This is a genomic window from Polaribacter reichenbachii, assembly GCF_001975665.1.
Taxonomy (GTDB): domain Bacteria; phylum Bacteroidota; class Bacteroidia; order Flavobacteriales; family Flavobacteriaceae; genus Polaribacter; species Polaribacter reichenbachii.
The window spans coordinates 2,277,501-2,335,171 of the sequence record NZ_CP019419.1; the positions used below are offsets into that span (position 1 = coordinate 2,277,501).

The following is a 57,671-nucleotide window of genomic DNA, read 5'->3' on the forward strand; positions in this document are numbered from 1 at the left end:
AGCAGAGTAGCTACGTCGGGAAGGGATAAGCGCTGAAAGCATATAAGCGCGAAACCCACCACAAGATGAGATTTCTTTAAAGGGTCGTTGGAGATGACAACGTTGATAGGCTATAGGTGTAAAGGCAGTAATGTCATAGCCGAGTAGTACTAATAACCCATAGACTTATGTACGCTTCCCGAGCTTCGGCTCGGGAGACACTCTTTTTTTTATTTTGAACTTACAATATTATTTTACCATATGTTAACTTATACAGTTAAAGTAATTTAACTGAAAAACTTAGGGTGGTTATAGCATTGGGGCTCACCTCTTCCCATCTCGAACAGAGAAGTTAAGCCCAATAGCGCCGATGGTACTGCATTTATGTGGGAGAGTAGGTCGCTGCCTTTCTTTATCTTGTTAAATCAAGATCTTAAACCTCATATCTAATGATATGAGGTTTTTTTATTTTTTAAATATATCTCTTTTTTTATGCAATTTTCTGTGGTATTTTCGTTTTACTTTAGGAACTTAATTTTTAAATGAGATTACTATTTATTTTATTCTACTCTAGAATTACTTTAATGTTAACAAATTTGCCTGAAGTATCGTAATCGATAGCCCATAGTTAGGTACGAACGACGACTTTTAACGAAAAAACTGACCATTTTTATGACATTAGTTCTATCTTAATTGCTGTTGTTTCTTAAAAATGGATACGACTAAACAATTATTATAAATATACTTTAGTTGTTATTAGATATAAAAAAACTCATCAAAAGTTAATTTGATGAGTTTTATATGTTTTTGTGAAAGTCTATTACATCGCTACTAAATCGCCTGTAACATCTTTTGATGGTAATTCTGATTTCCCCATTAAATATAAATCTACTTGTCTTGCAGCTTCTCTTCCTTCTGAAATTGCCCAAACGATAAGAGATTGTCCACGACGCATATCTCCAGCAGTAAAGATATTTGGAATATTAGTTTGGTATTTACCATATTCTGCTTTGTAATTTGAACGAGCATCTTTCTTAATTCCTAATTTATCAGCTAAAGTACTTTCTGGTCCTGTAAAACCAAGTGCTAGTAAAGCTAAATCACAAGGCCAAGTTTTTTCTGTACCTGCAATTTCTATTAACTGAGGTCTTTGACCAGGAACCATTTTCCATTCAACGTTAACTGTTTTAAGAGCAGTTAATTTTCCGTTTTCATCTTTTATAAATTCTTTCGTATTGATTAACCAATTGCGCTGAACACCTTCTTGATGTGAAGAAGAAGTTTTTAATTGTAATGGCCAAAATGGCCAAGGAGTAGTTGGAGAACGATGTCCTGGTGGTTTAGGCATAATCTCGAAATTAACTACGGATTTTGCTCCATGTCTGTTAGATGTACCTATACAATCTGAACCAGTATCTCCACCACCAATAACAATTACATTTTTATCGGTAGCCATTACTTGATTTTTTACTTCTTTACCAAATAATACTTTTGTTTGCTGTGTTAAAAAATCCATTGCTTGTACAACTCCATCAGCATCAATTCCTGGAGTTGGTAAACTACGTCTTTCTGTAGCTCCACCACAAAGAACAATTGAATCAAAAGATTTTAAATCTTTTACATCATAATTAACACCAACGTTAACGTTAGTTTTAAATGTAATTCCTTCTGCTTCTAAAATTTTAACTCGTCTATCTATAATTCCTTTTTCCATTTTGAAATTCGGAATTCCATAACGTAATAATCCACCAACTTCATCATCTCTTTCAAAAACAGTTACTGTATGACCAGCTCTGTTTAATTGTTGAGCAGCAGCTAAACCTGCAGGGCCAGAACCAACAACTGCGATTGTTTTTCCAGTTCTTGTTTTAGGAGGCTGTGGTTTAATCCATCCTTCTTTAAAAGCACGTTCAACAATGTTTTTTTCTATATTTTCTATAGATACTGGATCTTCTATAATACCTAATACACAAGATTTTTCACATGGAGCAGGGCATAAGCGACCTGTAAATTCTGGAAAGTTGTTTGTAGAATGTAACAACCAAGATGCTTTTTGCCATTCTCCTTGGTGTACCATATGGTTAAAATCTGGAATTAAATTTCCTAATGGGCAACCACTATGACAAAATGGTATTCCACAATCCATACAACGTGAACCTTGTTTGGTAATTTCTTTATCAGAAAGAGGTACTGTAAATTCTTTATAATCTTTTATACGATCTTTTACAGAAGTATATTTTTCATCTTGTCTTTCAAATTCTTTAAATCCTGTTACTTTTCCCATGACATTATGCTATTGTTAATTCTTCTACCATTGGTTCTTCTGTTCTTAAACGTTCTAAAGCGCGTTTGTATTCTGTTGGCATTACTTTTACAAAGTTTGTTAAGTTAGTATCCCAATCAGCTAATAGACTCGCTCCTTTATCACTATCAGTAAATAAAACGTGTTTTTCTATTGTTGCTTTTAAATCAGTTGCATCTTCACTTGAAATTTCTTCAAATTCGATAGTTTCTGTATTACATAATCCGTTTACAAATTTGTTTTCTGGATCATAAACATATGCAATTCCACCACTCATACCCGCAGCAAAGTTTCTTCCTGTTTTACCTAAAACAATTACTTTACCACCAGTCATATATTCACAACAATGATCACCTACACCTTCTACAACTGCAGTTGCACCAGAATTACGAACAGCAAAACGTTCTCCTGCAATTCCGTTGATATAAGCTTGACCATTTACGGCACCAAATAAACAAACATTACCAATTATTATATTTTCATCGGCTATAAAATCTGCTTTAGTTGGTTTTTTTACAATTAATTTTGCACCAGATAAACCTTTTCCTAAATAATCATTTGTGTTACCTTCTAAAATAAAAGTTAATCCGTAAGCACCAAATGCTCCAAAACTTTGACCCGCTGACCCTGTAAAGTTTATATTTAAAGTATCTTCTGGTAAACCTAAATGACCATAAATTTTAGAAATCTCATTACTAACTATTGCGCCAACTGTTCTGTTAACGTTATTAATAGGGTATGCTAAGTTCATTTTTTCTTTACGATATAAAGCTCTATGTGAGTCTTTTAGAATAGTAAAGTCTAAAACATTTTCTAAATTATGATCTTGTTTTTCTGTATTCTTAACAGTTAAACTTCTATAAACACTAGGTCTGTGTAAAATACTAGATAAATCTAACCCTTTTGCTTTATAATGCTTAATTGCCTTATTAGCATTTATTTTATGTGTTTGACCAACCATTTCAGCTAAAGTTCTGAAACCAAGTTGTGCCATTATTTTTCTTAATTCTTCTGCAACGTAATAAAAGAAATTAATTACGTGTTCTGGAGTACCTTTAAAGTTTTTTCTTAACTCTTTATCTTGAGTTGCTATACCAACAGGACAAGTATTTAAATGACACTTACGCATCATAATACAACCTGAAGCTACTAATGGAGCAGTTGCAAAACCAAATTCTTCAGCACCTAGTAAAGCTGCAATAGCTACATCACGTCCTGTTTTTAATTGTCCATCACATTCTACAACAATTCTACTTCTTAAATTATTAAGCACTAAAGTTTGTTGTGCTTCAGATAAACCAAGTTCCCATGGTAAACCTGCATGTTTTAAAGAGGTTAGTGGAGAAGCTCCTGTACCACCATCATAACCAGAAATTAATACTACATCTGCTTTTGCCTTGGCAACACCAGCTGCAATTGTACCTACACCAACTTCTGATACTAATTTTACATTAATTCTAGCTTCACGATTTGCATTTTTTAAATCGAATATTAATTGTGCTAAATCTTCAATAGAATAAATATCGTGATGTGGAGGAGGAGAAATTAAGCCTACAAAAGGTGTAGAGTTTCTCGCATTCGCAATCCAAGGTAATACTTTATAGCCAGGTAATTGACCACCTTCACCAGGTTTAGCACCCTGTGCCATTTTAATTTGAATCTCTTTTGCGTTTGATAAATAATGGGAAGTTACCCCAAATCTACCAGATGCTACTTGTTTAATGGCAGAGTTTCTACTATCACCATTTATATCTTTTTGAAAACGTCTTCTGTCTTCACCACCTTCACCAGAATTAGATTTACCACCAATTCTGTTCATTGCAATTGCTAAATTTTCATGTGCTTCTCTTGAGATAGATCCATAAGACATTGCACCTGTTTTAAAACGCTTTACAATATCTGTCCAAGGTTCTACTTCATCTAAAGGAATAGGATCTAGGTTATCAAATTCGAATAAACCACGAATTGTCATTAAACTTTCTGCCTGCTCGTTTATAGTCTTAGCATAAACGTCGTAACTCTTTTGATCACTTAATCGAACAGCTTGTTGTAATTTAGAAACTGTAGTTGGGTTAAATAAATGACGTTCACCATTTCTTCTCCATCTATAATCTCCACCAATATTTAAACTTAAATTTTTATCAATTTGGTTATCTGGATAAGCTTGTTTATATCGTTGATCTATTTCTTTTTCAACTTCATATAAACCAATTCCTTCTATTCTTGATGCAGTATAAGGGAAATATTTTTCTACAAATTGTGAGTTAAAACCAACAATTTCAAATATTTGAGAACCTCTATAAGATTTTAAAGTAGAGATTCCGATTTTATTCATCACTTTTAAAACACCTTTACCAATTGCTTTGTTAAAGTTGTCTACCGCTTTTTGCTCATCCATATCAGTAATAAAGCCTTCTTTAACTTGCATTCTGATAATTTCATTTACCATATATGGGTTAATGGCACTAGCTCCATAACCAAATAAAGTAGCAAAATGATGGGGCTCACGTGGTTCTGCAGATTCTATTATAATATCAAAATGAGATCGCTTACGTAATCTGTTTAATTGATGATTTACATAAGAACAAGCTAATAAAGCCGGTATTGGTGCATTTTCTTGATTTACACCTCTATCTGAAAGAATAATAATATTAGATTTTCTTTCTAATGCTTTTTCTATTTGAATGATGATATCATCTAAAGCATCTTCTAAACCATTTAGACCTTTTGCTTTTGGATATAATATATTGATAGTTTCTGCTTTGAAACTTTCAATATCTATATTTCTAATTTTTTCTAAATCAGCATTAGAAATTACAGGGTTCTGTATTCTTAATTTACGACATTGTCTGTCTGTAATGCTGAAAATGTTTCTGTCTTTTCCTAAATTTAAACTAATATCTGTTACAATATTTTCTCTAATTCCATCTAAAGGTGGATTTGTAACCTGAGCAAATAATTGTTTAAAATAGTTTGATATTAATTGTGGTCTGTCTGATAAAACAGCTAAAGGAGTATCAATTCCCATTGAACCTAAAGCTTCTTTACCTCCTTGTGCCATTGGCGTAATTACTTCTTGAATATCTTCGAAAGTATAATTAAATAAACGTTGACGTGTTTTTATATCAATGGTTTCAATTGGGCAAGTTTCGCTAGTATAAGGAACATCTTTTAAATGTAAACGAGTTTTATCTAACCATTCTTGGTAAGGTCTTTCAGAAACAATTTTATCTTTTATTTCTTCATCATCAATAATTCTACCTTTATTCATATCTACCAAGAACATTCTTCCTGGTTCTAATCTTCCGTGTTTTTCAATGTCTGAAGGATCAATATCAACTACACCAACTTCAGAAGACATAATTAGTTTTCCGCTTTTTGTAAGTGTATATCTAGAAGGTCTTAAACCATTTCTGTCTAATAAAGCTCCAATATAATCACCATCAGTAAAAGGTACAGATGCTGGGCCATCCCAAGGCTCCATAATACAAGCATTATATTCATAAAAAGCTTTACGTTCTTTAGACATTGTTGCATGTTTTTCCCAAGCTTCAGGAATCATCATCATCATAATTTCTGGTAAAGAACGACCAGTATGTGTTAACAATTCTACAACCATATCCATAGAAGCTGAATCTGATTTTCCTGGCAAAATTATAGGAAAAAGTTTGTCTATTTGTGTGCCAAAAACATCACTTTTCATGATTTCTTCTCGTACACGCATTCTACTTACATTACCACGTAAAGTATTTATTTCTCCATTCTGACACATATGTCTAAATGGTTGAGCAAGTTCCCAAGTTGGCATTGTATTCGTGGAGAAACGTTGGTGTACTAATGCTAAACGAGTAACTAAATCTATTTCTTGAAGATCTTTATAATATGGTCCAATATCTTCTGGCATTATAATACCTTTATAGATAATGGTAGTTATTGATAAACTTGGAATGTAAAAATAATTGGCTTCAGAAATTTTAGAATTTCTAATTTCATGCTCTGCTATTTTACGAGCAGCATATAATTTTGCTTTAAAAGTAGCTTCGTCTATATCTTCGGTTTTACCGATAAAAAGTTGCTCTATATTTGGTTCTGAATTCAGTGCAATTTCACCAAGTTGAGAAGAATCTACAGGAACTTCTCTCCATCCTAAAACAGATAAACCTTGTTTTTTTACTTCGGATTCGAAAGTAGTTTTACAAAAATTATATTGATTTGAAACTTTTGGAAGGAAAACCATTCCAACAGCATATTCTCTTTGATTTGGAAGTGAAAAATTACAGACACGTGTAAAGTAATCATGAGGAATATCTATTAATAAACCTGCACCATCACCGGTTTTACCATCTGCACTTACACCACCTCTATGTTCTAATTTTACTAGAATTTCTAAAGCATCGTGTATAATTTGATTTGTCTTTTCTCCATTCAAATTACATATAAAACCAGCTCCACAATTTTCATGTTCAAACTCTGGTAAATATAGTCCTTGTTTCTCCATATTATTTTCAATTATATTTACAAAGCTATGTATTTTGTTGAATATAATTCAGTTTTAAAAGATGTTTGATGTAATTTTTGTGATGAAATTAAAAATACAGTATAAAAAACGTATTTATCATAATTTTAAGGTTTTTTATTTGTTAAATTCATAAAAACAAGAAAAACGCCTTTAAAATGTTAATCTTAAAGGCGTTTTTTGTTATAAATGTAAATAACTAGTGTTCGTTAAGTCTAAAATCGGGGTAAGCATCCATTCCATGTTCATGAACATCTAAACCTTCTAGCTCCTCTTTTTCAGAAACTCTTATACCAACAACTTTTTTAAGTGTAAAAATGATGATAAAAGAGGTTACCAAACAAAAAGCAGCGTAGCAAGCTACTCCAGTTAACTGAATTAAAAATGTGTGTTCTGGATTTGTAGAGAAAATACCAACAGCTAAAGTTCCCCAAATTCCACAAATTAAATGCACAGCAATCGCACCAACAGGATCATCTAGTTTTATAGCATCAACAAAAGCAACTGCAAAAACAATTAAAGTACCAGCAATCGCACCAATAATTATTGCACTTTCTGGTGTCATTACATCTGCACCAGCAGTAATACCTACTAAACCACCCAAAATTCCATTTAGAAACATGGTTAAATCTAAGTTTTTGTATTTTAAAAATGATACTAATGCAGCAACAACTCCACCTGCTGCAGCAGCTAAACAAGTTGTTACTAAGGTTAAAGAAGTTAATTCAGGATCTGCAGAAAGCACAGAACCTCCATTAAAACCAAACCAACCTAACCAAAGAATTAAAACACCAGCTGTTGCAAGTGGTATACTATGACCAGGTATTGCTCGTGGTTTTCCGTTTTTATCAAATTTACCAATTCTAGAGCCCAATAACCAAACTGCAACTAAAGCAGCCCAACCACCAACGGAATGTACTAAAGTAGATCCTGCAAAATCATAGAATCCCATTTGGTCTAAAAATCCGCCACCCCATTTCCAAGAACCAGCAATTGGGTAAACTAAACCAACATAGATTATTGTAAAAATCATAAAAGGCCCAATTTTCATTCGTTCTGCAACTGCACCCGAAACAATTGTTGCGGCTGTAGCTGCAAACATTCCTTGAAATAAGAAATCTGTCCACCAAGTATAACCTCCATCTGCATATTCTGGAGTCATTCCATTTTCTGGAGCAGAAATTCCAAAACCTGCAAAATCAATGATACCTGCAGAACCTTCTGCAAAACCAGGATACATAAGGTTAAAACCACCAATGTAATAAAGTAGTAAGCCTACTGTAATTATAAAAATATTTTTAAAAAGTATGTTAATTGTGTTTTTTTGTCTAGTTAATCCGATTTCTAAAAATGCGAAACCTGTATGCATAAAGAAAACTAATGCTGTACAGATCATCATCCATACATTATTTGCTGTAAATATTGCGTCCATTTTTTATTATTTTGATATTTTTTTTAAAGTTTCACCACCTTTTTCTCCTGTTCTTATTCTGTAAGCTTCTGTAATATCTGATACAAAAATTTTACCATCACCAACTTCTCCTGTTGCTGCTGATTTTAATAATGCTTTTATAGTTACTTCTTCAAAATCGTCATTAACTACTATAGATAAGTATCTACGTTGTATGTCGCTAGTACTGTAACTAACACCTCTATAAACATGGGCTTCTTTTTCGTTACCTAAACCGGTTACATCCCAATAAGAGAAGAAGTTTACATCAACTTCATGAAGTGCTTCTTTCACTGCACTAAATTTGGATTTTCTAATAATTGCTTCGATTTTTTTCATTCTAATTATGATTGATTAATTTTATAATTTTGCGAAAAATAGTAAAAAAATATTATACCAAAGAAAATCACGCAACTCGTAAGCTGCGTGATTTTTAAAATATAATAGTAAATATTTAGAGTTTTTCTCTATTTATCAGTATCAAATTCTCTAACTCTTTTTCCTGGATAAGCAATTGATCCGTGTTCAGAAATATCTAATCCTTCGATTTCAACTTCTTTAGTTACACGTAATCCCATAGTTGCTTTTAAGATTCCTAAAACAATAAAAGATAAAGCTACTGCCCATACAGCATAAGCTAAAACTCCAATTGCTTGAGCACCTAATTGAGCAGCTCCACCACCATTTAATAAACCAATTGCAGTATCACCATCTACACCCCAAAGACCAATAACTAAAGTACCCCATGCACCAGCTACACCGTGTACAGAAGCAGCACCAATAGCATCGTCAATTTTTAATTTCTTTTCGATAAATTCAATTGAGAATACTACAATAATACCACCAATTAAACCAGCTAATACAGCACCACCAGCAGTCATGTTTCCACAACCTGCAGTAATACTTACTAAACCAGCTAAACAACCATTTAATGTTTGTCCTAAGTTTGGTTTACCATACCAGATCCAAGTTGTAATTAATGCACCTAAACCACCAGCTGCAGCAGCTAAGTTTGTAATTAATACTACTGTAGAACCACCAGTTGCATCAGCACCACCCCAAGCTAATTGAGATCCACCATTAAATCCAAACCAACCAAACCAAAGGATAAATACACCTAAAGTTGCTAATATTTGGTTATGACCAGGAATTGGTAAAACTTTACCATCTACGTATTTCCCTATTCTAGGACCTACCATAAATGCAGCTACTAAAGCAGCCCAACCACCTACAGAGTGTACAATAGATGAACCGGCAAAATCGATAAACTCAGCTGGCATAATACCATCTGTATCGTTTAACCATCCACCATTCCATTCCCATCCACCAGAAATTGGGTAGATGATAGCGGTCATTACAAGTGAAAATATAATATAAGTTGTGTATTTTGTTCTACCTGCTATTGCTCCAGATACAATTGTTGCAGTTGTTGCAGCAAACATTGTTTGGAAAAATAAATCTGCTCCTTCTCCTTGGAATAAGCCACTCCAGAAAAACCATCCGTTAGAAGTATCTCCATACATTAAAGAATAGCCAACTAACCAGAAAGTTATAGAACCAACACAGATGTCTAGCAAGTTTTTCATTGCTATGTTTACTGCATTTTTAGATCTTGTCATACCAGATTCTACTAATGTAAATCCTGCTTGCATTAAGAATACTAAGATACCTGCAATCAGCATCCAAAGCATTCCCATATCTCCATTTACTTGCTCTAATACTTGAGCAGCTTCTGATGGAGTATCTTGAAAAAGTGTTAAAAATAAACTCATATATATAAATTTTAGTTAGTAATTAATAGTTGAATTTCTTCTTAGAAAGAATAGATCGCTGCAATTGTAAAGGCAGATAAGCTATTAGTAGCCATACCATCGTTGTCAAAATAAGGCTCATCATTATCCCATCCATCTAATCTAAATTCAGGCTTAATGATTAAGTTGTCTACAGTATAACTTCCTGTTAAAGTTAAACCTAAAACACTCTCGTCATTATTTGCGTCACCATGTAAAGCGTAAATTTCACTTCTTAATCCTAAAGAAAAGCTTTCTGAAGTTGCTAATTGTGGGTATAAAGCTACACCATAGAATCCAGAACCGTCATTGTCATTATATGCAGCGTTTATTCCTAAGAAAAAGCTATCAGAAACATCAAATCCACCTGTATAATCAATTTCGAAACCTAAACCACCATTGTTTCCACTATCATAGTATAAGTTAAGAAACTGTCCTTTATATCCTAATTGAGTACCAAAAGCATATTCTCCTGTCATAGAAGTATCGTTAGTATCCCAAGGGTTTGTAATTGCTAACATTAAGCTAAAGTCTTCAGATAAAGTAAAATCAGCTTTTAAACCCATATGAGAAAATGGTCCGCTAGAAAATAAGTAAGATGTACTATAGTTAAAGTTTGCTGCAGGAGCAATAACTTCATAACCTAAAAAAGTATTCCATCTACCAAAAGTTAACGTAGTGTTTTCAGATACATTCCAGTAAACATAAGCTTGGTTTACAATACCATCAACAATATCTGAGTTAAAAGTAGCTCCAGCACCTTTAGGTCCAGTAACTAAATCCAAAACAGCTCCAGCGTTTGCTCCTTCGTAACTAGCAATAACATTTGCCATACCTAAAGCAAATCCAGATTTACCAGCAAATGCAGTTCCAAAAGAAGGCGCTGAATTATCAGGTGAACTTAAATACGTTTGATAGTACGCATCAACAGAACCGCTAATAGTTAATTTTTTTTCTTCATCTTGTGCATTTACTAACAAGCTGCTTGCTAATAATAAAGTAAAAATAATTTTTTTCATAATGATGTTCGTTTTAGTTTTTATTGATTTTTATTATTTGAACACTCCAAATGTAAATATTTAATTTAATCTAGCAAGGGGGTAGAATTTTAAAAATAGGATTTTTGAAGGGTTACCCCTTAAAAAAATGGGGGTTAATTTGAGATAACTTTATTTTAACGTTTATTTAAGGTAGAAAATGTTAGGTTCGTAAAAAAGTAAGCTATAATTTTGAGATATTCATAAAAATGCACTTTTTGTAAAAAAAAATGCAATTATTGTACATTTGCGCTTATGAAATATTCAGTTTCTTACTTGATTTGCTTACAATTCCTTGGTTTCCGTTTTTCTGGGTGGCAAAAACAGAATAATGCAAAAACTTTGCATGAAATGGTAGATAAAACTTTGTCTTTTACGGTTTTAAAACAAGATTTTAAAACGATAGGTGTAGGTAGAACAGATGCAAAGGTGTCTGCGAATTGTTACTATTTTCAGTTGTTTACCCATTTAATTTTAGATGAAAATGTGTTTCTAGAATCGTTAAATTCTAATTTCCCAGCTGATTTTAGAGCTATTTCAATGCAAAAAATTGATACAAGCTTTAATATTATTGGTGCTGAAAAGGTAAAAGAATATCATTATTATTTTTCTTTTGGTACTAAGAATAACCCTTATGCAGCTCCTTTTATAGTGAATGTTAATGATGATTTACATATAGAATTAATGCAAAAAGCGGCTCAATTATTTTCTGGAGAACATTACTTTCATAAATATTGTACTAAACCTTCTGAAAATACAATTTTTAAGAGAACTGTAGATTCTTGCGAAATTGTAGTGAATGATATTTTAGTTGCTAACTTTTTTCCAGAAAAGTCTTACATATTAAAAGTAAAAGGGAAAGGTTTTTTAAGGTATCAAATAAGATTGATGATGGCAACTCTTTTTGAGGTTGGTAAAGGGAATTTAGATTTACAATTTATTGAATCTTCTTTAAAAGAGGATAATGATAGAAAATCTTTAAGAAATATAGCACCTTCATCTGGTTTGCAATTGTATGATGTGGATTTACAGTTGTGAAAATAGATTGCTCATTTATATGGATTTAATTCTTTTGAGTTTTTAAAGAATATGTTGATTTTCGGATTTTTGATTTTGTTGGCAAGTATTTGCGTGAGCGATAGAAATGGCATCCTTTTTTGAAGAATGAAAAAAAGATATAATGCATAGCGCGATTTTTGTTTTTCACAAAAACACGCCAAAAAAAAATCCACCTTTACAAAGATGGATTTTTATATATTATAATTGTTGTGCATTTTGATAAAATTCTGTCAATTCGAGTAAATTTGACGATTGAAATGAGATAAATTTGTATCGAGAATAAGAACTTTAGCTTCTAAATTAGTTCTCGATACAATTTTTCGTTCCTCAAAATCACTCGAACTGACATTTTCTTGTATTCAACTTTAAAATGCACAAGATGTACATTATATATAAAGATTAAATTACCCTTTTATAACCCCTCTAGAAATCACTATTTTCTGAATTTCTGAAGTACCTTCGTAAATCTGAGTAATTTTTGCGTCTCTCATTAAGCGTTCTACGTGGTATTCTTTAACAAAACCATTTCCTCCGTGAATTTGAACAGCTTCTACAGTTTGTTCCATAGCAACTTTACTGGCATATAATTTAGCCATTGCAGATTCCATTTCGTAGTTTTGGCCTTGGTCTTTAACCCAAGCAGCTTTCATAACCAACATTCTTGCGGCTTCAATTTCGGTATACATATCTGCTAATTTAAAAGCGATGGCTTGATGATTGCAAATTTCTGTTCCGAAAGCTTTACGTTCTTTAGAATATTTTAAAGCCAATTCATAAGCGCCAGAAGCAATACCTAAAGCTTGTGCAGCGATACCAATTCTACCACCAGAAAGTGTTTTCATTGCGAATTTAAAGCCAAAACCATCGTCGCCAATTCTGTTTTCTTTGGGAACTTTAACATCGTTAAATTGTAAGGTGTGTGTGTCTGAACCACGAATACCTAATTTATCTTCTTTTGGTCCAATATGGAAACCTTCTGTGTCTTTTTCAACAATAAAAGCATTGATTCCTCTATGGCCTTTTTTTCTATCAGTTTGTGCAATTACTAGGTAAACATCAGAACGCCCTCCATTTGTAATCCAGTTTTTTGTTCCGTTTATTAAATAATGATCTCCTTTATCTATTGCAGTTGTAGCTTGAGATGTTGCGTCTGAACCTGCTTCTGGTTCTGATAAACAAAAAGCGCCAATTTGCTCTCCAGAGGCTAATTTTGTTAAATATTTTTGTTTTTGAACTTCGGTTCCGAAAGCTTCTAATCCGTAACAAACTAAAGAGTTGTTTACAGAAACCATTACAGAGGCAGAGGCATCTATTTTAGATAATTCTTCCATAATTAATACGTAAGAAATAGCATCCATTCCACTTCCTCCATATTTAGGATCAACCATAATACCCATAAAACCAAGTGCTCCCATTTTTTTTACCAATTCGTCTGGGAATTCTTGTTTGTTATCTCTTTCAATAACACCAGGTAATAATTCGGTTTTAGCAAAGTCTCTTGCTGCATCACGTATCATTATGTGTTCTTCTGTTAAGCTAAAATCCATATCGTATTTTTATTATATCCGTAATTAATGTCTGCAAATATATCGATTTCGTAATATATTTTGAAAATACTTTTATTATTTTTACAAATATGATGATAAACGAAATTTTTGCTATTGGTGTAATGTCTGGAACATCTTTAGATGGAGTAGATTTAGTTTATGTAAAGTTTGATAAAAATGATTACAGAAATTTTGAGATTTTAAATTCTGAAACTGTAAGTTATTCTAAAAATTGGAAACAGGTTTTACAAAATGCAATTCATAGTTCTGAAAAAGAACTGAATGAATTGGATTTGAATTATGGACGACTCTTGGGTGATATTATAAATGATTTTATAAACAATAATGCAATTGTAAATATTGATTTTATAGCTTCTCATGGACATACAATTTTACATCAACCAGAAAAGGGAATTACACTACAGATTGGTAATGGAAATGAAATTGCAAAAATTACAAAACAGAAAGTGGTTTGCGATTTTAGAACCCAAGATGTAAAATTGGGTGGGCAAGGAGCTCCTTTGGTTCCTATTGGAGATGAAATAATGTTTTCTAACTATGATTTTTGTTTAAATCTAGGTGGCTTTTCAAATATTTCTTTTAAAAAGGATGATAAAAGAATTGCTTTTGATATTTGTCCTGTAAATATTGTTTTAAATTTTTATGCCAATAAATTGGGATTTGAGTTTGATAAATCTGGAGAAATAGCAAAATCAGGAACCATAAACCATCAGCTTTTAGCTGAATTAAACGCGCTAGAATTTTATCAAAAAATACCACCAAAATCCTTAGGGTTAGAGTGGGTGCAACAAAATATTTTTCCGTTAATTGATCAATTAGAACAAGATGTGCCTTCTGTTTTAGGGACCTTTACAGCTCACATTGCTACGCAAATTAGTTCAATTGTTAAAGGTAGTGCTTCAGTTTTGTATACAGGAGGTGGTGTTTTTAATACTTTTTTAATGCAAGAGATTGCGTGTTATACAAATGTTAAAATTGGTTTGCCAGATAACAAATTAATTCACTTTAAAGAAGCTTTAATTTTTGCGTTTTTAGGTTTGTTAAAGATTGATAATCAGGTAAATTGCTTGGCGAGTGTTACGGGGGCAAAAAAAGACCACTCCTCTGGGGTTATTTTTAACGCTTAGTTACATAAAAAATTAATTTGAACAATCATTTTTTTACTGTAAGTTTGTAGGGATATCGCAATATTTTATAATAATTTAAAATCACTTTTAAAAATGAATCAACTTTAACTTTTTCCATTCAATTTTTATCAAAAAAAAATGGAAAAGGAAATGAATATTATAAGTTGAAAAATCATCAAATTTTAAAAATGAAAGAATTATTAAAAATATACGAAAATAAACAACCTGAAATCGTTTTTCATTGGAAAGACCAAGAAAGTGAAGCAGAAGGCTGGACAGTAATCAACTCGTTAAGAGGAGGAGCTGCAGGAGGTGGAACTAGAATGAGAAAAGGGTTGAATATGAATGAGGTTTTGTCTTTAGCAAAGACAATGGAGGTAAAGTTCACAGTCTCTGGGCCAGCAATTGGTGGAGCAAAATCGGGTATTAATTTCGATCCTAACGATCCTAGAAAAAGAGGAGTTTTAGAGCGTTGGTATAAGGCAGTTACTCCGCTTTTAAAACATTATTATGGTACTGGAGGTGATTTAAATGTAGATGCAGATAAAGATGTAATTCCGATTACAGAAAGTTGTGGCGTTTGGCATCCGCAAGAAGGTATTTTTAATGGGCACTTTAAACCTTCTGAGGCTGATAAGATAAATAGAATTGGTCAATTACGTATGGGCGTAATTAAAGTGATAGAAGATGAAGCGTTTTCGCCAGATTTATCAAGAAAATATACTGTAGCAGATATGTTAACTGGTTATGGTGTGGCAGAAGCTGTAAAACATTATTACAATATTTACGGAGGCGAAATTAAAGACAAAAGAGCCATTGTACAGGGATTTGGAAATGTAGGTGCAGCAGCAGCTTATTACTTAACAAAATTAGGTGCAAAGGTTGTTGGAATTATTGATAAAGATGGAGGTTTAATAAACGAAGAAGGTTTTACAAAACAAGAAATGACTAATTTATTTTTATCAAAAGATGGAAATAAATTATCAGCAAAAAATATGATTTCTTTTGATGAAATTAACGAGAAAATATGGGGGTTATCAGCAGAAATATTTGTTCCTGCTGCAGCATCTCGATTGGTTTCTCAAGATCAAGTGCAACAAATGATAGATGCTGGTTTAGAAGTAATATCGCCAGGAGCTAATGTTCCTTTTGCGGATAAAGAAATTTTCTTTGGTCCAATTATGGAGTATACAGACAATCATTTAAGCTTGTTGCCAGATTTTATTTCTAATTGCGGTATTGCTAGAGTTTTTGCTTATTTAATGGAAGCAAAAATAGAATTGCCAATGCAAGATAAAGCCATATTTAACGATACATCAAACATTATTAAAAAAGCCCTTCAAAAAACATTTAAAAAGAGTGCCGCGAAAACAAAAATTTGTTCTACAGCATTCGAAATAGCATTGAAACAATTAATCTAAATAATAAATTTAAAAAATGGAATCAGTAATAATTATTGTATTTGTAATGGGATATTTGGCCATTACGTTAGAGCACAATTTAAAATTAGACAAGTTAATTCCTGCCCTGGTCATGATGGCAGTTTGTTGGGCTCTGGTGGCACTTGGCGTAGATAATTTTACCAATTGGTTCGATTCTGCAAATCACGGTTTAGTAGATGGTTTTGCGTCTATGGGGCATGAAGATAAATTACATTTAGTTGAAGAAACTTTATTGCATCATTTAGGAAAAACAGCAGAAATTTTAGTTTTCCTATTAGGTGCAATGACTATTGTAGAAATTATCGATTATTTCGATGGTTTCTCTACAATTAAAGGGTATGTAAACTTTAAAAGTAAAAAGAAACTTTTATGGATGTTTGCTATTCTTGCTTTTGTTTTATCAGCAATTATCGATAATTTAACAGCAACAATTGTATTGATTTCTATTTTACAGAAAATTGTTAAAACAAGAGATGATAGAATCTGGTTTGCAGGTTTAATTATTATTGCAGCCAATGCAGGTGGTGCTTTTTCACCAATTGGAGATGTTACAACAACAATGCTTTGGATTGGAGATAAAGTAAGTACAGGTATGTTATTTACCTATTTATTTTTACCATCATTATTATGTATGGTGGTTCCTACTTTTATTGCAACTTTTTTACCTGCATTTAAAGGAGAAATTGATTTTGATGAAAACGAAGTAGAAAAACCTAAAAGTCAGCATAGTGCAACGATGTTATATTTAGGATTAGGAGCTATTTTATTTGTACCAGTTTTTAAAACAGTTACGCATTTACCACCTTATGTTGGTATGATGTTATCTTTAGGTATTGTAGCAACGTTTGCAGAAATTTACAGTAATTCTAAATTTGCTTTATCAAAAGTAGAAGGTGAGCAAGCGCAAGAACACGAAGCAGAAGCACATCATAGTCCTGTACACGCTTCTTTGTCTAAAATAGAAATGCCAAGTATCTTATTTTTCTTAGGAATTTTAATGGCAGTTGCAGCTTTAGAATCATTAGGAATTTTATTTAATTTTGCTGATAGTTTAAAACAAGGAATTCCTTTAATTGGTTCTGAGTTAGATGGTACAGTAGTTTCTGATTTAGTAGTTTTACTATTAGGTATTGGTTCTGCAGTTATTGATAATGTACCATTGGTTGCAGCTAGTTTAGGAATGTTCTCAGAAGGTTTAGATAATCCTTTATGGCATTTTATCGCATTTTCTGCAGGTACTGGAGGTTCTATGTTAATTATTGGTTCTGCTGCTGGAGTTGTAGCAATGGGAATGGAAAAAATAGATTTCTTTTGGTATTTGAAAAAAATATCTTGGTTAGCTTTAATAGGATTTTTAGTTGGATCTTTATCATTTGTTTTACTAAGAGCGTTTATTTAAACATATTTTAATAAAATTTAAAATGTCATTTTGTTAATTTACAAAATGGCATTTTTTTTGCTATAATTGAAACCGAATTGTTACCTTGAAACAATTTTAAAAAAGAACGGTCGTTAATATATAAAACCAAAAAAAAACTTAGTTGAATGATTTCATTTTTTCAAGAAAATAAAGACTTATTAGAAGAAGCTGTACAAGAAGAAAAAACACTTTCTATCTATAAGTTAATTATGGATGGTGGTTTAGGAGGGCAAATAATTATTGCTTTGCTATTTGTTTTACTAGCTGTGGCGCTATATATTTATTTTGAACGCTTTTTTGCCATAAAATCAGCCTCTAAAGTAGATAAGAATTTTATGAATCAAATTAAAGATTTTGTTTCTAACGGAAATTTAGAATCTGCAAACGCACTTTGTAAAAGTAAAAACACACCAACTGCCCGATTAATTGGTAAAGGGATTTCTAGAATTGGTAAACCTTTAGATGATATCAATACAGCTATAGAAACTGCAGGAAAATTAGAAGTGTATCAACTCGAAAAAAACGTTTCAGTTTTAGCAACAATTGCAGGTGCTGCGCCAATGATTGGTTTTTTAGGAACTGTTATTGGAATGATCATTGCAATTCACGAAATCGCAAATGCTGGTGGGCAAATAGATATAAAGATGCTTTCTGACGGATTATATACAGCAATGACAACAACGGTTGCAGGGTTAATTGTGGGTATTATTGCCTACATAACTTATAATCATTTAGTAGTAAGAACTAATAAAGTAGTGTATCAAATGGAAGCAAAATCGGTTGAGTTTTTAGATTTATTAAACGAGCCAGTATAGAAGGGTTTAAAATTTAAAATTCAAGATTAATAACCGTGAAAATATAGTATGAATTTAAGAGGAAGAAATAAAGTAGATCCGTCGTTCAATATGTCTTCAATGACAGATATTGTTTTTCTATTACTGATATTTTTTATGCTAACATCTACTTTAGTAACTGTAAGTGCTATTGATGTTTTATTGCCAAAAGCTGGTGGAAAAACAGAAAACAGTAAATCTGTTGCTGTAACCATTAGCAATAAATCTATTTTTTATATTGATAAAACTGAGGTAAGTGCATCAAGTTTAGAAAGTGAAATCTTAAGAAGTGTCGGTACAGATAAAAAGAAAACCATTGTTATTAGAGGTGATAAAGATGTGCCTTATAAAAATGTAATGAAAGTAATTGATATCGCAAATAAGAATAAATTAAAAATGATTTTAGCTGTAAAAGGGAAATAAAAACTTTTGTCAGTTCGAGTGATTTTCTGAATAAAATGAGGAAAATTGTATCGAGAACTTTGTAAAAATGCCAATATTAGACACAAAACATAAACGAAAATCAGCAATAATAACATTTATAATTTTAATGTTATTGATATTTGGTATTCTAAATTATGGAATGCAATATTTAGATCCGCCAGAAGAATATGGGGTTGCCATTAATTTTGGAGATACTGATTATGCCAGTGGAGAGCCTGTCTTAAATACAAAAAAAGCACCCACTCCAGAAGTTGAAGCGCAAGAAGAAATTATAGAGGAAAAGGTTGTAGAAACTCCTGATGAAATTATCGAAGAAGAAATTATTACTGAAGAAACGGTAGAAGATGTTCCTGTAGTAGAAAAGGTAAAAGAAGTTAAAAAAGAGCCCGTAAAAGAGGTGGTTAAAAAAGAAGAAAAGCCAAAAGAAAAACCGAAACCTAAGCCAAAACCATCAAAAGAAACAACAGATGCGTTAAATAGTTTGTTAAATGGTAACGTTTCTGATGGTGCGCCTAAAGGAGAAGGTGATGATGGTAAAGAAGGTGTAAAAGGAAAAGTAAATGGAGATCCAGATGCCAATAAATATTATGGAAACACAGGTAGCGGTTCTGGAGGGAATTATAATTTAGCGGGTAGAAAAGCTTTGTCGAAACCTAAAGAACAGCCCGATTGTCAAGAAGAAGGTATTGTTGTGGTTCGAATTATAGTAAATAAAAACGGAAAAGTAATTAGAGCAGTTCCAGGGGTAAAAGGTTCTACAAATACAGCTGCTTGTTTATTAAAACCAGCTAAAGAAGCTGCTTTAAAAACAACTTGGAATGCAGATGATAAAGCGCCTGCAAATCAAACAGGAACTATTATTTATAAGTTTACGCTTTCTAAATAATCTTGTATTTTTGTTGATTCTGTCATTCCTGCGAAAGCAGGAATCTAAAATCAGAATTATGACGTATAAAGAAACTCTAACTTGGATGTTTTCGCAATTACCTATGTATCAAAAAGAAGGTAAAACAGCATTCAAAAAAGATTTAACCAATATTCTAGCTTTTTCTAAAGAATTAGATCATATAGAAAACAAATTTAAATCCATTCACGTAGGTGGTACAAATGGTAAGGGTTCAACGTCTCATATGTTGGCTTCAATTTTACAAGAAGCAGGTTATAAAGTGGGTTTATATACATCGCCACATTTAAAAAACTTTACTGAGCGAATTCGTATTAATGGTGATGAAATCTCTAAAGAAAAGGTTACCTCATTTATTGCAAAACACAAAACCTTTTTAGAAACAGAACAGCTGTCTTTTTTTGAAATGACAGTGGGTTTAGCCTTCGATTATTTTGCAAATGAAAAAGTAGATATTGCAATTATAGAAGTCGGTTTAGGAGGTAGATTAGACTCTACGAATATTATTACTCCAGAAATTTCTGTAATTACGAACATAGGTTTAGATCATACACAATTTTTAGGTGAAACATTGCCTGAAATTGCTTTTGAAAAAGCAGGAATTATAAAAAATGATATTCCTGTAGTTATAGGTGAAAAACAAGATGCCGTTAAAAGTGTTTTTATAGAAAAAGCGAAATCAACGAATTCAGAGCTCTTTTTTGCTTCGGATAGTATACTAGATTATAAAAGTGATTTGTTAGGAGATTATCAGCAAAAAAACACCAAAACAGCGGTTTTAACCATTCAAAAACTAAAAGGATTTACCGTTTCTGAAGAAAATATTAAAAATGGATTATTGAATGTTGTAAAAAACACCAATTTAAAAGGGAGGTGGCAAATTTTACAAAATGATCCAAAAGTAATTTGTGATACTGCTCATAACAAAGAAGGTTTAGAAATTGTGTTGCATCAATTAAAAAAAGAAGAGTTTACAAAGTTACATATCGTATTAGGTGTGGTTTCTGATAAGAAATTAGAGGAGGTTTTACCTCTTTTTCCAAAATCAGCAATTTATTATTTTTGTAAACCAGATATCCCAAGAGGACTTTCGGAAGAAGAATTGCAAGCAAAAGCAATAAATTTTGATTTAATTGGAAAAAAATATGCATCAGTAAAAATTGCTTATAAAAACGCCTTAATGAATGCAAATCAGCAAGATATAGTTTATGTTGGCGGAAGTACTTTTGTTGTTGCAGAAATAATTTAAAATAAATTTCATTTTTTGTTTGTCAGATTCAAAAACAGTGTTATATTTGCAACCGCTTAGGGCAATTAGCTCAGTTGGTTCAGAGCACCTCGTTTACACCGAGGGGGTCGGGGGTTCGAATCCCTCATTGCCCACCAAGAAAAAATCCTTCACAATTTGTGAAGGATTTTTTGTTTTTATTATTCTTTTTGAATGTGAGCTTAATTTACAGTGTATTTATTGTTTAAAGTAATTGTTTTCCAATTGTCAGTTCTAAAAGGTGCAGCTGGAAAATTTTCTTTGTTATATAGGTTGCATTCGCCTGCGTCATCGCTCCATCCATAATGTACCGCTTTTGGGTTAGGTATATTTTTATTATATACCACTACTTTACCATTTTCGATATATGCTTTTGCAAAATGAAAAACCTTATCTTCTCCTGCTATTTCAAACCCTTTTAAATATCCGTATTTATCTGTAGTAGTTAATCCGTCTCCTATGCCATCAAAAGTTAAAATAATCTTATCTCCTTTAATTTCCATAGATCTATAAGTAGGACTATTGTAGGGTTTGTTAAGAACAATTGCAGCTAAACGTTTTCCTACATCTTGTTTGTTTTTTGGATGAATATCAGTTGGGTTTCCAATATCTGTGGTTACAACCATTTCTGTATTTTTAACAGTCTTATTTGTGAAATCTTGAGCTTCTCTTAATTCTGCCCATTGACTGCCTTTATTGCTGTTTCCGTTAGCTTCGTTAAAAGAAGATAACTGCACAAAATAGAAAGGAAAATCACCTTGATTCCATTTGTTTCTCCAATCTTGTATCAATAAAGGAAATGCAGTTTTATATTGATGCGCTCTACTTGCATTAGATTCTCCTTGATACCATAATACACCATGAATTGCGTATGAAGTTAAAGGGTTAATCATTGCGTTGTATAATACTGAAGGGTATTTATTTGGCGAAACTTTAGAATTTAAAACGCTTACAACTTTATATTTCCACTTGCCAGATAATTCTATAGTATTGTTTTTTAAAGTTAGTTTTAAGTCAGACTTTTCTCCCCATATTCCACCACCATTTTGGTAATCGGTTATTTTTATAGCAATCGTATTAACACCTTCTTTTAAAATGTTTTTATTTATTTTATAGCGTCTTTTTTTGTTGTAACTATTTGTAGTTCCAACTTCAACACCATTTACATATGTAATATCTTGGTCGTCGATTTTTGCCAATTCTAAGAGAGCTTCATTTTCAGTGTCTTCTTTAGAAATTAGTATAGATTTTCTCATCCAAACAGTTCCGTCTAAATCTCCTAATTCTTGGGTTTCCCAAAACTCTGGTGCGTTTATTTCTGGCCAATTACTATCATTAAATGCTTTTTTCTTAAAAAAATCTTCTTGCAAATTGTCAACCTTACTCCCTTGAATTTTTTCAATTCTATTCGTTAATATTTTTATTTTATTTTCTTGAGGAATATTAATGTCTACAGTGGGTATCTTTTCAGCAATACCTATAAATTCATCGCTTGATTCAAAAGCTTCTTTACTAATCCAAGTTTCAATACAAGTTCCGCTCCATGAAGTATTAATAATACCGATAGGAATACCTAATTCTTTATGCAGTTTTTTAGCAAAAAAATAACCTACAGCAGTAAACTCTGCTAATGTGTTGTGGTTTGTAAGTTTCCATTGGGTGGATTTTATTTTTTCTTTAGGGATGTGATTCATATCGTTATTAACCAAAAATTGACGAATTAAAGGGTAGTCTGAATCTTTTAATTCTTCAGTAAAATTAAGTGCTCGGTTTACTGTAAAACCCATATTAGATTGCCCGCTACAAATCCATACATCTCCTATTAATACATCACTTAAAACAATTGTATTTTTACCTTTAATAGTCATGTTAAAAGGGCCGCCAGCTTTTTCAGCTTTTAGTTCAGCTGTCCATTTGCCAAATTTATTGGCTTTAGTTTTTGTTTTTTTATCCTTAAAAAGTATGCTTATGGTTTCATTAGGTTCTGCCCATCCCCAAACTGTTATGGGTTTATTTCTCTGTAAAACCATTCCATCAGAAAATAACATAGGTAATTCTACATTTGCGTGCAGGAAAGTACTGAAAAGTAGTAAAATGATTGAGAAGTGTTTTTTATTCATATAGTTTTAAGTTAAGTGAGTTCGTTTTTCTATCAAGTGTATTAGCAACGTAATTCATCGCTATATTATTGTAAATAATTATGTGTAATTATGCTAATTGTTGTTTAATATAAAAATTCATAAAAAAAACAAACTATTTTTTTGCTTTAGTTATTGTTTAAATTGGTTTGGTATCTACAAAATATCACCTAAAAGGTTTTGATATTAATCTAGAAAGCGATGCAGAATAAAAAAAAGAAACTGATACCACTAGAAGTAAGAGAAACCTCATTGGATGAGGTGTTTTTTATTAATGATTATTATGGGAATAATATAAATCTGGCATTATTGGTGTATATAATTAATCAGGCAGAAATACACTGATTTCAAAAAGAAGACAATTGGCTTGCTATTACTGTAATGTTATAAGAAGCAGCTATTGATTTGTAGAATGTTGGGGTAGCTTTTGTTTTGTGTAAATACACTCACAAAGTTTTTGATATTGTACAAGGTGAATTAGATTTTCAAGCATTTATATTGGTGATGTTAAAGTAAAAGCGATAAAGTATAAAGTTGTTATAAGAGTAGGTTTTTTAGGAGCTTTTCAAATTGGTGTGCGTTCGGTAGGCGTGGCAACTCCAGAAGAAGTTACTGTTAACTTGGTAAAGAAGTCTCATATTAACTTTAGGCCAGATAAACGTTTGCGCAAGATGTTGCAAAATGTTGAGTTTACGCATAGTGAGTCGTAATTAAATGTAATGGGGAATTTAGCAATAGTTAAATTCTCCATTTTTTTTTACTTTTTTTAGTAAATTTACTAAAAACTCGCCCTATTGAGTTTTTAAAAGAAACGATACTTTTCATTAAAAGTATCGTTTCTTTTTACTAAAAGTATCTAGTGAGTTGCTTAAAACTTAAGATACTTTTAAAAAACCGCTACTTTCTTTTTTTTAAGCCCCTGTTATTATTTTTTTTTCACTGATTTTTACAGCAAAAAAACCTCGTTCAGTGCTCTTTTTACAGTAAACTTAGTTTTAAACCTACTTTTTTATCGAAATATTCACTTTTTACTGACAAAAATGTAATTAAAAACATTTATGACATAACATTTTTTTGAGTGGTTTTTAAGAAATATGATGTCTAGTCAGGTGTTTTTTCTGTAGAAGATATTCATTTATAAAACAAAAAAATGTCTTCAATCGTACCTCTTTTGCAATGACACATAGAGTTCTAGCTTAATCGTTATTTCAAGGCATGAAGCAGAATTAGTTTTGGGTGTTCTAAATCATAAAGAATTGTAAATTAATAGACTGTGTAATAATAACGCTTTTTTGCTATGGGGATTTACTCTTCGTTGTCTGTTCGAGTGAAATTTCTTTTTCTGAAATTTTGTATCGAGAACTAGTATTAACTCTAAAATTGCTCTTTTACTTATTTGAGTTTTATACGCTGAGGTCTATAAATAAAAAACTACGTATTTAAAAAGTGCCTACAATTTTAAGTCCTGTAAACTCTGAAGAGAATTTAGGAATATAATTCAAAGAGATTCTACGATTTTTATTTTTTTCTAAAATACCTCTGGCTTTCCAGCTGCTTCTAACAATAGAGCGACCAATTAAAGTTCCTATAATACCACCAACAACCATATCACTTACCCAGTGTTGATGTCCTTTTACGTTGGAAAAGAAAACGGCGGTCATTAAGCTATAAGGCACCCAGTAATTATCAAACTCCATTTGTAAAACTTTTGCTAATGCAAAATAGGTAGTTACATGTAATGAGGGCATTCCAGTTGCTTTAGGGTCAGAAAGTAAAATTGCATTTTCTCTCCCGTTGAAGAAATCCCAGTTGTTATTGGTAAACGGATATCCCTTGGTGTTGGTGTTCAAAGGAAATTCAGGTCTGTTTCTTCCAAAAACTGTTTTCAAAGTAACTTGAGTAATTAAGGTAGAATACGCAATTGCTTTAAATGCATTTACGCCTACAAATTGTCCTTTTTCATTGTTTGTAATTAATGATCCTAAATAGATGCCAATAATAGGATACGTTAAATATGTATTTTCTGTATTGTTTATCCACATATTTTTTGAATTTCTTAGAAAATGTGGTGTTAAGTTGGGTAATCTGTAATCGATATTTTTTTCAATGTTTTGAAAGGCTTTGGTGGTGATTTTATCCGTGGCAATTAATCCTAAAACACCCGCTGCATAATAGCCCGTTTTTTTCCAATCATCAGAGAATTCTTTGCCCAAATACACAAAATCATTTGGGATGGTATTAAAACTTGTCTTAAAAACATGACCAGCTGTTTGAAAATGATTTTTTGCTTTTTGCTGATTTTGAGAAGAGACCATTATGGTGAAAAGCAGAAGAAAATACGTAGTAAATAATTTCATAAGTTTGGTTGTTTAAGTGGAGTAAAATTACAAATTTTGTGAAAACAGTAGAAATTTATTTTTGGTTTATTTTTTAATGCTCTAAAAATTCCTTTTTTGTAACTTTGCTTTGCTAAATGCGGTTTGATGTATGAGTGCAATTAAAATAGGAATTATAGGATTGGGATATGTGGGGTTGCCTTTGGCAAGACTTTTTGCAACCCAATATGCGGTGGTTGGCTTTGATATTAAGGAATCTCGAGTTTTAGAACTCACGAATGGTATGGATACTACAAACGAAGTAGAGCATCAGCTGTTAAGCGAAGTTCTAGTTCATAAAACCTCTCAACAAAAAGGACTTTTTGTTACTAGTAATGGAAATTTTTTAAAAGACTGCACGTATTATATTGTAACCGTACCTACTTCTGTAGATAAAAACAATCAGCCCGTTCTAAAACCGCTTTTGTCGGCAAGTAAAACCATTGCAAAATATTTAGAGAAAGAAGATATTGTTATCTATGAATCTACCGTCTATCCAGGGGCAACTGAAGAAGATTGCATCCCTGTTTTAGAAAGATTTTCTGGCTTGGTTTTCAATACAGATTTTTTTGTAGGTTATTCACCAGAAAGAATAAGTCCTGGAGATAAAGTAAGAACTGTAGAAAGTATATTAAAAGTTACTTCTGGTTCCACTCCTGCAACTGCTGAAAAAGTAGATCAATTATATAAATCCGTCTTAAAAAACGGTACCCATTTAGCGCCCTCTATTAAGGTAGCCGAAGCTGCAAAAATTATTGAAAACTGTCAGAGAGACATCAACATTGCTTTTGTTAATGAATTGGCAAAGATTTTTAGTTTGATGAATATCAATACCAGTGATGTTTTAGAGGCAGCTGCTACAAAATGGAACTTTCTGCCTTTTAAACCTGGTTTAGTGGGGGGGCATTGTATTGGCGTAGATCCTTTTTATTTGGCACAAAAAGCACAGCAGTATGGGTATTATCCAGAAATTATACTTTCGGGTAGAAGACTGAATGATAGTATGGGTGGACATATCGCATCAGAAGTCATTAAGTTAATGATTAATAAAGAAGTAAAAATTAAAGGAGCCAAGGTTTTAATTTTAGGGATTACTTTTAAAGAAAACTGTCCAGATATCCGAAATACAAAGGTGGTCGATTTATATCATGCTCTAAAAAGTTACGGAGTAGATATTGATCTTTACGACCCTTGGGCAAAAAAAGAGGAGGTTTTTGCTGAATATCAAATCAATCTATTAGAAGAATTCACTGAGCATAAATATGGAGCGATTGTTTTGGCAGTGGCACATCATAGTTTTAAAGAAATAAATATTAGTGAATTACAAAGAAGTAAATCTGTAATTTACGATATTAAAAATTTTTTAGTACATAAAGATAAGAGTTTGTAGAAGTTTTTGAGTTATGGGTTGGGAGTTGAGTTGGGAGTTAGGAATAGAGAAAATAGACTTGAGATAAGAGATTAGAAAGAGGACAGAGGCAAGAGTCAGGAATCAGGAAAACTGTTGACTGTATAAGGAGAAACGAACAACGAATAACGAATAACGAATCAGGAATCAAGAATAAAGAGAATAGAAAAAAGAAAATAGACTTAGAGTTGTGAAAATCGTTTGTCGTTCATCGCAATTGAGAAAATGAGTCACAAAACAATAGCTATGAGTCAGGAGCCAATAGACAGGAGCTAAGAAACACGACTCACGACAGAAGAGTAAAGAATAAAGAGAATAGAACTAAGAGTTGTGAAAAAAACGTCGGACGTCTACCGTTTATCACGATTGGGGAATGATTAATAAATTAAGAGCCAAAGGCCAAAAGCTAAAAGCCAATAGCCAGTAGCCAATAATCACGAACAACGAACTACGGAAAACGAACAACCAACAAACACCAAACAGTAATTATGAAAAACTTTGCATTATTAGGAGCTGCAGGTTATATCGCGCCAAGACATTTAAAAGCGATAAAAGAAACCAATAATACTTTAATTGCAGCGTTAGATAAATTTGATAGTGTGGGGGTTATGGATAGTTATTTTCCGAATGCTGATTTCTTTGTAGAGTTTGAACGTTTTGATCGTCATATCGAAAAATTAAAAAGAAACGGAACACATTTAGATTACGTATCTATTTGTACGCCTAATTATTTGCATGATTCACATATTCGTATGGCGTTAAGAAGAGGGGCAGATGCTATTTGTGAAAAACCTTTGGTGTTAAATCCTTGGAATATAGATGCTCTAAAAGATATTGAGAAAGAATCAGGTCAGAAAATAAATACCATTTTACAACTAAGATTACATCCCAGTATTATTGCTTTAAAAAATAAAGTAGATGCTGCTAGTACCAATAAAAAGTATGATGTAGACCTTACCTATATTACCTCTAGAGGTCGTTGGTATGATATTTCATGGAAAGGAGATGAAAGTAAATCTGGGGGTATTGCTACCAATATTGGAGTGCATTTTTACGATATGTTGTCTTGGATATTTGGAGAAGTTCAAGAAAATATTGTACATTTAAGGACAAAAGATAAAGCATCTGGCTATCTGGAGTTTGAAAAAGCAAGAGTGCGCTGGTTTTTATCGATAGATGAGCAATCTTTGCCTAACTCAGTGAGAAAGAAAGGGCAAAGAACCTATCGATCCATTACGGTAAATGGCAAAGAAATAGAATTTAGTGCAGGCTTTACGGATTTGCATAACATCAGTTATACCGAAATCATAAAAGGTAACGGTTTCGGATTGCTTGATTCTGAAGATTCTATAAAAATAGTACACGATATTAGGAATTTAACAATTCTTAAAAAAGGGGAAAAACATCCATTTTGTAGTTAAATAAATAAGTATATATTTGTCTCATTAAAATACATAAAAAACGTAACAATGAAAAAGAAAGCGATTATCGTTTCAGGTTATTTTAATCCAATCCACAAAGGGCATTTAGAATACTTCAATAATGCCAAGTCTTTAGCAGATGAATTGTTTGTGATTGTAAACAGCGATTTGCAAAGAAGCCTAAAAGGTTCTAAAGAATTTCAAAAAGAAGACGAGCGATTAATCATTGTTAGCAATATCAAAGCTGTAGACAATGCCATCATTTCAATAGATCAAGACAGAACCGTATGTGCAAGTATTACCCACTTAGTCAAAGAATATGGTGATGATTATGATTTTGCCTTTGCCAATGGCGGAGACCAAAACAACAATTCCATACCCGAAGTACCTACTTGTAAAGAATTGGGTGTTGCCTTAATCGATGGCTTGGGCGATAAAATACAATCCTCTTCTTGGTTGTTAAAAGGCAAGTAGTAATCACCTTATAGCAAAGATCAAACAAAAAACATCAAACAAAAAATATGAAAATAGGTATTACTTTTAGTGCATTCGATTTGTTTCATGCGGGGCACGTAAAAATGCTAGAAGATGCAAAACAAGTATGCGATTATTTAATCTGCGGTTTACAAACCGATCCTACCTTAGACCGTCCCGAAAAAAATAGACCCATCCAGTCTGTGGTAGAACGCTACATTCAGTTAAAAGGCTGTAAGTATGTCGATGAAATTGTACCTTATGCTACGGAACAAGATTTAGAAGACGTGTTGCGTTCTTTTAAAATCGATGTACGTATTGTAGGAGATGAGTATATGAATAAGCAATTTACAGGGCGGGAGTACTGTGAGAAATCAGGTATTGAATTGTTTTACAACAAAAGAGAACATCGTTTTTCGAGCAGTGGTCTAAGAAAAGAAGTGCAAGAAAAAGAAAATTTAAAGGATACTAAGAAGAAATAGTTCAATTTATGAACAAAGATTCAAAAATTTATATCGCAGGGCACAGAGGTATGGTAGGGTCTGCGGTGTGGAGAGTTCTAGAAAAAAAAAGGTATAGCAACCTGATTGGGAGAACTAGTAGCGAGTTAGATTTAAAAAATCAACAACAGGTTTACGATTTTCTAGAAAAAGAACAGCCGGATGCCATTATCGATGCCGCCGCTAGAGTAGGGGGTATTTTGGCAAATAATGATTTTCCCTATCAGTTTTTGATGGAGAATATGCAAATCCAGAATAGCTTAATCGATGGGGCATTAAAAATAGGTATCGAAAAATTTATTTTTTTAGGGAGTTCATGTATTTATCCAAAGCTTGCACCTCAACCGCTAAAAGAAGAATATTTATTAACCGACAGTTTAGAGCCTACTAACGAATGGTATGCATTAGCTAAAATTACTGGAGTAAAACTTTGTCAAGCCATTCGTAAGCAATACAATAAAGATTATGTGAGTTTAATGCCAACAAATTTATACGGTTATTTTGATAATTTCGATTTAAAAACATCCCATGTTTTGCCAGCTATGATTCGTAAATTTCACGAAGCAAAAATAAACGGGAATGCAGCGGTTACCTTATGGGGAACTGGCACACCAATGCGTGAGTTTTTATTTGTAGACGATATGGCTGAAGCGGTGGTGTATGCTCTAGAAAATCAATTGCCGGAATATTTGTATAACGTAGGGGCAGGTAAAGATATTGCTATTAAGGAATTGGCAGCAACCATTCAGAAAGTAACAGGTCATCAAGGAGATATTATTTGGGATTCAGAAAAACCAGATGGTACTCCTAGAAAGCTAATGGATGTGTCTAAAATGACAACAATAGGTTGGCAATATAGAACGGAATTGGATGAAGGAATTGTGAAGACTTATAATTGGTTCTTAAAAAATATTGAAGCTGTAAAAGAAGTTAAAATGTAGTATTAGTTAGTGGTTTTGCTTTATTGTTTTAATGATAATCCAATAGCAAAATCTAATAGCAAAAAACAAATAACCCACAAAAAAAGCATGAAAGTAGCGTTAATCACTGGAATCACAGGACAAGATGGTTCTTATTTAGCGGAGTTCTTATTAGAAAAAGGTTATGAAGTACATGGTATTAAAAGAAGATCGTCTTTGTTCAATACCGATCGTATCGATCATTTGTATCAAGATCCTCATGATCCCAATCAGCGCTTGAAATTGCATTATGGAGATTTAACCGATTCTATGAATTTAACTCGTATCATCCAAGAATGTCAGCCTGATGAAATTTACAACTTAGGTGCGATGTCGCACGTAAAGGTATCTTTTGAGATGCCCGAGTATGTTGGGAATGTAGATGGCTTAGGTACATTAAGAATCTTGGAAGCTGTTCGTATTTTAGGTTTAGAAAATAAAACAAGAATTTATCAAGCTTCTACTTCAGAATTGTTTGGTGGGGTACCAGAAAATAAAAATGAGAGGGGTTTTTATGATGAAAACTCTCCTTTATATCCACGTTCTCCTTATGGTGTGGCTAAAATATATGGTTTTTGGATTACTAAAAATTATCGTGAGGCTTATAATATGTTTGCATGTAATGGTCTATTGTTTAATCATGAATCACCAAGAAGAGGTGAAACTTTTGTAACTCGTAAAATTACGAGGGCTGTTGCTAAAATTGCGCTTGGCTTGCAAGAAAAAGTCTACCTTGGTAATTTAGAAGCCAAACGAGATTGGGGACATGCCAAAGATTATGTTCGTATGATGTGGATGATTTTACAGGCAGAAAAGGCTGAAGATTGGGTGATTGCTACAGGAGTAACCACTATCGTGCGTGATTTTGTGAAAATGGCATTTTCTGAAGTAGGGATTGAATTGGAGTTTAAAGGAGTAGGTGTGGATGAAAAAGCATATGTTACGGCTTGTCATCATAAAGATTTTCAAGTAGCCATAGGAAAAGAAGTTTTATCTATAGATCCGACTTACTTTAGACCTACAGAGGTAGATTTATTATTAGGAGACCCTACCAAGGCCAAAGAAAAATTAGGGTGGGTGCCAGAGTATGATTTGGCAGGTTTGGTAAAGGATATGATGGATGGAGATGTTGCCTTAATGAAAAAAGATGTCGATTTGTTAAAAGCCGGTCATGAAATTTTAAAGCAAGTAGAATAATTTACTGACTTTACAAAATAGAAATAGATTCAATTAAAAAAAAACACACCTTATAAAATGAAAAAAATTAAAAATATTTGCTGCTTAGGAGCAGGTTACGTAGGTGGACCTACTATGTCTGTAATCGCATTAAAGTGTCCCGATATTAAAGTTACTGTAGTTGACTTGAACGCTGATCGTATTGACGCTTGGAATGATGATAATTTGGAGAATTTACCCGTATATGAACCTGGACTAGCTGAGGTGGTAGAACAAGCAAGAGGTAAAAACTTGTTTTTCTCTACAGATGTAGATGGCGCTATTGCTGCAGCCGATATGATATTCATAGCTGTAAATACGCCCACCAAAACATACGGTGAAGGAAAAGGTATGGCTGCCGATTTAAAATTTGTAGAATTATGTGCGCGTCAAATTGCTAGTGTAGCTACAAACGATAAAATCATTGTAGAAAAATCAACTTTACCGGTACGTACTGCAGAAACCTTACAAACTATTTTAGATAGCAATGGAAATGGAGTCAACTTTGAAGTACTGTCCAATCCTGAGTTCTTAGCAGAAGGAACCGCAATTGAAGATTTATTTGAGGCCGACCGTGTCTTAATCGGAGGAAAACAAACACCTAGCGGTCAAGAGGCCATTCAAGCATTGGTAGATGTCTATGCACATTGGTTAAGCCCTAGTCAAATTTTAACGACAAATGTATGGTCTTCGGAGTTGTCTAAACTTACTGCTAATGCATTTTTGGCACAACGTATTTCATCTATTAATGCTTTATCGGCCTTATGTGAGGTAACTGAAGCAGATGTTGATGAAGTGGCACATGCTATTGGTACCGACAGTAGAATTGGTCCTAAGTTTTTAAAAGCATCTGTTGGTTTTGGAGGTTCATGTTTTCAAAAAGACATTTTAAACTTGGTGTATTTGTGTCGTTATTTCAACTTGCCAGAAGTTGCCAATTATTGGGAACAGGTCATTATTATGAACGACCATCAAAAATACCGTTTTGCTAAAAATATTATCAGCACTTTATTTAATACAGTAAATGGTAAGAAAATTGCGTTTTTAGGTTGGGCCTTTAAAAAAGACACCAATGATACGAGAGAGTCTGCCGCTATATATGTAGCAGAATACTTAATAGAAGATGGTGCAGAAATTCATGTATATGATCCTAAAGTATCAGCTACTAAAGTAAGAGCCGATTTAAGTTATTTATGGGAACTCAAAGGGCTTACAGAAGATAAAATTACAAAGAAATTAGCACAGGTATTTGTGTATGATGACCCTATGGCAGCAACTCATAATTCTCATGCCATCGCCATATTAACAGAATGGGATGAATTTAAAACCTACGATTGGAAAAGCATTTACGAAAACATGTATAAGCCAGCCTTTGTATTTGACGGACGTAATATTTTGGATGCAACGGTTATGAAAAGTATTGGTTTTCAATTCAAAGGAATTGGGAAAGGTTAGTAGAAAAAGTTAATCCATCATTTTAGGTAATTAGAGATAAAAAGCAAGAATATGAAACGAATTTTAATAACAGGTGGTGCTGGTTTTGTGGGGTCACATTTATGTGAGCGCTTATTAAACGAAGGTAATGAAGTATTGTGTTTAGATAATTACTTTACAGGAGCCAAAAAAAACATCAACAAGTTACGCAGTAACCCGAATTTTGAAATGATTCGTCATGACATTACAGCACCCTATTTTGCAGAAGTAGATGAAATTTATAATTTGGCTTGTCCTGCTTCTCCTGTGCATTATCAATACAACCCAATCAAAACTATTAAAACTTCGGTAATGGGTGCGATCAATACTTTGGGCTTGGCAAAACGTGTGGGCGCCAAAATATTGCAAGCCAGTACCAGTGAAGTGTATGGAGATCCAGCAGTACATCCTCAAAAAGAATCTTATTGGGGTAATGTAAACCCGATTGGAATTCGTTCCTGTTATGACGAGGGCAAGCGTTGTGCCGAAACCCTATTTATGGATTATCATATTCAGAATAAAGTGGCGATTAAAATTATACGTATTTTTAATACCTACGGCCCGAATATGAATCCTGCAGACGGAAGAGTGGTGTCTAATTTTATCATGCAAGCTTTAAGAGGAGAAGATATTACCATATTTGGAGATGGAACGCAAACGCGTTCTTTTCAATATGTAGATGATTTGGTAGAAGGGATGGTTAGAATGATGGCATCAGACTCTACTTTTTTAGGGCCTGTAAATTTAGGGAATCCGAATGAGTTTACTATGTTAGAATTGGCCAAAGAAGTCATTCGTTTAACCAACTCCAATTCAAAAATTATACATATGCCTTTACCCAAAGACGACCCAAAACAACGTCAGCCCGATATTAGTTTAGCTAAAGAAAAGTTAGGGGGCTGGGAACCTTCTATACAGTTAGAAGAGGGCTTGAAAAAAACAATTGCTTATTTTGAGGGATTCATTTAAAACTCAAACTGAACAATGACTAATCAAATAAATATGAAAGCTTCATTAATCACAGGGCAAGATGGTTATTATTTAGCGGAGTGTAGAATACGACTTATCGCTTGGGTAAAAGATGCGATGCATGGAGATGTTGCGCATATGTAAAAGAATGCTGACTTACTTAATAGAGGGACATAAGATTTTAATGTAAATAGAATAAAATAATTAATTATAAAGATTAAGATTTTCTTAATTCAAATTTAGCGAATTTCAATTGTCTTAATTTTTAGATGTATTGAAATTTAAGTAACAAGAAATTAAATATGAGTAATTCAAAAAAAATGAAATCAGTGGCCATAATCCCATTAAGGGCTGGTTCGAAAGGCATTCCTGGTAAAAACAAAAAGAGAATACTAGGAAGACCTATGTATCAATGGTGTTTATCCGAAGCTATTTTTTCAAATCTAGATGAAGTTTATGTTTTTACAGATGATTTGGAAATTATTGATCAAGTTAACAAGGAATATCAATGGTCAAATAAGGTTAAAACAATATTAAGATCAGACGAGAATGCTTCTGATACTTCAAGTACAGAGGATGCTATGGTTGAGTTTTCTGAAAAAATTGATTGGAACTACACACACATTTGTTTGTTACAAGCTACTTCACCATTAACAACTGCTACTGACATAAATAATGTTATTGCAAAATTTAGCAATCCAGAGGTTGATGCTGCATTAACTGTAGTGAATACAAAAAGATTTATCTGGGATAAAAACGCCAATAGTATTAACTATAATTATTCTAAAAGACCTAGAAGACAGGATTTTGAAGGGTTAAGAATAGAAAATGGTGCAGTATATGTATGTACCAAGAAACAATTTCAAACTTCTAAAAATAGGTTGGGAGGTAAGATTGAAATTGTAGAAATGAATGAAGATACACTAACAGAGATTGACGAAGTTAGTGATTTAATTATAATGGAAAAGTTACTTCTCAATAGATTGAGCGTATTTAAAAAAGAGTTAAATAAAATTAAACTATTAGTGTTAGATGTTGATGGTGTTTTTACACCTGGAACAGTAGGGGTTTCGAATGATGGAGAGTTATTTAAAACATTTTCATTAAGAGATGGAATGGGATTAGATTTATTACAAAAGAGTGGCGTAAAAGTTATTGTAATGACTTCGGAAAACTCTAAAATTGTTGCTTCAAGGATGGGGAAATTGAATCTAGAACTTTTTATGGGAGTAAAAGATAAATATTCTAGATTAAATCACTATTTAAACGAAACAAAAATAAATAGAAATGAAGTGGCATATGTTGGCGATGATGTTAATGACCTTGTAAATATTTGTTCAGTTGGTTGGAGTTTTACGCCATTTAACGCCATTGCTAAGGTTAAAGAACATTCTGATATTAACCTTATAAATCAAGGTGGAGATAAAGCCATCAGAGAAGTTAGTGATTTTATAATAAATTATAATTGTAGATTCTAAATAATATTAAACATTAATAATAATTAAATAATAAAAAGATGAAAAAAGCAAATGTCATTGCAGAAATTGGTTGTAACCACAAAGGAGATATTGAAATTGCAAAGGAATTAATTAAAGTCGCAAAAATATTTTGCAATGCAGATGTTGTGAAATTTCAAAAAAGAAACAACAAAGAATTATTAACAGAGGAACAATATAATGCGCCCCACCCAAATCCCGTAAATTCCTATGGAGACACCTATGGTGCGCACAGAGAATTTTTAGAATTTTCTTTAGAACAAAATAGGGAGTTAAAAGAATATTGTGAAGATTTAGGAATAATATGGTCAACTTCAACATGGGATTTAACATCTGCTAAAGAAATAGCTTCTTTAAAACCTAAGTTAATTAAAATACCTTCGGCTTGTAACAATAATTACGAGATGCTAGGTTGGTTATGTGAAAATTATGAAGGAGAAATTCATTGTTCAACAGGTATGACCACAAAAGATGAAATTGAAGAGTTAGTTTCATTTTTTGAAAGTAAAGGTAAAAACAAAGATCTAGTATTATACAATTGTACTTCAGGTTATCCTGTTCCTTTTGAAGATGTTTGTTTATTAGACATTACGTTATTAATTGAGAAATATGGAAAAAGAGTAAAAGAAATTGGATTTTCAGGTCATCATTTAGGTATTGCTGTTGATATTGCTGCTTATACATTAGGGGCAACTTGGGTAGAAAGACACTATACATTAGATAGAACTTGGAAAGGTACTGATCATTCAGCTTCTTTGGAGCCTGCTGGTTTAAGAAAACTTGTAAGAGACTTAAGAGCTGTTGAACAAGCATTAACATTTAAACAATCTGATATATTAGATATTGAAGCTGTTCAAAGAGAAAAATTGAAAAATAAGAAATAACAAAATAAAAGAATCAGATTAGTATAATTTGGTTCTTTTATATAAACTTAATTTAGTTTTTAATTACATAATGTAGTACCTCAATTTTTCAGAGGGTTAAGATTTTTAATAAATAAAAAAATATATGGAACTTAATAAAAGATTAATTGTAGATCTTGATGATACCATCTCTATAACAACAGAGGGAGATTACTTTAATAGTAAACCAATTAAAGATACTATTGATGCATTAAATAAGTACAAAGAAGAAGGTTTTGAGATCGTTATTAATACAAGTCGAAATATGAGAACTTATAAAGGTAACATTGGTAAAATAAGTATTTTTACCCTGCCAAATATTATTGATTGGCTTAAGAAACATCAAGTACCATTTGATGAGGTACGTATTGGAAAACCATGGTGTGGGTTTAAAGGATTTTATATTGATGATAAAGCAATACGACCATCCGAATTTCATAAATATTCATATGAAGAAATTCAAGAATTATTAGCTGAAGAGAAAAAATATATCCGTTTAAAATGATTTTGATAAACTCAGCAGCATATGTAAGTACAGGGTTAAATGCTGAATTCGGAAAGCTCCCCCCTTGTATGTTACCTTTGCAAAATAGAAGATTGTACTTTCATCAACTAAAGTTATTTAGTAAAGAGGAAGAAATTGTTTTATCCTTACCTAAGTGCTATACTTTGTCAGAATATGATAAAACTTATTTGGAGGAACATAATGTTGGGATTGTATTTGTACCTAAGGATTTAAGTTTAGGAGAATCTATCATTTATACACTTAACGTACTTGCTCGTTTCGATGAGCCTTTAACAATTTTACATGGTGATACATTAATAGATAAAGCACCTGAAGGAATCGACTTATGTGGTATTGCCAATGCTGAAGATGATTATAATTGGAGTTACTATGAAGATTTAGATGGTAGTTATGTCTATGCAGGGTATTTTGCATTTGCTTCTCAGCCGTTGTTAATTAGAGCAATTTTGGAGCACGATTTTTCCTTTATAGATGGTGTTAAGACATATAATCAATCAAATAAATTAAAACACATAAAAGTTAGTAATTGGTTGGATTTTGGTATGGTTAATTCTTATTACCGCTCCAAATCACAGATGACAACACAGCGCGTTTTTAATGATTTGAGAATAAATTCACATTCAGTTGTTAAATATAGCTCTGATAAAAATAAAATATTAGCAGAAGCAAATTGGTTTAAAACGATTCCTAAAGAGTTAAAACATTTTATTCCAGCTTTATGGGAGAGTGGTGTAACAAATGATGCAAAGGGGTTTTATGAGATTGAGTATTTTTATTTGAGTTCATTAGCTGATCTTTTTGTTTTTGGTAAGAATCCTGAGTTCGTATGGAAAATTATATTAAAAGCATGCAAAGAATTTATTGATACAAATGCTAAATATACTCCTGATAATAAGGTGGAAATTGCAAAAAATAGCTTGTTACTTTATGGTAATAAAACAAGATTACGCTTAACAAGATATTGTAAAGAATGGGATATTGATATGGATCATACATGGTGTATAAACGGTAAGGAGGTTCCTTCTCTAAATAACATTGTAGAAGAAATTTCGAATGAGTTATCCTTACCAAATCCCGATAACATTCATATACTGCACGGAGATTTCGGGTTTAGTAATATTTTGTATGATTTCAAATCTCAATCAATTAAAGTAATAGATCCTAGAGGAGTTGATATGGAAGGTAAATATTCTATATATGGTGATATTAGATATGATGTCGCTAAATTGGCCCACTCTGTAATAGGTATGTATGATTTTATTATAGGTGGTAATTACCATATTAATATTCCTGATGATTATTCAATGAATTTACATTTTCCTTTGGAAGAAAATATTAAGAATGTACAGTTGTATTTTAGAACAATGAAGTTTGCCGGACAAACTTTAGAACAATTGAAAGTATATCCAATATTAGTACATTTATTTCTTTCAATGTTACCATTACATGCAGATAACCCATCTCGTCAAAAAGCGATGCTTTCAAATGCTTTACGTCTATTTGTTGAATATAAAAACTACTAAAAATGACAATAATTATCCCAATGGCGGGACTTAGTTCTCGTTTTACAAAAGCAGGGTATACTTTACCTAAATATATGTTGTATGCCGGAGATAAAAGTTTATTTAATATTTCGGTCAATAGCTTTAAGAATTACTTTGATAGCGTAAATTTTGTTTTTATTGCTAGAAAATTATTTGATACTGAAGTTTTTATCAAAAAAGAATGCACTCTTTTGGGAATAAAAAAATATCAAACAGTAATGTTAGATCACCCTACAAATGGACAAGCTGAAACTGTAATGTTGGGTATAAAAAATGCTAATTTAGATCAGGATGAATCCATTTTAATATTTAACATAGATACTTTTCGGCCTAATTATAGTTATCCAAAAGATATATTAAATTGGGATGGCTACTTAGAAGTATTTAAAGGTCAGGGAGCAAATTGGTCATATGCTAAAACAATAAGTTCAGATTCTACCGTTGTTATTGAAACCGCTGAAAAAGTTGAAATTTCAGATAATTGTTCTACTGGTTTATATTATTTTAAATCAGTATCATCATTCTTAGATATATATAATAATATACAAACTGATTCATTTAGACATCATAAGGAATTGTATATAGCTCCTTTATATAATAGCTTGATTAAAAAGGGAGCAGAAGTGCATATCCACGTTATTGAGAGAAAAGATGTCATATTTTGCGGAGTTCCTGAAGAATACTTAGATTTTATTAATAAAAAACAGTATATCTCACTGTTATAATTTTATAAATACGTCTTATGTTTTAGAAATGTTAATTCACATAATATAAAGTACTGAGCATTAAACTTAATATGATAAAATCAAAACTAGGAGGATTCCTTAAAAATAAACAAGGTTTTCTTAGAAACTTTTCGATACTAACTTTTGCTAGTCTATTTGCAGTAGCGGTAAATTTACTTGTAAATATTTATTTAACAAGAGCAGTAAGTACAGAAATATATGGTGCATATGGTGTAGTTTTATCTGTAGTTAACATTTTACTTGTAATGTCATCGTTAGGTCTACGGCATATTGTCATTATAAATATTGCGAGAAATCAAACGGATTCTAAATTTCATTTTGAAAATGCAATGATTCTTAGAGTTTTAGGTTACTTTATAATTGCAATACTATATTTTGGATATTCTCTTATAATCAACAATTACTCTCTATATTTTAATTTGCTAATTCTTGTATATTTATTACTGCTAAGTATCTGGGATGGCATTCAAAATTTGGCCTTTGGTATGGAAAGGATGGAGTTTACTGGATATTTAAATGCTGGAGGTTATTTTCTTATCCTAATGCTTTTAATTATAGTTCCTAGCAAGGATATTACAGTAGAAACAATACTTATTATATTAATACTCGTACAGGTAATAAAGAATGCTTTTTATTATAAAATATGTACAAAAATAAACTTACTAACTTATGTAAATAATAAAACTTTAATAGATAAAGAGTATTTGATTCAATTATTTAGAAAAAGTTTTCCATATTATATTATGGCTTTTTTGACACTATTTACATCTCAAGTCCCAATCCTATTCTTAGAAAAAAATTCGAATCTTTCTGAGGTTGCTTATTTGAATGCAGCAAATAAACTGATGATACCTATTTCTTTAATTTTATCGACAGCTTTGACCGCTTTATTTCCAAATCTAGCAAAAAGTTATTTAAAGGATAAAATAAAGTTCATGAAAAACATTAGTAATGCTCTCATTTTTATTTTAATCTTTGGTAGCATAGGTTGTTTACTAATAAATTTATTTAGGGAAGAGATTGTTGAAATTGTTTTTGGAGATAATTACACTAATACGGGGGTTATACTTATGACTCAAGCTTGGTTTGTCTTATTTAATACTATTTTCGGTTTAATCGGTTTGGTTCTTGGAGCTACAGATAACCAAAAGCTTTTAGCAAAGTTATCTATTTGTTATGCTTTAGTAAATACGCCAATTCTATGGTATGGTTCTTATTTTGGAGCTAAATATGTATCTTATGCTTATTTAATAGGAGGTATAATAAACATGGCTTACCATTATTATTTTTTCTTAAAAGTTTTACCGAAAAAAATAGATAGTAAAATTACCTTATACTTTTTTGCTACTTTATTTGGAGGTATATTTTTGTCAATAATTATGCCCGTTAATCTAAATTTAGTATTTAGGGTATTAATGGCACTTTTTTTAATATTAATCCTCGGGGTATTTATCAAAAAGAAATTTATAAAAAATAGAACATATGAATAAATATTTTTTCAATTCTTTAAAAAAAGTAATTAGTAAGTTTTCCTTTTACAGTTTTAAGTTATTGAACAGTAATCATCAAATCAGCTTTTTTAGTAGTATTATTAAAGGACTTGAAAGATCTTCAAATTCATATGTTACATATTACGAAAGACCTGTTATCCCAAGTAATTTAAATAATATTACTATAGATCCTGTCAATGAGAAACTTGCCATAGTAATACAGGGACCCATTAAAAAAGATAATCATTTTACTTTTGAAACAGTTAAATGGTACCAAAATATTTTTCCTAATTCTAGAATAGTTGTTTCTACTTGGAAAGACGAAGACATAAAGGAAGTTAAGTTATTAAAAAGTTTAGGAATAGAAGTACTTTTAAATAATAAGCCAGAAATATCAGGTATGGGAAATATGAATTTTCAGGTAAAAAGTACACTTGAAGGTATAAAGTGGGCTGAACAAATTGGTTGCGAATATGTTATTAAGACTAGAACAGATCAGAGAATTTACAAAGAGAATTTATTTCAATATTTACTATCACTTCAATTATGCTTTCCTGTAGATAAAATTTATTCAACTTTAAACCAACAAGAAAGAATAATTATGTTTGAAGGTAATGTTCCAGGAAACATGTTTATTCCATTTCATTTTTGCGACTTTTTTTATTTTGGAAAATTAAAAGATATACTCAGTTATTTTAGTAAACAATGGGATGATACTACTAATTGGTTAAATAACTCTGAAAGAGGCCAGCAAATGAGGGGATTTAAAGAAAGTAATGTTTCAGTTTCTAAAGCTCATTCAATTGCAGCTCCTGAAGTTATTTTAAATAGAAATTATTTAAAGAATAATGGAATTAGTACAGATATATTTTCACTTGAAGATTCTTGGGCTTATGCAAAATCACACTTGATAACAATTGGTTGGGAAGACTTAGGGCTTTTTTGGTATAAATATGATAAAAATTATAATGAAAGTTACTTAAGAAATACACAAAGAAATGACGAAAAAACAAATATTTATAAATATACATGGAGCTTTGTAAACTGGATGGCTGTTTATGGAAAACAGCTTAAACCGACTGAGGAAATGAAAAACTATTGTAAGAAAGGTTTAAATGATGTTTAATGAAAAAATTTTATAGCCCTAAAACTAATTCAATAATTATATTAGTATTTTTTGTTTTAATGGAAAATATCTTTTACTTGATAGATAAAGATACTTTCCAAATTTTACCTGGTATTTCCTATTTAGATACCTATTTAATATTTTTCTTATACTTTTGTTTTAGAAGTATTAAAGCCATTAATAAAAACATCAAATACCGTTTTGGTTGGTTAGTATTTGGTTTATTAATCTTTATAATAATAAGTGCCATTAAAGCTAATTTAAATTCAGGACAAAGTATTCTTCTAGGTATTGGATCGCAACGAGATTACTTTTTTATATTATTGAGTTATTACCCAATTAACACTTTATTTAAAAGGAATAAAATCAATATAAAAACTCTAAAAAAAGGTTTTTTATTTATCGGGGTTTTGGCAGGATTAATCTATTTTTTTCAACAAGTTGTTTATGAGCAGATTATATTTGTGTTTGTTCATTCAAATTATAGATATGGTTCTATTAGGTTGTATTTTGATAGTGCATTAATTCTAATATCACTGTTTATTGCTCTTGATTATTTATTTAAAAAATGGAAAATGAAATATTTGGTTGTTATAATAATTGGCTTCTTATATGAACTTTTTGTTTCTAAAGGAAGACTTGAGTTATTGGCGGTTATTACAACTATATTTATAGCGTATAACTTACGTTCTCTTTCTTTTAATACAAGGATTTTTGGTGCTTTTTTTATTTCTATTTTGATGTATTTTTTTATTAATAGTATTTATTTTGATGCTTTTTTTGATAATGGTGGTAGTGTTGTTAATAACACAACGGAAATAAGAAATAAAGGAAGATCGTTGTATTTACTAGGATTATTATCATCAATTACAAATTTTATTTTTGGGTGGGGTTACCCACATATTTCAAATGCCAAAGCAATGCAAGCATCAGGAGCTGATAAAAATATGTTTCTTGTAGATAATGGATTATTTGGATTTTTCTTTGTTTATGGAGCCTTAGGTTTATCTCTTATTCTATCTGTTTATTATAAGTTGCTAAAATTCTCAATAAAGATTAGGAAAAAAGTTAATGATCAGTTTCATCTATATTTAGTTATATTTATAATATTTCTTTCTTATAATATCATTTTTTGGTGGTGGAAGCCAGCTTGGACCTTATTATTAGTTATATTAATGTCATATGTAGAGTTGATGTATGAAAGATACGCAATAAATAAAAATAGAATAATGTAAAAAATATCTGTACTTATCAAATTTTATGTATTTTATGCTGTTTTTTACCTTTAAAGATGGTGCAGAATTTATATAAGATACATCTCTATAGGTAAGTATATTTATTACTAAATTTTAGATTAATCAGTTGAAATAATTAATGTTAATGATTAAACATATTGTACATATAAATTTCTCGATTACGGTTGGTGGCATAGATACTATGTTGGTTGATATTCTTAATGAGCAATGTAAAATTGCAAGAACAACACTTGTAATTATTAATGATAAGATAGATGATACAGTTTTAAAAACTCTAAATCCTGAAGTTAGAGTTATTAAAATTAATAGAAAAGAAGGAGCTAAAGATGTATTAAAAATCTTTAAACTTAATATGATTTTATTTAAGTTAAACCCAAGCATTATACATTGTCATAATTCAAACGTTGTAAACTTTTTAGTTTTTAAAAAATGTCCTATTGTTTTAACAGTACATGATATTAATTATAGTACAAAATCGTATCATAAATACACGCACATATTCGCTATTTCTAAAGCGGTTAAAAGAGATATTGAAAAAAATGGCAACTTTCCAGTTTCAGTAATATATAATGGTGTTAATGAACAATTAATTAGAAGAAAAACAGAACAAAACAATAAAGAAGAATTTAAGCTGGTTATTGTAAGTAGGTTAGAACATGTTAAAAAAGGACAAGACTTAGCATTAAAAGCAATTAAAAACCTTAGTAGTAACTATAAAGTAAGATTAGATTTAATAGGTAATGGTAATTCTTTAGCGTATTTAAAAAACTTAACATTAGAATTAGGGTTAAATGATAAAGTAAATTTTCTAGGAGTAAAATCTAGAAATTATATTCATGAAAATTTAAAAAACTACGATTTGTTGATACAACCTTCTAGGTATGAAGGGTTTGGATTGACGATTGTAGAGGCTATGTTTGCTAAAATACCGGTACTTGCCTCTGATATTGATGGACCTAGTGAAATTTTAAATAAAGGTGAATTTGGTTTTTGTTTTAAAAGTAATAATTTAGAAGATTTAATTCTTAAATTAGATGCAATTATTTTTAATTATACCTCTTTTTATAATAAGTCTGTAAATAAAGCTTATTTAAGAGCAAAAGAAGAATTTTCAATTTCTAGCACATCTAAAAATTATATTAATTATTACAAAAAAATACTAAAATAGTATAACATATATTTTAAATTTATTGTACTAAAATGTATAATATCTTATAAAAAATATTAAATATTATATGAAGAAGAAAGAAACAATTATATTTTTTTTTAAAGAGTACAGATTTTCAGAACAATACTTTGGTAATTTGATAGATAAATTAAAAGAGTCATATGTGATAATAATTTTGCACACTTCCTCTTTAGAAAAGTCTAAATTAAATTTGAACACTAAATATCAAAACTACGATATTAGTTTTTGGTCTAGTTCTAGAATTAAAAAATTTTTATTAAGATTAGATTTGGTTCAAATTTTTATAACTAATATAAGGTCATTGTTGGATATAAACATGATTTGCTTGTGTAACCAGATTTCAGTTAAGATTGTTTATATAGAACATGGGTTAACTCTAAAAAAAATAAGTCAGTTCAAGAAGTCAAATAAATTACATACGGTTAAGAAGTACATACACTATTTTAAGAACTTTATCTTCAATATTTCTATTTTACCATATAAACTCGACGTAGTTAAGAATAGTTATTTTGCTTTTTTTAAAGCAAATTATAAAAATTTAAGATTAGATAAAGCACTACTTTATTCTGAAAAAAGCTATGAAGTTTTAAATAATCATTTTCAGTTAGCTAATACAAAAGTTTTATATAGTGGATACCCAATTGTAGAAACAACTGATGGTTTTGAGAAGCTAGAAGAAATTAAATCAAAAAAACAAATTTTACTAATACACCAACCTTTAATTCATGATAAATTTTCTACATTATCAGTTATTGAAGAAATTGAAATTTATAATAAGATTAATGATATTTGTTCTATGTACAAGTATGAATTTGTTCTGAAATTACATCCAAGGACAAGTGTTGATTTATATTCCAAGGATTTCAGAGGAATTATAGCAAATAAAGAGAATAAAATTGAAGAATTAATTGCAGAAAGTGAAATGGTTATAGGTTATTTTAGTACAGCACTTTTAACAGTTTTAAAACTACAAAAGAACTTATTAATATTTAATCAAGAAAATATACTTACAGATGAAATTAATGTTTTTAAAACACAGAATAATTCATTTGATACTGTAAAGCAATTTGAATCATTATTTTTAAGATTAAATAAAAATGAGATTGTACTTAAACAAATTGATTTAGATATTATTTCGGGCATTAACAATTCCCATGAAGATAGGTATATTAAAACATTAAAATTATTAAATAACTAAAAATGAAATTTTTTTTAGCATTTTATTATCTTGTAATTTCAAAATTACCGCATTCTAGGTATATAGAATTTTTTAATACAATAAGAATTTGGTATTGTTCAAAGTTTTTAAAAATAATGGATTTTGATAAAAATTCCAAACTCGAATATGGAGTTTATTTATCTGACGCAAAAAATATAAAAATTGGTAAATATTGTAGGATTAATGAAAATGTTTTTATTCAAGGAGATGTAAAAATTGGAGATTATGTGATGATTGCTCCAAATGTTGCCATACATAGTTCAACTCATATTTATAAAAGCATTGAAGTACCAATGGTTTTAAATGGTTTAACAGATAATAAAAGAGTATTAATAGAAGATGATGTTTGGATAGGTAGAAATGTTATTGTTTTACCTGGTATTAGGATAGGAAAAGGTAGTATTATTGGTGCAAACTCTGTTGTAAATAGAGATATTGAGGAATATTCAATTTATGGAGGTGTGCCTGCAAAATTTATAAAAAAAAGGAAATGAAAAAAGTAGTAGCAATATCATCTATAGGTGGTCATTGGATTCAATTATTGCGCTTAAAGCCTGTATTTGAAGATGTGCAAATGGTTTTTATAACAACTAAAGCTAGTTTTAAATCTATGGTTTCTGAGTCAGATACTTTTTACGTAATACCCGATGGAAATAGAACTGATAAAATTGGATTATTAAAAGCAATTAAGACACTTTTTGTAATATACAGAAAAGAAAAACCAGACGTTATTATAACTACAGGTGCAGCACCAGGTTTAATGGGGATTTGTGTGGGTAAATTGTTGGGTATACATACGATATGGTTAGATAGTATTGCAAATTGTGAAGAGTTGTCTATGAGCGGTAGAATTGCAAAAAAAATAGCAAATACGGTTTATACACAATGGGAGCACCTTGCAACAAATAATGTTAAATATAAAGGAAACGTTTTAAAATGATTTTTGTAACTATAGGTACACAAGAGCCTTTTGATAGGTTAATTCAAGGAATTGATAATATATCGGGCGAGTTAAAGTTAGATGTTATTGCACAAGTCTCTTCTGGGGCTAAGATAACTATTAATAATATGAAAGTGTATGGTTTTTTATCTCCAGATGAGTTTGCAAAATATTTTGATAAAGCAGAACTCATAGTAGCTCATGCAGGTATGGGGACTATTATTTCTGCATTAGTAAAAAATAAAAAGCTCATTGTTTTTCCTAGAGAAAAAAAACTTGGTGAGCATAGGAGTGATCATCAAATAGCTACTGCTAAATACTTCGAAGAAATGGGATACATAACTGTGGCAAGAACCATAGATGAACTAAAGGAGCAAATAGAAATTACTTTAGGTTTGTCCGATTCTAAACCAAATGATGTTATTATTGGGAAATATGCTTCTAAAAGTTTAATAGAATCACTAAGAAATGAAATAGGGCTTTCATAATCATATTATTACTAAATTTGTAGCTAAATATTTTAATATATGCTGCAAGTCTAAACTACATAATAACAAAAATAAATTATAAATTTTATCAATTTTAATGTTTTCAAAATTGATCTAATAAAAAAAAAAGTGAAAAAAGAAAAGTCTAAATTCATCCCATTAATCTTCTCCATAGTCGATGTATTGTTGTTTGTATTCTCCTTTTTTATGGCGAACTATATAATCTTTGACGGGCAAATACCCAACCCAATATTTTACAACAGTTTAATGGGGTTTGGTGCTGTGCTGTGGGTAGGGCTTAACCTTAAGTTCGATATCTATGAAGTACCACGTATTATTTATATGCATAAATTGTTGGCTAAAAATTTATACACCCTAATTACTTTTGTGTTTTTGTGCGGTGGCTTGTTATTTTTGGCAACTGATTATAAATTTTCGAGGATCTTTTTTTATTATCTGGTTGGTGGCTTTGGTACTTTGATCTTTTTATGGCGTTTTGTGTCTTATACTTTAGTGAAAAAATACCGAAGAAAGGGCTACAATTACAGTAAAATTCTGCTGGTGGGTTTGAACCAAAATATCTTAAAATTAATTGATAAGGTATATTTCAATGCCAACTACGGCTTTCAAATTTCGGGTTTGTTTACAGATGCGAATATTACCAAAGATTTAGAAGCCTACTACAAAGGCAAATTGTCGGAAATTTTTGGGTTTTTAGAAAAAAACCGTGTCGATGAAATCATCGTCTCTTTGCCTTACCATCAAAGTAAATTGATCAATGATTTGTTCCGCTTTGCCGACAATAACATGATACGTGTGCGTGTGATTCCTGAGTTTTCCGAATACTTATCTCAACGTTTCTCAATCAATTACATTCAGCACATTCCTGTGATGAAATTGCGGAGTGAGCCTTTAAAAAGTTTTACCAATCGATTTCTCAAAAGAGCTTTTGATGTGGTTTTTTCTTCAATTGTGGTTCTTTTATTGTTTTCTTGGTTGTTTCCAATCATTGCCATAATCATTAAATTGACGAGTAAAGGCCCAGTGTTTTTTGTGCAAAAAAGAACTGGTCAAGATGGTAAAACCTTCGATTGTTTAAAGTTTCGAAGCATGACGGTCAATTCCGATTCAGATCATGTGCAAGCTACAAAGAATGATAAACGGGTCACTAAATTTGGTGCTTTTATGCGTAAAACAAGCATTGATGAATTGCCACAGATTATCAATGTATTATTGAATAATATGTCTTTGGTAGGCCCAAGACCACATATGTTGAAACATACCGAAGAATACAGGGTACTAGTCGATAAATTTATGGTACGCCATTTTGCCAAACCAGGGGTAACGGGTTGGGCACAGATCAATGGCTATCGTGGAGAAACCAAACAGATAAAAGACATGGAAAATAGAGCCAATGCTGATATTTGGTATGTAGAAAATTGGAGCTTTTTCTTAGATGTAAAAATTGTGGTGATAACTGCTTGGTCGATGTTCTTTAAAAAAGATGAAAATGCTTTTTAGTTGTTTTAATGCAATTATTACACTAAATGGTATTAAGTTTGGTATTGTAAAAAATGTCATATCGAGTAATTTTATGATATTAGAAAGATTTCTATAACAAGATACTTATGCTATTAAACGAAAATTATAGTCTTCTGGATAATAAAAGAATTATTCAGTTTAAGTAAATAAGTCGCTTTATCTAAATAATTAGTAAACATTTTAAAAATTATGTTATTTTAGCCAAAAAAATTTAAATATGATAAAAAAGAGTACGCATTACTTGATAATTTTTACCCTTATTTTGACCTCATCATGTTCTTCTAAAAAAGACTTGATATATTTTCAATTTGATGAAATAGATCAGTCAAAAGTCTCAAATGATTATCAGTTAAAATTTAAGCCTGATGATCTTTTGCAAATCATTGTTTCAAGTGAAGATTTAATTTCTGCTCAACCATTTAATTTACCGGTAATATCGAGTTCGGTAACAACAGTTAACGCACAAGGTAATCCTAAATTGATGTCCTATTTAGTTGATAAGAATGGAGAAATTGAATTTCCTGTTTTAGGAAAGTTAAAGTTAGGTGGTTTAACAAGAATTGAAGCTATTGAATTAATTAAAAACAGGTTGACACCAAGTTACTTGAAAGACCCTGTAGTAAATATTTTGATAACTAATTTTAAAATAACTGTAATTGGGGATGTTAGTAAACCTCTTGTTTATAATGTGGATAATGAAAGAATAACCATCTTGGATGCCATTGGGTTTGCAGGTGATTTAAGTATTTCAGGAAAAAGACAAAATGTAACAGTTATTAGAGAGGAGAATAATATGAAAAATAAATATGTTGTTGACTTAACTTCAAATAAAATAATTACTTCTCCTGTATATTATTTGCAACAAAATGATGTTATTTACATAGAGCAGAATTATGCTAAAATGCAAGATGCATCTTACACAAGGAATACAGGCTTATTTATCTCTTTAGGTTCTGTTATAATCTCTTTATTAACAATTTTAACTAGATAAAATAATAGTATGAATCCAATAGAGGAAAATGATAATATTAATATCAAAGAAGAGGTTCAAAAATATTTGTTTCATTGGCGGATGTTTGCTATCTGTGGTTTTATATCGATTATCGCTGGGTTATTATATTTAAGATATACTACGCCTACTTATAATGTTGATGCTAAGATTATGATAAAAGATAATAAACAAGCCGGTATTTCAACAGAGTTAGCGGCCTTTGAAGATCTAGGAATTCTTGGAGGTGGGTCTGCAAACAACCCAGGAAACGAAATTGAAATTTTAAAATCTAGAAAAATTATTGGTAGGGTTATAGATTCATTGAATTTAGATATATCTTATTTTAAACAAGGAAGAATAAAAGCCGTGGAATTATATGGTGAAAGCAATCCTATTATTTTTGATTTGGTTAAAAAGGGAGATATAATTCATGAAATTGACACTACTTTTGTTATTTCGATACTAGATAACAGTCAATATGAGATTAAGGGAACAGACGATGAAGTTATACAGAAACATAATTTTGGGGATGAAATTGAATCAGATTTAGGAACTTATAGAGTTTATCTGAATAATAATTTTCAAGCTGAAGAAATTAATGAAGAGGATAGAATAAAGGAAGTGCTAATTACTATAAATCCTATTGATGTTATAATTGATACTTATTTAAAAGTGTTATATATTTCTGCAGTTGAAGATATATCGCCTGTAATTAAATTAAATTTGGTTACAAATGTTAGAAAAAAAGGAAAGGATTTTTTGAATGAATTGATTAAGCAGTACAACTTGGATGGGATTAATGATGAAAATTTAATTTCATTAAAAACGATATCTTTTATTAACGAAAGATTAGTAGGTTTAGGTAAAAATTTAAAATTTGTTCAGGATGAAGTGAAAAATTTTAAAGTTGAAAATAAAATTACGGGTTTATCTAGTGAAGCTGAGTTGACTATGGAAGTATTCTCAGAAAATACACAGGAATTAATTAAAATTCAAACAGAATTGGATGTTGCAAACTGGGTAAAGCAGAGCTTGCAAAATTCTTCGAATACAGATGAAATTTTGCCCCAAAACCTTGGGTTTTCAGACGTTAGTATTTCGAATGCAATTGAAAATTACAATATTTTGGTTTTAGATAAAAATAAATTACAAACTAATGCAGGTAAATTAAACCCCCTTTTAGTTCAGTATAATGCTCAGATAAAATCGGTTAGGTCTAATTTAAACAAAAGTATCTCAAATCTAATTACTACCTTAAATATGAAAATTAAGCAGTTGAGAGATGAGTCTACAAAACTTAACACTAAAATTTCATCTTTACCATATTTAGAAAGAGGATTTATCGATATTGCTAGAGAACAAGAAATTATTTCTGGTTTGTATTCATATTTATTAAAAAAGAAGGAAGAGACTTCAATATCATTGGCTATTACTGTTGCAAATGCAAAAATTATTGATGTAGCTTATAGTTCCAGAAAACCGGTGGCTCCAAATAAAAAGTTAATTTTAGCATCCTCGTTATTTTTAGGATTGTTAATTCCTTTTGGGTATGTTTATTTGAAAAATTTATTAGATACCAAAATCAATTCTAGAAAAGATTTAGAAGCTTTAACAACAATTCCATTTTTAGGAGATGTACCTCATTCGGAAACCAATGCTAAGGTGGTGATAAATTCAGAGGCAAGAACCAGTACCGCTGAAGCCTTCCGTTTGATTAGAACTAATCTAGATTTTATGTTGGCCTCTAAAAATGAAGAAAAAGGGAAAACCATTTTTGTTACCTCTACCACGAGTGGTGAAGGAAAATCATTTATTTCGATTAATTTGGCTGCGGCTTTGTCTTTGTCGAATAAAAAGGTATTGTTGTTGGGTGTAGATTTACGTGCTCCAAAAGTTACCGAATATTTAGGGATACCCGAACGCAAAGGGATTACAAATTTTATTACGAATGAATCTTTAACCTTAAATGATATCAAATTTTCAATTCCAGAAATAAAAGGATTGGACATTATTTCTTCTGGAGTAATTCCACCAAATCCAGCAGAACTCCTTTTAGGAGAACGAATCAAACAATTATTTGCAGAAGTGAAACAGGATTATGATTTTATTATAGTCGATACAGCCCCTGTAAATTTGGTAACAGATACTTTCTTGATTTCGAAATATGCAGATATCACTTTGTATGTGTCTAGAGCCAATTATTTAGACAAACGTATGTTAAAAGTAGCGCAAAATTTGTATACTGAAAAGAAACTGAACAATATGGCCATTGTATTGAACGATACAGACATGACCCGAGGCTATGGCTATGGATATGGTTATGGTTATGGCTATGGCTATGGAGCAGGTTATTTGGAAGAAACCAAAAAAGCACCTTGGTACAAACGGATTTTTAAATCATAAATGCGATAGAAAAAAAGTGGAGTTTAAAACTCCACTTTTTTTATGATGCAAATTTACCATAGTTTAGATTTGTTCATAAAATTGAAATAGTATACGATTGTCATTTCGACCTTGTGAAGAGATTTTCGAACTCAATAATAATTATAAAAACTAAAAATTAACTAGTTGTTTTAAGACCCAATATCTTTTTGTATAGATCCCATTGACAAATTCTCTTAGTAAGGTATTCACTATATTCTTTATCGCTAAAAGACTTTTTTAGCATAAAAAGATATTTTTTTAGTATTATGCATTTATTAATAATATTTGATTTAAGTTTAATTTTTTTTGAATTACTTAATCTTAACAAGTAAGAATTTTTATACTTTTGAGATGCTCTTGTATTTTCAACGATAATATTGTCTGGGGCGTTTAGAACTAGTTTTATACAACTTAAATAGTTGTTGAATTTTTTATACACCTTTTTATTATCTAAAATAATTTTATAATCTGTATTATTAGTCATTAAAAATACATCGTACGTAGTTCTAAGGGGTATTATATATGAATAATATAAATTATCATTGATGATCTTTGGAAGTATGGCATTCAATATTTTATAGTTCGTAGATAAGAAACAACCATTTGATTTTCTTAGAGCACTTTTTAAAATGTTATCTTCTTTAAATATACTATCAAAAGGTTTTTTTAGTATCTTATTATGTACTTCTACGGCACCAATTTGTTCAGGATGTACTAGTTTAGGATAATGCCAGTGAAAAGCAGGCGTAATTTTTCCATCTTTATGCACAGCATATTTCTTTTTCTTTAAAATTTGGATGGTTTTAAGATAATTATTTTTAGCCACAATAAAATCAATATCACCCACCATGCGTTCTGCAATGTCTTCATATAATCCCTCTAATAAATTACCAGTACCTTTTAAAAAAATAGGAGTAATATCATTAGCTAATAATAATTCATTTATTTCTTTAGCTTGTTCAATGATTTTTTCATTACGTTCTTTATTTAAATGAGCGATGTGCTTCATATAGGCTACTAAATCGTTAGGAATATACTGTAAAAAGTTGGCGCGTTTTAAATTGCAATATAAAGCTGGAAACACAAAATGACCTGTACTTATTTTAACAACAGCATCCCAATCAATTGAATTGTTTTGTAATTGTTCTTCTATTATTTTTTTATTTTTATCGATATGATTAATGGTTAAGCATTTGCCAACAAAAAAAAGAGTTTCCTGATAATTCATTCTGTTGATATCTATTTATTTTAAAAAGTTAGCGTTGTTATTCAGCAGTGTTTCAATCTTTTTCAAATTCTTTTGAGTGCTAATTTTTTGTAGCCCTTTTATATGATTAAAATGATGAGTGTCTGTGCCTACAAAGTCATATAGGTTCTCTTTTAAGAGTCTTTCTGCAGTTTTCTGCACTCCTTTTCCATAATTTTCGGTAAGTGACAATAAGTTCAATTGAAACAAACAACCCGCATTTTTTAGCTTTTGAAAAATTCGAAAATTATTGTGATAACTTACATAACGTTCTGGGTGAGCTAAAACAGGTTTATATTCTTTTAATCCCAGTTGAAAGAGAATGTCGAATAAGTTGTTCGGTGGACTAAAATAAGACATTTCTACCAATACCAAATTGTCTTTTAAGGTTAGGATTTCTCTGTCTTCTTTTAGGAGAATAGAGAACTGTTCATCCATCATATATTCAGCAGCTGCATCAATGGAAATGTCTGTTAAATTTCTATTTTTTAATTCGTCTCGTACTTCCTTTAATTTGGCTCTTATAATTTCTGGAGTATTTGGATATAAATCTCCCAAAATATGAGGAGTTGTGATAAAGTTTTTAATTCCGTAAGAAGCCATTTTTTGAATCAATTCAATAGAATTATCTAAATCTTTTGCACCATCATCTATTCCAGGTAGCAAATGAGAATGGATATCGATAAATCTTTCAGGGAAAAATTCGTTTAAAGGGATGGCTTTATTTTTAAAAAAAAACATAGGTGTTGTATTTGTTGCAAATTTACAATTTTAAAAATTTATAATAATATTTTGACACGAAAACGATTGAAGTTTATCAGATACTTGTACAGCATTTTTTGTTATAATATCTTTGGAATAAAATGGATATATTATGATTTTAATCGCAGACGGAGGTTCTACAAAAGCAGATTGGATTGCTATCAACCTCGATAAAACAGAAGCATTTAGAGTAAGAACATTAGGGTTAAACCCAGCTGTTGTTGCAGCAGAAGAGCTGAACAATAGAATTATAAATATGTTTCAGCTGATTAAAGTGAAAGCAGAGGTTACCGAAATTTACTTTTATGGTGCGGGTTGTGGTACGCCCAAACCTGCTAAAATTTTAGAAGACGTATTGCAGTCTATTTTTGTAAATGCTAAAGTTTATGTAGCAGAAGACATGTTAGCGGCTGTTTATGCGGCAACGGGTACAGACCCTGCTTTGGTTTGTATTTTAGGAACGGGTTCTAATAGCTGTTTTTTTGATGGAAAAAACGTACAAATGAATACTCCTTCTTTAGGTTATATTTTAATGGACGAAGCCAGTGGGAATTATTTTGGTAAGGTGTTATTAAGAGCTTACTATTATAATAGAATGCCCGCTAAATTGGCCGAAAAATTTGAAGCAGAATTTAATTTAGATGCCGATTTTATTAAGAAAAATTTATATAGAGAAGCAAATCCTAACATGTATTTGGCCTCTTTTGCTAAATTTATGTTCGATTTTAAAGATGATCCTTACATTCATAAAATTATCAGAAATGGATTTAAAGAGTTTTTTGAATACAGAGTGTTGCCTTTTAATAAAACTGCAGAAACGCCATTATATTTTATAGGTTCTATCGCTTTTTATTTTAGAGATATTCTTGAAGAAGTAGCTATAAGATACGATTTAAAAGTAACTGACGTTATTCAAAGACCAATTGATAACTTATTAGCTCACCATAGGAATTTGATGCTTTAGGCGGTTGGCAATAGGCAATAGGCTTTATGCATTGGGCAGTTTTCAGTGGGCAGTTTGCAGTTTTTCAGTGTGCAGTAATCAGTATTCAGTTTGCAGTTTTTAATAACGAACAATAAACACCCAGCACCGATCACCTAACACCCAACAATGCTTAAACAAAATCTAACACACGTTCTAAACGCATTCCTCTAGAGCCCTTAATTAAAATTGATTGGTTTTCTAGAGGATTGTTTTTTAGATAAATTTCAAAGTCTTCGAAGTTTTTAAATTGTTGTTTTTGGGTTGTTGCTTGATGAAAGTTTTCGCCAATAAAAAATTGATTTTTAAAATTAAATTGAAGACATACATCAACAATGGCTTGATGTTCTTTAAGACTAACATCTCCTAATTCAAACATATCACCAAGAATAATTACTTTGTTTTTATTTTTTAAAGCAGCAAAGTTCTCAAGTGCTACTTGCATACTTGTTGGATTTGCGTTATAAGCATCTAGAATGATTGTATTTGTTTTTGTATTTATAATTTGAGAACGATTATTAGTTGGCGAATAGCTTTCTATAGCTTCTTTAATTTCGCTATGATACACTTTAAAATATTTACCCAAGGTTATGGCAGCTGCAATATTTGAATAGTTATATGCACCAATTAAATTACTTTGTATGATTGTATTCTGATATGATAATTTTACAAAAGGATTTGCATCAACAAATTTTAGTTCTTTAGCAGGGAAATAAATGGATTCTATATGTTTCGTTTTGTCAACTTGAATTTTATCTTCAGGATTTACAAGTACAATTTTATCATTTTCTTGTAGAAAAGTATACAACTCACTTTTACCTTTAATTACTCCTTCAATACTGCCAAAACCCTCTAAATGTGCTTTTCCAAAATTGGTGATGTATCCCAAATCGGGTTCACAAATTGTACAAAGAAATTCTATTTCTTTTTGATGATTCGCACCCATTTCTACAATAGCCAACTCGTGTTCTGGAGTTATAGATAATAAAGTTAACGGAACACCAATGTGATTGTTGAGGTTTCCTTTGGTAGCAATGGTATGATACTTTCTGTTTAAAACAGTATTGATCAATTCTTTGGTTGTTGTTTTTCCATTGCTCCCAGTTAAACCAATTACAGGAATGTTTAGTTGTTTTCTATGGTAATTCGCTAATTTTTGAAGTGTTTCTAAAACATCATCAACTAAAATGATATGTTTATTGGTTTTAAAAGCTTTTTCATCAACAATAGCATAATTAGCACCAAGGTTTAATGCTTTTTCTGCAAATTGATTGCCATTAAAATTATCGCCTTTTAATGCAAAGAAAATGGTGTTTTTTCTAATATTTCGAGTGTCAGTATCAACAAGAAAATGTTCAGAATAAATTTGATATAAGGTTGAAATCTCCATATTATAAATATAAAAAAAAAACTCATTATTAAGAACAATGAGGTTTCAATTTTTTGTAATTTTTATATTATCTACTAGGGTTTCTAGCCGATCTTTTACCATTAGACATAGGACCAACTCGATCAGAAACACATCTAAAACCTATATAATTTGTAGCCATATATTCTGGTAAATACCTTCTTTGGGCTGGATCTAACCAATATTCTCTATCAGACCAAGAACCACCTTTGTAAACTCTAGTTTTGTTACTAATTAAAGTTGTTCTTCTTTCTTCGTCATTAACTAAAATTTCTTCACCAGTTTCTGGATCAATTTCTCTAGTAGGTGCTTTAGGAGAGTTATACATGCTAGGTTTAGAAGCTATTACATCTTCTTCTTCTTCAAAATATCTTCCAGAATTAGCATCACCATCATTAATATCTGTATTATCAGCAACCATAAAGTTTCTTCTCATTGTTGCATCATCTTTGGTAATAGGAATATATTTAATAGAACCAGGCAATTGTCTTGTAAAGATTTTACCATTTGGTAAAGTGTCATATTCTACTTCAGGATCTTGGTCATTGGCAGCAATAACTACATTACCTTCTTCATCAATCATTTTTTTAGTAAAAATATTACCTCTAAAATAGTTGAAATCGTTGGCTTCATTATCAATAATTGGTCTGTACACATCAGAAACCCATTCAGCAACATTACCAGACATATCATACAAACCAAAACCATTTGGTGGGTAAGATTTAATTTTGTTAGGAATATCTGCTCCATCAGAACTCCAACCAGGTAAACCGCTATAATTTCCTTTTCCTTGTTTAAAGTTGGCTAGTTGATCTCCCCTTGTTCTTTTGTTTTTTGAGCGTGTATATTTACCATCCCAAGCATATTTTTTTCTACCTCTAATATTATTGTATTCTCTGTTTTCTAAATTTGCTTTTGCAGCAAATTCCCATTCAGCTTCTGTAGGTAATCTAAAAGGTTGTACAAAAATACCATCAGCTTTGGTAATTGGCCTACCTTGATAAGCATCTCTACTAGGTTTTGGTTCTCCTTTTTTTCTAGGTGTTCTTCCAATACCTCTTACATTTAAAGTACTGTCTAAAACTTGGTCTGGGCTTGTTAAAAATGCTTCTGTATCAAAAGGAATTTTAACGGAGTCTATTTCAAAAATATTTTTGATGTGTCCTTTATCTATTAAAGTTTTTAAGTTTACAGCGTTGGTACGCCATTTACAATATTCATTTGCTTGCAACCAACTTACACCAACAACTGGGTAATCTGCATATGCAGGATGACGAAAATAATTTTCTGATAAAATATCTGTGTTTCCTAAACTTTTTCTCCA

The 57,671-nt window shown here is 31.0% G+C and carries 47 protein-coding genes, 1 tRNA gene and 2 rRNA genes (2 of these 50 cut by a window edge); 37 read left to right on the plus strand and 13 right to left on the minus strand.

The genetic code is table 11. The annotated features are described in order from the left end of the window. Together BW723_RS09545 and rrf are read left to right on the plus strand one after the other, a co-directional pair. A 23S ribosomal RNA gene (locus BW723_RS09545) occupies positions 1-173 on the plus strand; it begins 2,640 nt to the left of the window's first position. A 107-nt stretch (positions 174-280) separates the two neighbouring features. Then, positions 281-390, plus strand: a 5S ribosomal RNA gene (gene rrf / locus BW723_RS09550). A 409-nt stretch (positions 391-799) separates the two neighbouring features. On the opposite strand, the gene BW723_RS09555 is transcribed toward rrf, so the two are convergent. From BW723_RS09555 to BW723_RS09580, 6 genes are all read right to left on the minus strand, one after another. Next, a complete protein-coding gene (locus BW723_RS09555) occupies positions 800-2,263 on the minus strand; it encodes a glutamate synthase subunit beta (RefSeq protein ID WP_068359391.1) in 1,464 nt (487 codons plus the stop codon). 4 nt (positions 2,264-2,267) lie between these two features. Further along, a complete protein-coding gene (gltB, locus tag BW723_RS09560) occupies positions 2,268-6,779 on the minus strand; it encodes a glutamate synthase large subunit (RefSeq protein ID WP_068359392.1) in 4,512 nt (1,503 codons plus the stop codon). A gap of 217 nt (positions 6,780-6,996) precedes the next feature. Then, on the minus strand, positions 6,997-8,229 hold the full coding sequence (locus BW723_RS09565) for an ammonium transporter (RefSeq protein ID WP_068359393.1): 1,233 nt from the start codon (positions 8,227-8,229) through the stop codon (positions 6,997-6,999). A 6-nt stretch (positions 8,230-8,235) separates the two neighbouring features. Further along, complete coding sequence (locus BW723_RS09570; RefSeq protein WP_068359394.1) at positions 8,236-8,586, minus strand: P-II family nitrogen regulator; 351 nt, start codon at positions 8,584-8,586, stop codon at positions 8,236-8,238. A gap of 128 nt (positions 8,587-8,714) precedes the next feature. Further along, positions 8,715-10,019, minus strand: coding sequence for an ammonium transporter (locus BW723_RS09575; protein ID WP_068359399.1), 1,305 nt, complete (start codon positions 10,017-10,019; stop codon positions 8,715-8,717). A gap of 41 nt (positions 10,020-10,060) precedes the next feature. Then, complete coding sequence (locus BW723_RS09580) at positions 10,061-11,056, minus strand: outer membrane beta-barrel protein (protein ID WP_068359401.1); 996 nt, start codon at positions 11,054-11,056, stop codon at positions 10,061-10,063. A 273-nt stretch (positions 11,057-11,329) separates the two neighbouring features. Here BW723_RS09580 and BW723_RS09585 point away from each other — a divergent pair, with 273 nt between their 5' ends. Next, complete coding sequence (locus BW723_RS09585) at positions 11,330-12,112, plus strand: tRNA pseudouridine synthase A (RefSeq protein WP_068359403.1); 783 nt, start codon at positions 11,330-11,332, stop codon at positions 12,110-12,112. Between the two features lie 425 nt (positions 12,113-12,537). On the opposite strand, the gene BW723_RS09590 is transcribed toward BW723_RS09585, so the two are convergent. Beyond that, a complete protein-coding gene (locus tag BW723_RS09590) occupies positions 12,538-13,680 on the minus strand; it encodes an acyl-CoA dehydrogenase (RefSeq protein ID WP_068359405.1) in 1,143 nt (380 codons plus the stop codon). Between the two features lie 89 nt (positions 13,681-13,769). Here BW723_RS09590 and BW723_RS09595 point away from each other — a divergent pair, with 89 nt between their 5' ends. The 8 genes from BW723_RS09595 to BW723_RS09630 all read left to right on the plus strand — a co-directional run bounded on the left by BW723_RS09595 (position 13,770) and on the right by BW723_RS09630 (position 21,257). Further along, positions 13,770-14,828 carry an anhydro-N-acetylmuramic acid kinase gene (locus BW723_RS09595; RefSeq protein WP_068359407.1) on the plus strand — a complete coding sequence of 353 codons (1,059 nt, stop codon included), beginning with the start codon at positions 13,770-13,772 and terminating at the stop codon, positions 14,826-14,828. A gap of 188 nt (positions 14,829-15,016) precedes the next feature. After that, positions 15,017-16,249 carry a Glu/Leu/Phe/Val dehydrogenase dimerization domain-containing protein gene (locus tag BW723_RS09600; protein WP_068359408.1) on the plus strand — a complete coding sequence of 411 codons (1,233 nt, stop codon included), beginning with the start codon at positions 15,017-15,019 and terminating at the stop codon, positions 16,247-16,249. Positions 16,250-16,265: 16 nt separating this feature from the next. Further along, positions 16,266-17,669 carry a sodium:proton antiporter NhaD gene (nhaD, locus tag BW723_RS09605; RefSeq protein WP_068359409.1) on the plus strand — a complete coding sequence of 468 codons (1,404 nt, stop codon included), beginning with the start codon at positions 16,266-16,268 and terminating at the stop codon, positions 17,667-17,669. A gap of 146 nt (positions 17,670-17,815) precedes the next feature. Next, complete coding sequence (locus BW723_RS09610; protein ID WP_068359411.1) at positions 17,816-18,505, plus strand: MotA/TolQ/ExbB proton channel family protein; 690 nt, start codon at positions 17,816-17,818, stop codon at positions 18,503-18,505. A gap of 48 nt (positions 18,506-18,553) precedes the next feature. Then, entirely contained in the window at positions 18,554-18,946 is a 393-nt protein-coding gene (locus tag BW723_RS09615; protein ID WP_068359413.1) for an ExbD/TolR family protein, read from the plus strand. 67 nt (positions 18,947-19,013) lie between these two features. Further along, on the plus strand, positions 19,014-19,853 hold the full coding sequence (locus BW723_RS09620; RefSeq protein WP_068359415.1) for an energy transducer TonB: 840 nt from the start codon (positions 19,014-19,016) through the stop codon (positions 19,851-19,853). A 58-nt stretch (positions 19,854-19,911) separates the two neighbouring features. Beyond that, positions 19,912-21,120, plus strand: a complete 1,209-nt coding sequence (locus BW723_RS09625) for a bifunctional folylpolyglutamate synthase/dihydrofolate synthase (RefSeq protein WP_068359417.1) — start codon at positions 19,912-19,914, stop codon at positions 21,118-21,120. A 59-nt stretch (positions 21,121-21,179) separates the two neighbouring features. Next, a tRNA-Val gene (locus tag BW723_RS09630) sits at positions 21,180-21,257 on the plus strand. A 63-nt stretch (positions 21,258-21,320) separates the two neighbouring features. On the opposite strand, the gene BW723_RS09635 is transcribed toward BW723_RS09630, so the two are convergent. Further along, positions 21,321-23,258, minus strand: coding sequence for a sialate O-acetylesterase (locus BW723_RS09635; RefSeq protein WP_068359419.1), 1,938 nt, complete (start codon positions 23,256-23,258; stop codon positions 21,321-21,323). A 608-nt stretch (positions 23,259-23,866) separates the two neighbouring features. On the opposite strand from BW723_RS09635, the gene BW723_RS17805 reads away from it, so the two are divergent. Beyond that, the gene (locus BW723_RS17805) at positions 23,867-23,986 is read left to right on the plus strand and encodes an HU family DNA-binding protein (RefSeq protein ID WP_237150082.1); all 120 of its coding nucleotides are present in this window, start codon (positions 23,867-23,869) and stop codon (positions 23,984-23,986) included. A gap of 729 nt (positions 23,987-24,715) precedes the next feature. Here the strand turns inward: BW723_RS17805 and BW723_RS09640 are convergent. Then, positions 24,716-25,633: a phosphatase PAP2 family protein gene (locus tag BW723_RS09640; protein WP_076686372.1), complete on the minus strand. Its 918-nt coding sequence runs from the start codon at positions 25,631-25,633 to the stop codon at positions 24,716-24,718. Between the two features lie 130 nt (positions 25,634-25,763). Here BW723_RS09640 and BW723_RS09645 point away from each other — a divergent pair, with 130 nt between their 5' ends. From BW723_RS09645 to BW723_RS09760, 24 genes are all read left to right on the plus strand, one after another. Further along, entirely contained in the window at positions 25,764-27,041 is a 1,278-nt protein-coding gene (locus BW723_RS09645; protein ID WP_068359423.1) for a nucleotide sugar dehydrogenase, read from the plus strand. Positions 27,042-27,547: 506 nt separating this feature from the next. Then, positions 27,548-28,480 carry a Gfo/Idh/MocA family oxidoreductase gene (locus BW723_RS09650; RefSeq protein WP_068359425.1) on the plus strand — a complete coding sequence of 311 codons (933 nt, stop codon included), beginning with the start codon at positions 27,548-27,550 and terminating at the stop codon, positions 28,478-28,480. A 48-nt stretch (positions 28,481-28,528) separates the two neighbouring features. Beyond that, positions 28,529-28,954, plus strand: coding sequence for an adenylyltransferase/cytidyltransferase family protein (locus tag BW723_RS09655; RefSeq protein WP_068359427.1), 426 nt, complete (start codon positions 28,529-28,531; stop codon positions 28,952-28,954). Positions 28,955-29,001: 47 nt separating this feature from the next. Further along, a complete protein-coding gene (locus BW723_RS09660) occupies positions 29,002-29,436 on the plus strand; it encodes an adenylyltransferase/cytidyltransferase family protein (protein ID WP_068359429.1) in 435 nt (144 codons plus the stop codon). 8 nt (positions 29,437-29,444) lie between these two features. Next, the gene (locus BW723_RS09665) at positions 29,445-30,395 is read left to right on the plus strand and encodes a GDP-L-fucose synthase family protein (RefSeq protein ID WP_068359431.1); all 951 of its coding nucleotides are present in this window, start codon (positions 29,445-29,447) and stop codon (positions 30,393-30,395) included. Positions 30,396-30,482: 87 nt separating this feature from the next. Further along, positions 30,483-31,610: a GDP-mannose 4,6-dehydratase gene (gmd, locus tag BW723_RS09670; protein WP_068359558.1), complete on the plus strand. Its 1,128-nt coding sequence runs from the start codon at positions 30,483-30,485 to the stop codon at positions 31,608-31,610. 57 nt (positions 31,611-31,667) lie between these two features. Continuing rightward, a complete protein-coding gene (locus BW723_RS09675) occupies positions 31,668-33,083 on the plus strand; it encodes a UDP-glucose 6-dehydrogenase (RefSeq protein ID WP_068359437.1) in 1,416 nt (471 codons plus the stop codon). A gap of 51 nt (positions 33,084-33,134) precedes the next feature. Beyond that, positions 33,135-34,070, plus strand: coding sequence for a UDP-glucuronic acid decarboxylase family protein (locus tag BW723_RS09680; RefSeq protein ID WP_068359439.1), 936 nt, complete (start codon positions 33,135-33,137; stop codon positions 34,068-34,070). A 320-nt stretch (positions 34,071-34,390) separates the two neighbouring features. Continuing rightward, positions 34,391-35,548, plus strand: a complete 1,158-nt coding sequence (locus BW723_RS09685) for an acylneuraminate cytidylyltransferase (protein ID WP_068359560.1) — start codon at positions 34,391-34,393, stop codon at positions 35,546-35,548. Between the two features lie 38 nt (positions 35,549-35,586). Beyond that, positions 35,587-36,450, plus strand: coding sequence for an N-acetylneuraminate synthase family protein (locus BW723_RS09690; protein ID WP_068359441.1), 864 nt, complete (start codon positions 35,587-35,589; stop codon positions 36,448-36,450). Positions 36,451-36,574: 124 nt separating this feature from the next. Continuing rightward, entirely contained in the window at positions 36,575-36,973 is a 399-nt protein-coding gene (locus BW723_RS09695; RefSeq protein ID WP_068359443.1) for an HAD-IIIC family phosphatase, read from the plus strand. Then, positions 36,970-38,517, plus strand: coding sequence for a hypothetical protein (locus BW723_RS09700; RefSeq protein ID WP_068359447.1), 1,548 nt, complete (start codon positions 36,970-36,972; stop codon positions 38,515-38,517). The genes BW723_RS09695 and BW723_RS09700 overlap by 4 nt, the downstream gene beginning before the upstream one ends. A 2-nt stretch (positions 38,518-38,519) precedes the next feature. Next, the gene (locus BW723_RS09705; RefSeq protein WP_068359449.1) at positions 38,520-39,263 is read left to right on the plus strand and encodes a glycosyltransferase family 2 protein; all 744 of its coding nucleotides are present in this window, start codon (positions 38,520-38,522) and stop codon (positions 39,261-39,263) included. A 71-nt stretch (positions 39,264-39,334) separates the two neighbouring features. Next, positions 39,335-40,774 carry an oligosaccharide flippase family protein gene (locus BW723_RS09710; protein ID WP_068359451.1) on the plus strand — a complete coding sequence of 480 codons (1,440 nt, stop codon included), beginning with the start codon at positions 39,335-39,337 and terminating at the stop codon, positions 40,772-40,774. Continuing rightward, complete coding sequence (locus tag BW723_RS09715; RefSeq protein WP_068359453.1) at positions 40,767-41,900, plus strand: WavE lipopolysaccharide synthesis family protein; 1,134 nt, start codon at positions 40,767-40,769, stop codon at positions 41,898-41,900. Before BW723_RS09710 ends, BW723_RS09715 begins: the two co-directional genes overlap by 8 nt. Beyond that, positions 41,900-43,135: a hypothetical protein gene (locus tag BW723_RS09720; RefSeq protein ID WP_068359455.1), complete on the plus strand. Its 1,236-nt coding sequence runs from the start codon at positions 41,900-41,902 to the stop codon at positions 43,133-43,135. Before BW723_RS09715 ends, BW723_RS09720 begins: the two co-directional genes overlap by 1 nt. A gap of 145 nt (positions 43,136-43,280) precedes the next feature. Next, positions 43,281-44,324 (plus strand): glycosyltransferase family 4 protein, encoded by a 1,044-nt coding sequence (locus tag BW723_RS09725; protein WP_068359562.1) that lies wholly within the window; start codon positions 43,281-43,283, stop codon positions 44,322-44,324. 67 nt (positions 44,325-44,391) lie between these two features. Then, a complete protein-coding gene (locus BW723_RS09730; protein ID WP_068359457.1) occupies positions 44,392-45,543 on the plus strand; it encodes a polysialyltransferase family glycosyltransferase in 1,152 nt (383 codons plus the stop codon). Positions 45,544-45,659: 116 nt separating this feature from the next. After that, the gene (locus tag BW723_RS09735) at positions 45,660-46,058 is read left to right on the plus strand and encodes an acyltransferase (RefSeq protein ID WP_226789267.1); all 399 of its coding nucleotides are present in this window, start codon (positions 45,660-45,662) and stop codon (positions 46,056-46,058) included. Continuing rightward, positions 46,055-46,504, plus strand: a complete 450-nt coding sequence (locus BW723_RS09740) for a glycosyltransferase family 28 protein (protein ID WP_068359461.1) — start codon at positions 46,055-46,057, stop codon at positions 46,502-46,504. The genes BW723_RS09735 and BW723_RS09740 overlap by 4 nt, the downstream gene beginning before the upstream one ends. Then, positions 46,501-46,992 (plus strand): glycosyltransferase, encoded by a 492-nt coding sequence (locus BW723_RS09745; RefSeq protein ID WP_068359463.1) that lies wholly within the window; start codon positions 46,501-46,503, stop codon positions 46,990-46,992. The genes BW723_RS09740 and BW723_RS09745 overlap by 4 nt, the downstream gene beginning before the upstream one ends. Before the next feature lie 129 nt (positions 46,993-47,121). Next, positions 47,122-48,513, plus strand: coding sequence for an undecaprenyl-phosphate glucose phosphotransferase (locus BW723_RS09750; RefSeq protein WP_083139674.1), 1,392 nt, complete (start codon positions 47,122-47,124; stop codon positions 48,511-48,513). Between the two features lie 238 nt (positions 48,514-48,751). Then, positions 48,752-49,525: a polysaccharide biosynthesis/export family protein gene (locus BW723_RS09755; RefSeq protein WP_068359473.1), complete on the plus strand. Its 774-nt coding sequence runs from the start codon at positions 48,752-48,754 to the stop codon at positions 49,523-49,525. Positions 49,526-49,534: 9 nt separating this feature from the next. After that, positions 49,535-51,928, plus strand: a complete 2,394-nt coding sequence (locus BW723_RS09760; RefSeq protein WP_068359475.1) for a GumC family protein — start codon at positions 49,535-49,537, stop codon at positions 51,926-51,928. 157 nt (positions 51,929-52,085) lie between these two features. Here the strand turns inward: BW723_RS09760 and BW723_RS09765 are convergent, their stop codons facing one another. Both BW723_RS09765 and BW723_RS09770 read right to left on the minus strand, forming a co-directional pair. Further along, positions 52,086-53,177 (minus strand): nucleotidyltransferase family protein, encoded by a 1,092-nt coding sequence (locus tag BW723_RS09765; protein WP_068359477.1) that lies wholly within the window; start codon positions 53,175-53,177, stop codon positions 52,086-52,088. Between the two features lie 15 nt (positions 53,178-53,192). After that, a complete protein-coding gene (locus BW723_RS09770) occupies positions 53,193-53,936 on the minus strand; it encodes a tyrosine-protein phosphatase (protein WP_068359478.1) in 744 nt (247 codons plus the stop codon). A 133-nt stretch (positions 53,937-54,069) separates the two neighbouring features. On the opposite strand from BW723_RS09770, the gene BW723_RS09775 reads away from it, so the two are divergent. Next, complete coding sequence (locus tag BW723_RS09775) at positions 54,070-54,921, plus strand: N-acetylglucosamine kinase (RefSeq protein WP_068359483.1); 852 nt, start codon at positions 54,070-54,072, stop codon at positions 54,919-54,921. 151 nt (positions 54,922-55,072) lie between these two features. Here BW723_RS09775 and BW723_RS09780 read toward each other — a convergent pair whose 3' ends face one another. Together BW723_RS09780 and gldJ are read right to left on the minus strand one after the other, a co-directional pair. Continuing rightward, complete coding sequence (locus BW723_RS09780) at positions 55,073-56,329, minus strand: UDP-N-acetylmuramoyl-tripeptide--D-alanyl-D-alanine ligase (RefSeq protein WP_068359485.1); 1,257 nt, start codon at positions 56,327-56,329, stop codon at positions 55,073-55,075. A 67-nt stretch (positions 56,330-56,396) separates the two neighbouring features. Beyond that, positions 56,397-57,671: the 3' portion of a gliding motility lipoprotein GldJ gene (gldJ, locus tag BW723_RS09785; protein ID WP_068359486.1), read on the minus strand. It continues 402 nt past the right edge of the window; 1,275 of the gene's 1,677 nt are visible here — the last part of the coding sequence; the start codon falls outside the window, past its right edge; it ends in the stop codon at positions 56,397-56,399.

Excerpts from the sequence above, each read along its gene's own strand:
- BW723_RS09700 (WP_068359447.1), top strand. The coding sequence starts at position 36,970 with ATGATTTTGATAAACTCAGCAGCATATGTAAGTACAGGGTTAAATGCT.
- BW723_RS09725 (WP_068359562.1), top strand. The coding sequence starts at position 43,281 with ATGATTAAACATATTGTACATATAAATTTCTCGATTACGGTTGGTGGC.
- BW723_RS09585 (WP_068359403.1), top strand. The coding sequence starts at position 11,330 with ATGAAATATTCAGTTTCTTACTTGATTTGCTTACAATTCCTTGGTTTC.
- BW723_RS09635 (WP_068359419.1), bottom strand. The coding sequence starts at position 23,258 with ATGAATAAAAAACACTTCTCAATCATTTTACTACTTTTCAGTACTTTC.
- BW723_RS09715 (WP_068359453.1), top strand. The coding sequence starts at position 40,767 with ATGAATAAATATTTTTTCAATTCTTTAAAAAAAGTAATTAGTAAGTTT.
- BW723_RS09625 (WP_068359417.1), top strand. The coding sequence starts at position 19,912 with ATGACGTATAAAGAAACTCTAACTTGGATGTTTTCGCAATTACCTATG.
- gmd (WP_068359558.1), top strand. The coding sequence starts at position 30,483 with ATGAAAGTAGCGTTAATCACTGGAATCACAGGACAAGATGGTTCTTAT.
- BW723_RS09655 (WP_068359427.1), top strand. The coding sequence starts at position 28,529 with ATGAAAAAGAAAGCGATTATCGTTTCAGGTTATTTTAATCCAATCCAC.
- BW723_RS09575 (WP_068359399.1), bottom strand. The coding sequence starts at position 10,019 with ATGAGTTTATTTTTAACACTTTTTCAAGATACTCCATCAGAAGCTGCT.
- BW723_RS09775 (WP_068359483.1), top strand. The coding sequence starts at position 54,070 with ATGATTTTAATCGCAGACGGAGGTTCTACAAAAGCAGATTGGATTGCT.
- BW723_RS09685 (WP_068359560.1), top strand. The coding sequence starts at position 34,391 with ATGAAATCAGTGGCCATAATCCCATTAAGGGCTGGTTCGAAAGGCATT.
- BW723_RS09555 (WP_068359391.1), bottom strand. The coding sequence starts at position 2,263 with ATGGGAAAAGTAACAGGATTTAAAGAATTTGAAAGACAAGATGAAAAA.
- BW723_RS09705 (WP_068359449.1), top strand. The coding sequence starts at position 38,520 with ATGACAATAATTATCCCAATGGCGGGACTTAGTTCTCGTTTTACAAAA.
- BW723_RS09695 (WP_068359443.1), top strand. The coding sequence starts at position 36,575 with ATGGAACTTAATAAAAGATTAATTGTAGATCTTGATGATACCATCTCT.
- BW723_RS09620 (WP_068359415.1), top strand. The coding sequence starts at position 19,014 with ATGCCAATATTAGACACAAAACATAAACGAAAATCAGCAATAATAACA.
- BW723_RS09590 (WP_068359405.1), bottom strand. The coding sequence starts at position 13,680 with ATGGATTTTAGCTTAACAGAAGAACACATAATGATACGTGATGCAGCA.
- BW723_RS09730 (WP_068359457.1), top strand. The coding sequence starts at position 44,392 with ATGAAGAAGAAAGAAACAATTATATTTTTTTTTAAAGAGTACAGATTT.
- BW723_RS09755 (WP_068359473.1), top strand. The coding sequence starts at position 48,752 with ATGATAAAAAAGAGTACGCATTACTTGATAATTTTTACCCTTATTTTG.
- BW723_RS09690 (WP_068359441.1), top strand. The coding sequence starts at position 35,587 with ATGAAAAAAGCAAATGTCATTGCAGAAATTGGTTGTAACCACAAAGGA.
- BW723_RS09770 (WP_068359478.1), bottom strand. The coding sequence starts at position 53,936 with ATGTTTTTTTTTAAAAATAAAGCCATCCCTTTAAACGAATTTTTCCCT.
- BW723_RS09735 (WP_226789267.1), top strand. The coding sequence starts at position 45,660 with ATGGATTTTGATAAAAATTCCAAACTCGAATATGGAGTTTATTTATCT.
- BW723_RS09570 (WP_068359394.1), bottom strand. The coding sequence starts at position 8,586 with ATGAAAAAAATCGAAGCAATTATTAGAAAATCCAAATTTAGTGCAGTG.
- BW723_RS09640 (WP_076686372.1), bottom strand. The coding sequence starts at position 25,633 with ATGAAATTATTTACTACGTATTTTCTTCTGCTTTTCACCATAATGGTC.
- BW723_RS09660 (WP_068359429.1), top strand. The coding sequence starts at position 29,002 with ATGAAAATAGGTATTACTTTTAGTGCATTCGATTTGTTTCATGCGGGG.
- BW723_RS09650 (WP_068359425.1), top strand. The coding sequence starts at position 27,548 with ATGAAAAACTTTGCATTATTAGGAGCTGCAGGTTATATCGCGCCAAGA.
- BW723_RS09760 (WP_068359475.1), top strand. The coding sequence starts at position 49,535 with ATGAATCCAATAGAGGAAAATGATAATATTAATATCAAAGAAGAGGTT.
- BW723_RS09740 (WP_068359461.1), top strand. The coding sequence starts at position 46,055 with ATGAAAAAAGTAGTAGCAATATCATCTATAGGTGGTCATTGGATTCAA.
- BW723_RS09710 (WP_068359451.1), top strand. The coding sequence starts at position 39,335 with ATGATAAAATCAAAACTAGGAGGATTCCTTAAAAATAAACAAGGTTTT.
- BW723_RS09675 (WP_068359437.1), top strand. The coding sequence starts at position 31,668 with ATGAAAAAAATTAAAAATATTTGCTGCTTAGGAGCAGGTTACGTAGGT.
- BW723_RS09595 (WP_068359407.1), top strand. The coding sequence starts at position 13,770 with ATGATGATAAACGAAATTTTTGCTATTGGTGTAATGTCTGGAACATCT.
- BW723_RS09745 (WP_068359463.1), top strand. The coding sequence starts at position 46,501 with ATGATTTTTGTAACTATAGGTACACAAGAGCCTTTTGATAGGTTAATT.
- BW723_RS09600 (WP_068359408.1), top strand. The coding sequence starts at position 15,017 with ATGAAAGAATTATTAAAAATATACGAAAATAAACAACCTGAAATCGTT.
- BW723_RS09645 (WP_068359423.1), top strand. The coding sequence starts at position 25,764 with ATGAGTGCAATTAAAATAGGAATTATAGGATTGGGATATGTGGGGTTG.
- BW723_RS09615 (WP_068359413.1), top strand. The coding sequence starts at position 18,554 with ATGAATTTAAGAGGAAGAAATAAAGTAGATCCGTCGTTCAATATGTCT.
- BW723_RS09680 (WP_068359439.1), top strand. The coding sequence starts at position 33,135 with ATGAAACGAATTTTAATAACAGGTGGTGCTGGTTTTGTGGGGTCACAT.
- gltB (WP_068359392.1), bottom strand. The coding sequence starts at position 6,779 with ATGGAGAAACAAGGACTATATTTACCAGAGTTTGAACATGAAAATTGT.
- BW723_RS09565 (WP_068359393.1), bottom strand. The coding sequence starts at position 8,229 with ATGGACGCAATATTTACAGCAAATAATGTATGGATGATGATCTGTACA.
- BW723_RS09720 (WP_068359455.1), top strand. The coding sequence starts at position 41,900 with ATGAAAAAATTTTATAGCCCTAAAACTAATTCAATAATTATATTAGTA.
- BW723_RS09580 (WP_068359401.1), bottom strand. The coding sequence starts at position 11,056 with ATGAAAAAAATTATTTTTACTTTATTATTAGCAAGCAGCTTGTTAGTA.
- BW723_RS09665 (WP_068359431.1), top strand. The coding sequence starts at position 29,445 with ATGAACAAAGATTCAAAAATTTATATCGCAGGGCACAGAGGTATGGTA.
- BW723_RS09610 (WP_068359411.1), top strand. The coding sequence starts at position 17,816 with ATGATTTCATTTTTTCAAGAAAATAAAGACTTATTAGAAGAAGCTGTA.
- BW723_RS09780 (WP_068359485.1), bottom strand. The coding sequence starts at position 56,329 with ATGGAGATTTCAACCTTATATCAAATTTATTCTGAACATTTTCTTGTT.
- nhaD (WP_068359409.1), top strand. The coding sequence starts at position 16,266 with ATGGAATCAGTAATAATTATTGTATTTGTAATGGGATATTTGGCCATT.
- BW723_RS09765 (WP_068359477.1), bottom strand. The coding sequence starts at position 53,177 with ATGAATTATCAGGAAACTCTTTTTTTTGTTGGCAAATGCTTAACCATT.